Here is a 41,068-nt window from a genome sequence, read left to right on the forward strand (position 1 = left end):
GCCGCCCGGCCGGACCCGCCGGGCGGCATGGGCGTGCGCACAGGAAGTCGGCCCGGCCGACTTCCTGCGCATGGTGCTGCTCGGGCCGAACTCGGAATGCCGGTCGTCCAGTTGTCGTGAGGCCCAGCCGGTAGGTTCTCGGCTTGTGATTTATCCAGTGCGGCGTGGTTTGGTGCCGACTTTGTGGTGAGCCGGTCGGCGGTAGAGCTCGCCGGTGACCAGGAGCAGGCCCACGTCGTTGCGGTTCGCGGGGCGGCGGTTCTTCGAGCCGGGTGGGCGCCCGGGGCCGGGCCGGGTGGGCTTCGGCACTGCGGCCGGGGTTGAGGTTCTGGCGTGCAGGTGTCGGAACCCGCGGCGTACTCGGGCCGGGGTGAGCTTGTTAGGTTCGGCCGGCTTCTCCCATGGCCGTCGCAGGTCGGTGGTCAGAGAGCGGGCGAGGCGGAGCTGGGTGCAGGCGGTGGCGACCAGCCAGGTTCACCGGTCCGCTGCCTCGGCCTCCGGCAGTCTCGGAGCGGTCCGGCCGAGTGTCCTCTTGATCATCCGGAAGAAGTGCTCGATGTCGAACCTGCGTAGGAACGTCTGCCAGGAGAGGTCGGTCTCCGCGGGGCCGGCCTCGGGCCGTGACCACCAGAGCCACAGCGGCTTGGGGTCGCCGCCGCTGGGCAGGTGGTCGACCTGGAGGCGGACGACTGTGCCCTCGATGACCGGGAGCGGGCCGGGGTGGTACAGGGCTCCGTGTCCGCGCCGGTGCTCGGGAGCCAGCGCCAGTCCGACCAGGGTCTTCACCGGGCCGTCGGTGCACAGCACTGCGTCGGTCAGCTCGAACAGCGCGTCGCGCCGTCCGGTCAGGCAGTCGTAGAAGACCCGCCGGAAGCGTGACAGTTCCGCGAACGGCTCGCACTGCACGCCCTGTTCCAGCACACTCATCGCTACGGCCTTTGCGTCAAGTGTCCTGTCTCGCGTGACGTTGCCGTTGTCTCACTGGATCTTGGTGGATTCGGGCCTGGTCTCGGACGATGCTGCCGGTGAAGGGCAGACTGGCGGTCTCGTGTCTCAGTTGATGTTGCCGGTCGGATCTGTTCGTCTCGACAGTCCCTGCTCCTGATCTTGCCGAGTCTCAGCAGGATTTCCCTCCTACGGGCGGTTTGCGGGCATTCAGTCTGGTGGTGGCCGTCAAGTGTGGCTTGCTCGGATCAACACGAGCTCGCTCTGGGAGGATCGGTGGGTGTCGAGGGGTTGGGGCAAGCTGCGTTCGAGGTTGCGTACGTGGACGAGGACCGTGTGCGTCGCCGCGGGGCTTTGACGGACTGCTGGACGTTGCGGTTCGAGCGGCTGCCGCCCGTGCGTACGGTCAGGTCGTACCCGGGGCAGAGATCGGTGACCCGCGACTACTGGATGGCGAAGACCGGCGGGACGGTGTCGTGCGAGTCGCACCTGGAGCGGCACCATGCGATGCTGCTGGACTTCGATCCCCAGGTGAGCGACCTGGTGGGGCAGCCGTTCCGGCTGTTCTGGCCGGGCCGGCGAGGCGGACGCGGGCACGTGCCGGATTTCTTCGCCAGGCTGGGCGACGGGGGCGGCCTGGTCGTCGATGTCCGCCCGGACAGGGCGATCGAGCCGGACGATGCGGAGGCGTTCGCGGCCACGGCCCGGGCCTGCGAGTTGGCCGGCTGGTCGTTTCGCCGGGTGGGGCTGATCGATCCGGTGCTGCTGGCGAACGTGAAGTGGCTTGCCGGCTATCGGCACCCCCGTAATCAACAGGACGCAGTGGCAGAGAAGTTGGAGGAGGTATTCGCCGAGCCGATGCCGCTGCTGGCCGGTGCTGAGCGTGTCGGCGACCGGCTGGCGGTGCTGCCGGTGCTCTATCACCTGCTCTGGCGCCGCCTGCTGGAGGTGGACCTGGCGGCGGGAGTGCTGGGGCCACGCAGTGTGGTCCGGCAGGCGGTGGCGGTGCGGTGAGGCGTCCGCTGGTGGTCCGGCCGGGTGACCGGGTGCGGTTCGAGAACCGGGTCCATACCGTGGTCGGGTTGTCGGGTGTCCTGGTGCGCTTGGCTGACGAGCTCGGTCAGGGCAGCGCGATGCACCTGCCGACGCTGATGGTGTCGCCCGGCTTCGAGGTGATCGGCTCGGCGTCCGCCAGGCGGCTGCCGCTGGGGCTGCTGGACGGGCTGGCCCCTGCGGAGGCCGAGCGGGCGTTGTGGTGGCACCGCCACATGAGCGAGGTCCTCACCGGTCTGCCGCCAGATGCCCCGGCGGGGGCGATGCCGAGGCCGGAGTACGACCCGGCAGCGAGGACGCTGACCCAGCGGGAAGAGGCCAAGGCGGCCGAGTTGGCCGCGGAGACGGGGCGGCCGGTCAGCTGGCACACGATCCGTTCCCGACGGCGCCGCTACCAGAGCCGCGGGGTGCTGGGCATGGCGGACGGCCGTCAGGCCCCGCGACGCTCCGTCCAGGGCCAGGTGGATGCGCGGGTGGTGGAGATCCTGCGGACGCTGATGGGCCAGGCCAGGGATGGTTCGACCCGCACCGTCAGCTACTACTTCACGCGCGTCGGCCAGGAGGCTGGAAAGCTGGAGGGTCCGTCGGTGGTGATGCCGTCGCGGGCGACGTTCTACCGCTTGTTCGAGCGCCTGGAGGCCGGCCGGCACACCACCGGTTCGGCCCGCACTCGCCGCTCGCTGGCCAACCAGCCCGACGGAGTCTTCGACCAGGTGACCGTCTGCCGTCCGGGCGAGCTGATGGAGATCGACTCCACGCCCTTCGACGTGCTGGTCAGACTCGACAACGGGGTCGTGGACCGGTGCGAGTTGGTCGGCATGGTCGACGTCGCCACCAGGTCGATCACCGCGGCGGTGCTACGGCCGACCACGAAGTCGGTGGACGCGGCACTGCTGCTGGCCCGGTCCGTCACCCCGGCACCGATGCGGCCGGGTTGGCAGGAGGCTCTGCGGATGGAGCACTCGGTGCTGCCCTACGAGCGACTGCTCTCGGTGGACGAACGGCTGCGGCACGCTGCCGCAGTCCCGCCGATCATCCCGGAGACTGTCGTCATCGATGGCGGGAAGGCGTTTTTGTCGAAGAACTTCCACACCGCCTGCAACGCGCTGGGAACCGAGGTAATCCACGCACCGCCCCGCACCCCGACCCACAAGCCCCACATCGAACGGACACTCGCATCGGCGGCCTCACTGTTCGCCCAGTTCCTTCCCGGCTACACCGGACGCTCCACCGAGTACCGCGGACGCAAGGTCGAGGACGAGCCGCTGTTCTCGCTGCACCAACTCCAGGAACTGCTGGAGCAGTGGATCAGCGCGAAGTGGCAGAACAGACCCCATGACTCCTTGCGGGACCCGCTCGCACCCCGGCGGACCTTCTCCCCGAACGAGAAGTACGCCGCATTGGTCGAGACGGCCGGCTACCTCCCGCTGCCGCTGACGGCCGAGGACTACCTGGAGCTGCTGCCCGCCCGCTGGCAGGCCGTCAACTCCTACGGCATCAAGATCAAACACCGGATCTACAACTGCGAGGAACTGGACGGGCTCCGGCGGGAGAAGTCCGGGATCACCGAGCGGAAGAACCTCTGGGAAGTCCGCCACGACCCCTACGACATCCGGCTCGTCTGGCTCCGCAACAACCGCGACGGCGGGAAGTGGATCACCGTCCCCTGGCGGCTGCTGTCCACCGCGCCAACTCCGTTCGGTGAACTGGCCTGGGACCACGAGGCCCGCAACCTGCGCGACCAAGGCGAACAGGTCGCCGAGGGGGCCATCGCCAAGGCCGTCGACGACCTGATGGAGCGGGCGATCGCCGGCCCCGAGAGCACCCCGGCGCCGCCCAAGCCCGCACGTGACCGCAAGAGCCGCCGGGACCGCAAGGTCGCCGCCCGCACCCAGGTCACGGGCGAGCCCGCATGGCCGCGGCCCGAACATCCACCGGCCTCGCCACCCGAGTCGGCCGCCCAGGCCAGGGGCGACGAGGAGGCCGAGGCCGACGAGCCGCTCGCCGACGTCGTCCCGCTAAAAGTCTTCGACGCACGCAAGGAGGCCAAGAAATGGTGGTGAACACCCGGGAGTTCGGGCAGCCCGAGGACCGGCGGATGCCCACGACCACGCTGGAAGGCTGGCAGCGCTTTATCGATGAGGACCCGATTGCCTTCGACCTGCTGGCCGACGACGAGTGGAAGCAACTCGATCCGCGCTCCCGTGACAAGTACGACGAAGCCCGGGTCAACTACCACTCCGAGCTGGTCATCGTGGAGACCCCGACCATCCGGGACGTCCTCCACCAGGGCCGGCTGCTGACCCTGGTCAACCGCAGGGAGATCAGCGCCCGCCGGGGGCTGATCGTCTCCGGGCCCTGGGCAACGGGCAAGTCCACCGCCATGAAGCAGCTGGGACGGGCCCACGAGCTGCGAGTACGCCAGCGTTTCCCAGGACACGACCGCATCCCGGTCGTCTACGTCTCCGCGCCGCCGAACGGCTCCCCTCGCAAGCTCGCCACTCGTTTCGCCCACTTCCTGGGCCTGCCGATGAAGTCCAGGCACAACGAGATGGACATCGCGGACGCAGTCTGCGAGATCCTCACCGACGCCCGCTGCGACCTGGTGCTGGTCGACGAGATCCACAACATCAACATGGCCACCTCGACCGGAAAGGACCTGTCGGACCACCTGAAGTACTTCGCGGAGCACATCCCCGCCACGTTTGTCTACGCCGGTATCAACGTTGAGCGCGAGGGCCTGTTCACCGGGGTGCGCGGCAAGCAGATCGCGGCCCGGTGCGTGATGAAGTACACCGGGAACTTCCCCTACCAGGCCGAATGGCGCGCGGTGATCGCGCTGATGGAGGACTCGCTGCGGCTGCACCACCACGAGCCCGGCAGCCTGACCCGCTCGGCGAAGTATCTCCACGCCCGCACCGGAGGCAGTATCAGCAGCCTGTCCCACCTCATCCGCGCATCCGCCATCAGCGCGATCGCCGACGACAGCGAGCGCATCACCCGACGCCTGCTGGAGTCCATCCCGGTCGACCACAACACCCAGTCCGAAAGCCCCAGCACGGCCACCGAAGAGGACGATGCCGGAGAGGCCGCTTGAACCGGCCCCTGCCGCCGCCCCGGCTCCGGCGGTTCCCGCACACGGTCATCCCACTTCGCGGCGAGACCACCGACTCCTACATGAGCCGGCTGGCGGTGGCGAACCGGCTCACCCCTCATGCACTGTGTGAGTACATCAACGACCCAGACCGGATACACCCTGGCCCGCTGCCCCTCCTGGATGCTCTCGCCAACTTGTCCGGACACCCGGCTGAGCAACTCGCGCGTGCCCTTCCCGAACTGCGATCTCGCGAGCACGGCCGGCATCTGGCCTCCGCTGGCCTACGGCCACTCGACCGCGGCTGGGTGATCCAGGCCGTCTGCCGGCTCTGCCTGGCCTCCAAGAACATCACCGGACCAGCGCGATGCTGGGTCCCGATCACCACCAAACTCTGCACGCGGCACAGCCGTTGGACGGACACGCATGGGGACCAGCTTGACCTCCGCAGTGTCCCCGAAGTGCCACGAGCCCAGCACCGGCACTTCCGCCTCGCTCGCCGCCACGGCTGGAGACGCGTCGGCCTGGCGTTCGCGGAGGCCAGCGACGTCTGCTGGGACTGGTGGAACAGCCGGAAGAACAGGACCGCCCGTGACCGTCGCATGGCCATCCTCAGCGGGCCGAACTGGAACAGCGTCCACCGTGACAATCCGCAGATCGCGGTCAGTACCTACCCCGACATCGTTGCCCTGACCAGCGTGCTCGTCTCCCCGACACTCCGGTCGCTGCCCTTCACGGGGCGCCCAGCCGACCTTCGCCGGTTCGTCGAGGAGGTCCGCACTCGCGTCGTGCCTGGCTACCGCTACGAAGACGCCAACTCCGCCGACCCGCTCTTCCGCTGGATGGAGGCCGAACGCTACTACCGCACCGCTGACGATGACCCATTCCTGCTTCCGCCTGCCGCCGGCCCGCGCGCGCAGACGGAGCCCAGGCACAGTGCCAACGACCTGCGGTGTCTTACCTGCGGCACCCGACTCAGCCCGCAGGCCCGTCCGGACGCAGCTTTCTGCTCAAGCGCATGCCGGGCACGCAGGTGGAGACTCAGCCAGGCGGAGCCGTCCAAGCGGACGACGAAATGCCTTATATGCAAGACCACTTGGACCTCCGGGCTGGAACGCCGCAAGGACGCTGTCTACTGCTCGGCGCGGTGCAATACGGAGGCATGGCGGCGACGCAGGATCGGCGGCTGACCGTCTTTCGCTGAGCGGCAACATCAACCGAGACGGGCCGTCGTGACTCGTGCTGGGCGGCAACATTGACTGAGATTCCGGCTTGGACCCGTCTCACACGCCCTCGCATCTCCCCTGGTCACAGGGCTGGCTACCGGCAAGATCGAATGAGACGGGACATCAAGTCCTGTATTCCTTTGGTCGAGTTCAGGATCATGCGAAGGCCGCTCCGCCGTCCGGGGAATCCCCGTGTGGGTGACAGATCCAGTGGATCGCCCCGCCCTCTAGATCCAACGCCGTTCAGTTAAGTGCGGGGGCTGTTCGTCAAGGCTGGTGAACGAGGCAGCGGAGCTGCTGTAGAAGAGGCTTGTCCTCCAAGACATCCTCACCACAGGAGCTCCGCTGTTGGAACAGGCTGCCACAACAAGGCCGTGCGACGGGGGGTCGTCGTCACGGCGGTGATCGAGGTAGGCGAGGCAGCGGTCGGTGGCCGTCCGGAAGGCGTCGATGTCGCCGACGGCGGCGTAGGCGGTGGCGAGTCGGCCCAGCGCGCGGGCGCGGACGGTCGGCACGCTCCTGGCTGCCGTTTCGACGGCCGCCTCGGCGAAGCGGATTGCCGCGGTGGCCTTCCCTCCGGCCGCGTGCTGGTACGACAGCATCCCGAGTACATTGGCGACGGTGTCGTGGTCGGCGCTGGCGAGGGCGAGGCGGACGGCGAGTAGTTGGTAGCACTGGCCCGACGGTGAGAGGTCCGCGTCGAAGGCCATCCATCCGGCGAGCTGGGCGAGTCCGCTGGCGGTGCGCAGGAGCCGGGTGCCGATGTCCGGGGTGTAGCGGCTGTTCCGCAGTAGCGACAGCATGCCGTCCAGTGCGGTGAGGACGTAGCGCTGGGAGATGGCACCGCCGCCGGTGGCGTCGTCGAGGCGGCGCGGGTCGGCGAGGTGGGATTCCAGGACGGCCACCATCGGGGGCAGCACCTGGTCGGCGCCGCTCTCGCGGCCGGTGCTGTGGACTGCTTGCCGGTCGGCGTCCCAGACCGCGGTGAACAGGTCGCCGGCCGAGCGGAGCGTCGCCTGGGTGGCGGGGTCGGTCGAGTTCCAAGCCGTGGCGGTCGCCAGCACGGCGGGCAGGGAACGTCGCCCCAACAGCCCGTCGGTGACGGTTTGTTCGTCGCTGTGGGCAGCTGGTTCGGGCAGGCCCCAGAGCATGGCCTGGGTGTAGGTCCGGCCGGTCCTGTCCGACAGCACGGTGGCAGCCAGACGGCGCACCACTTCCGACCGGGGACCGCGCCGCGGCTCCAGGCATGGGCGGCAGTCAGGTCGAGTCGCCTTTCGCCGAGGCCCGTGAGCTGTCCGTTGATCACGCGGACCAGGTCACGGGGCGACTGGCCGGCGACCTTAAGGGCTTCCGCGAGGACCGCTCCGGGACGGTCGCCGCAAGGTGTCGCCGCGCCCCCGACTGGGACTCTCCGAGCGTCATCACGCGGCGACGGTACGTCAACTGTGCGTTTGTGTGCGCTAATTCGCGAATTTTCATGCTGACTGTAGGGAGTTCGCGACGCTCGCGCGTCCACGCACGCGTAGGGTCGGGCCGTAGGTGGTCTCCGCCGGTGCGGCGATCGTGGTGCGGGCACCCAGGACGGACGTCGCCCTGGGCTCGGTCCCGGCCGCACTCAATGGCTCACGCGAGCGATCGAGTACCAGATCGCGATCCGTGGGAGCCGCGCCCAATCGCTCGCGCGAGCCATCAATGCCGGGTGCCTGGACGACCCGCCGGCCCTCGGGCTCTGATGCGACCAACCCGCCATCCGGCGCCCGAACAGGCCCGGGACGAGCGCTGCCCTTGATGGCTCGCGCGAGGCATCAAGATCGGTTTCGGCGCGCCGGACAGCGGTCCGGGCCTTGAACAGACGATATGACGCAGAATTCCAGTAGAAGAACCCAAACCCGAAATATCATCGCCCACTTCATGGAAATCATCCATAAAGGGCGAGCGGTGGGCGAGCAGGGGTCCGCGCATCCAGGGGAGGGCCGGCGGGGCCCGCGGGTTGGCGGGGTGAGCGACTGGCCTGAGGCCGATCTCGGTGAGCAGGCACTGCTGGTCTGGGTAGAGCTCGGCCCGGCTGGTGTCTCAGCGCTGGCTGGTAGCAGAGGGGCAGCGATCGCGGTCAGGACCTTCGCCGCTGTTTGCATGAAAATGATGGCGGCGGGTCGTCAATAACCATATGATCAAAGCCAGTTCATCCGTGCACATCACGTTCGGACACAGTCAGGATGGTGAAATGACCAGGTTCACGACCAGGTTCGCCCAGGGGACCGCGATCGCAGCCGCAGCGGTCACGCTGACGGCCTTCGCTCCGACGGCGGCCCAAGCCCATGGCTCGTCCGACATCACCCCCGCCGCGGCGGGCTCCAGCCCCGCACTCGCAGAATCCATACCCTCCAGCCCCGCACTCGCAGGCTCCATACCCCCCTGTACGGCCCACAACGCGAACAACAACCTCGGCGTCGCCTTTTGGGCCGACTACACCATCGTGTCGACCGCGGCATGGTGCAGCTACAGCTACAAGTACGAGCTAGCCATGCAAGGTGATGGCAACCTCGTGCTGTACAACAGGGAAAGCGGCTCGGCGATCTGGGCCACCGGCACGTACAACCACCCGGGCGCGACGGCGACGATGCAGTCGGACGGGAACTTCGTTGTCTACGACACCAACAGGACCGCCCTGTGGTCCACCGGCACCTGGTCGGCCGGCGCCGACTCGCACTTCGTGTTCCAGAACGACGGCAACCTGGTCGTGTACAAGGGCAAGGGCGAAGGCAACCCGGTATGGGCCAGCGGCACCTACGGCGCCTGATCTCCCACCCGGCGGGGCCGATTCCGTTGCCCCGCCGCAGCGCCTGATCCATGGTGCGGAGCTCCGAAAGGCCGCTGCCCTGTCCTTGGGTTCCAGGAGCAACGCCGTTCGGTTAAGTGCGGGGGCTGTTCGTCAACGCTGGTGAACGAGGCAGCGGAGCTGCTGTAGAAGAGGCTTGTCCTCCAAGACATCCTCACCACAGGAGCTCCGCTGTTGGAACAGGCTGCCACAACAAGGCCGGGCGGGACAGCGGCCGGGGTGTTCGCGCCGGGTCATGTCGGCGAACTGACCCGGATCGTGCCGTTCGAGATGGTCGACGAGGTGCTGGCGGAGACGGGCGCGGTGCAGCGCAGGGTCCGGCTGATACCGGCACGGGTCACGGTCTACGTCCTGCTGGCCGGAGCGCTGTTCACCGGGCTGGGATACCGGCAGGTCTTCGACCGGCTGTGTGCCGGACTGGCGGGCCCGGCTCCGGCCCGGCCCAGCGGCAGCGCGTTGCGGCAGGCCCGCCAGCGGCTGGGACCAGCACCGATGAAAGCTTTGTTCGACCTGGTCAGGGGCCCTGCTGCCACGACCGCGGCGGCCGGCTGGTGGCGGGGTCTGAGGGTCGTCGCGGTCGACGGCACCCTGCTGCCGGTCCCGGACTGTCCGGCCAACCTCGCGGTGTTCACCCGGCAGCGGCTCGGCAACGGGATCTCCGGCTACCCGCAACTGCGGCTGGCCGCGCTGGTGGCCTGCGGGACCCGGGCGGTGATCGACGCCGTGTTCGGCCCGGCCGCCACCGGCGAGCTGGAGTACGCCCGCCGTCTGGCGGTGGATCTGCGGGCCGGGATGCTGCTGCTGGGCGACCGGAACTTCGCCGCCGCCGCACTGTTGAACCACTGGGCCGACACCGGCGCGGACTTGCTGGTGCGCTGCAAGTCCGGCCGGAACCTGCCACCGGTGGCCCGCTGCTGGGACGGCTCGGTGCTGGCCCGGCTCGGAGCGCTGACCGTGCGAGTGATCGACGCTGAGGTCGGCATCATCACCTCTCGGGGCACCCGCACCGGCCACTACCGGTTGCTGACCACCCTCACCGACCCGTCGACGCACCCGGCCGCCGAGCTCGTCCGGCTCTACCACGAGCGCTGGGAGATCGAGACGGCCTACGCGGAGCTGAAGCCCACGATCCTGGGCGGACACGTTCTGCGGGCCCGCACCCCGGCCGGTGTCGAGCAGGAGGTCTGGGCACTGCTGACCACCTACCAGGCGCTGCGGACCGCGATGACGGACGCCACTGACAGCGTCCCCGGCACCGACCCCGATCGGGCCGGCTTCACCACCGCCCTCGCCGCCACACGCGACCAACTCGTCCTGGCCGCCGGCATCACCACCGACACCGTGATCGACCTGGTCGGAGCCATCGGCCGCAACGTGCTGGCCCACCTCCTGCCCGCCCGGCGGATCCGCACCAAAGACCGCATCGTCAAACGCGCGATCTCCAAATACAACGCACGCGGACCCGCCATCGACCGGACCACCTACAAAGCAAGCATCCACATCACCATGCTCACGAGCAGCCCTTGACGTCCCACACCCGCCCTTAACTGAACGGCGTTGCCTCTAGATCCAGCGGTACTCCGGGTCCTTGTACTTTCGTTCCTCGGGAAAGGGCTCGCGAGCGTACTTGACCCACTGAGGCGCGCAGGCTCCGATCGTCTCGTAGTTGCGCTGAGCGTCGGAAAGACTCATCGTCCCGTTCGGACCGCCACGGACCTCGTCGCGATCATGCTCGTCCTGCCCATCGTCCTCCCAGTAGCACACCAGGCAGGTCTCGTTCACCCCACGTGATTCCATCGTCAGATAGCCACAGCACGGACAGGCGTAGGGGCCGTTCTCCGGGCCGAGCACGATGTTGTACCTCTGCGGGTTGGCGCTTTTGTCGTCGCTGGTCACGCTGCCAGAGATAGCAGCACGCACCGACATGGCTGACGGAGTCGAACACGGCTGGAGGTTAAACGGCAAGCTCGGATCCTGTGCCAGTTCTCAGGCGCGATGTCATCCGACTGGTCGAACTGACACGGGATTGAGAATCACTGTCCACAGCAGGTAGTTTGCGGAGGACAGAGAGAAGAGTTCACATGGACTCCCGGATCGCCCGTATCCGACGCAAGCTCGCCAAGGTGCCCTATGCCGCGCTGCGAAGCTACTCCTTCGGTGAAGAGAAGCACGGGTTCCGCCTCAAACCCCCGTTGCCGGACGCGAAGGTCGCCGAGTTCGAGGCCGACCGCCACATCGAACTGCCCGACCCCTACCGCAGCTTCCTGACCATGCTGGGCGGGGGCGGGGCATCGCCTTTCTATGGCCTGCTGCCTTTGCAGTCATGTCGGCTCTTCACGATGGACCCCCACGGGGAGCCCGGCCGCCCTCGGGGGTTCACGTTCGCCGGCGGCCCGTCTCACCGAAGTGACCTGTTCCTGCACATCATCGAGGCGGGGTGCTCCGACCTGGTGCTTCTCGGCATCACGGGTCCCCTGGCGGGCCGCGTCGTCACCGGAAACGCTGACGGCTTCTGGGGCCCCAACGTCTCGTCGGCCACGGACTTCCTGGCCTGGTACGAACGCTGGCTCGACCACATGCTCGCCGGGCGCGACAACCGCAACCTGGAACTGACCTCACCCGCCCTGAGGGCGCCGGTCGACCGCATCGAGAGGCGGCACCGCGATCGCGAGGATCTGTCACAACTGTGAGAATCCGAAGCTGCGCCATCCGGCCGAGACCGGGGACGGAGTCGCAGGTCGCATGGTTGCCCGTATGACACGGAGGCCGAGAACCTTCACAACCACGACGGCCGGGCCGGGTCGCGACCGTACGGACGGGAGGGCTCCGAGCTCTACTGGGCCGACCCGGCCGCGGTGCCGGGATTCTGGACGTGCTGCTTGAGGAAGAGGGCCGCGCGGTCCAGTGCCCGGTCGGCCTCGTCGAGCACGCCGGCGAAGGACTGGAACACGTGGGGTACGTCGGCGGTGATGTCGAGGACCACGTCCACTCCGGCCGCGCGGGCGCGGGCGGCCATGCGGGTGGAGTCGTCCAGGAGCAGTTCGTTGGTGCCCGCCTGGAGGAGCATCGGCGGGAAGCCCGTCAGGTCGGCGAGGACGGCGGGGCTGAGCAGGGGCTGGTGCGGGTCGGCTCCCGCGAGGTACATGGCCCCGGTGTGTTCCAGGTTCTCGCGGGTGAAGATCGGGTCGATGCCCGCCTTGGTGTCCATGCTCTCGCCCGCCCTGGTGGCGTCGAGGCCGGGGGAGAAGGCCACGATCGCGGCGGGCAGCGGGAGGCCGGCGTCGCGGGCGGCGAGGCAGGTGGTGACGCTGAGGCCGCCGCCGGCGGAGTCCCCGGCGAACGCGATGCTTGCCGGGTCCTCGCCGCTGTCGAGGAGGGCGCGGTAGGCGCCCAGCGCGTCCTCGATCGCGGCCGGGAACGGGTGCTCGGGGGCGAGCCGGTAGTCCAGCGAGTACGCCCTGAACCCGGTCCTGGCCACGAGGTTCCCCGTCAGCGACATCGCCGTCTCGGGGGAGCCGAACACCCAGCCGCCGCCGTGGAAGTACAGGATCGTCCCGGTGCGTGTCCCCTCGCCCAGCTCGTCGCCCGGCTCGACGTACAGGGCCGGCCGGTCGCCGAGCGTCGTCCGCGTGGTGCGAAGGCCGTCCGGGACGATCATCCGGGCCATCAGCGCTTCGAATCCGACCCGGATCTCCTCGACCGACCGGGGGCCGTCGGGCCGGGGCTGCCGCAGCATCGCGTCGACCTGTGCGCGCTGTTCCTTGCTCATGGTGGCTGCTCCTGTCGCAAGTGTCTTCTTCGGCACTATATGCCGAGGCATCTAACGTAGACTATATGCCATGGCATCTAAAGTGACCGGCGAGACGGTCGACCTCCCGAGCTTCTTCGCCGACCTCGTCCGATGCGAGACGCGCCTGTACAACGCCCTCAACGACCGTCTCCGCGAGCGGCACGGGATCGTCACGTCCCAGTTCGAGTTCCTGCGCCACCTCCGCGACCACCCCCGGGCGCGGGTGGCGGACCTGGCGGCCGAGTTCGCCGTCGGCATCGGGTCCACCAGCAAGGGCGTCGACCGCCTGGAGCGGCAGGGCTGGGTCGCCCGCGTGCCGAACCCCTCGGACCGCCGGTCGTCACTGCTGGAACTGACCGACGACGGCCGTCAGTTGGTCGACGCGGCGGAAGGGACCTTCACCGAGCGCCTGGCCGAGCTGACCGCGGACGCGCTCAAGACGTCCCCCGTGGCGGCCGCCGCGCAGGCCCTCGCGGAGCTGCGTTCCGCCCTGGAACGCGACCAGATCGGCATGCCCACGGGCTGAGGCCGTCGACCGGCCCGGGTGTGGTGAGGGGCGGTACCCGGTCGGGAAAATCACTGGCCGCCGCTTGCCGACGGTGGTCATACTGCCGCGATGGACCCAGTGACGCTTGAGACCGACCGTCTGCTGCTCCGGGCCTTCACGCCCGCCGACGTGGACGCGGTGTACGAGGCCTGCCAGGACAAGGACATCCAGTTCTTCACCCCGGTGCCGGTGCCCTACCGGCGTACGGACGCGGAGCACCTGGTCGGCGAGCGGCTGCCCGCCCAGTGGGCGGAGGACAAGGACTACACCCTCGGCGCGTTCCGCAAGGACACCGGAGCCCTGGTCGGCCTGTACGGCCTGAGCCTCAGGCGGCGCGGCGTCTGGGAGCTCGGCTACTGGGCGGTCAAGGAGCAGCGCGGACGCGGGTACTCGGTGGAGGCCGCCCGGGCCCTGTGCGACTGGGGCTGGGCCACGATCGACGTGCACCGCATCGAGTGGTGGGCCATGGTCGGGAACACCGGCTCGCGTGCCGTCGCCGAGAAGCTCGGCTTCACCGTCGAGGGGACCCTGCGCAACCGTGACTACGCCAACGACGGCCAGCCGCACGACTGGTGGGTGGGCGGGCTGCTGAGGCCCTGACACCCGGGCGGCGGTGTGTTCTGACGGTGCGCCAGGATGGCCGCATGGCAGATGAAAAGATCACCCCGCGCACCATCGCCGACCACCACCTCGACCAGGTGGCCGCACACGACCCGCTGGAGGCCGCCTGGTTGGGCCTGCACCCCGGCGACGAACGGCAGCCGGACCTCTCCCCGGAAGGGTTCGAGGCACTCGCCGACATCGCCCGGCGCACCCTCCGTACGCTCGACACCGCACCCGCCACCGAGGATCCCGCCGACCGGGCCTGCGCCCGGCTGCTGCGGGAGCGCCTCACCGCCGAACTCGCCCTGCACGACGCGGGCGAGAACTTCCGCCAGTTGCGCAACATCGGCGCGCACGTGCACCACGTGCGGGAGATCTTCACCTACATGCCGACCGTCACCGACGAGGACTGGGCGGCCGTGGCCGGACGGCTGCGCAACGTGCCCGCCGCGCTCGACGGCTACCGGGCGACGCTCACCGAGGGGATGGCCCGGGGCCTGTTCGCCGCGCCCCGCCAGGCGGCCGTGGTGATCGACCAGCTCACCGCCTGGACCGGTGAGGCCACCGACCAGCGGGCGGGCACCGGCGCCGGGTGGTTCGCCGACTTCGTCGCCCCCGGCCCCGACCGGCTGCGCGGCGACCTGGACGCGGCCGCCGGCCAGGCCACCGCCGCCGTCGCCGAGTTCCGCAGCTGGCTGCGCGACAGCTACGCCCCCGCCACCGCCGACACCCCGGACGCCGTCGGCCGGGACCGCTACCGGCTCGCCGTACGCCACCACACCGGCGCCGACGTCGACCTGGACGAGGCCTACGCCTGGGCCTGGAGCGAGTTCCACCGGACGGCCGCCGAGATGCGGGCCGAGGCGGGGCGCGTGCTGCCCGGGGCCGGCGCCCTCGACGCCATGGACCACCTGGAGCGGCACGGCCACCGGGTCGCGGGCGAGGAGGGGATCCGCGACTGGCTTCAGCAGATCATGGACGGGGCGATCGAGGCCCTCGACGGCACCCACTTCGACATCTCCGGACCGGTGCGGAAGGTGGAGTCCCGGATCGCCCCCGCCGGGAGCGCCGCGGCACCGTACTACTCCGGCCCCAGCCTGGACTTCAGCCGCCCCGGACGCACCTACCTGCCCACGCTCGGCCGGGACGCGTTCCCGACCTGGCAGCTCGTCAGCATCTGGTACCACGAGGGCGTCCCCGGCCACCACCTTCAGCTCGCCCAGTGGGTCGCCGTCGCCGACCGGCTGAGCCGCTACCAGAGCACGCTGGGCATGGTCAGCGCCAACGTCGAGGGCTGGGCCCTGTACGCCGAGCGCCTCATGGACGACCTGGGCTTCCTCACCGACCCCGCCCACCGCCTCGGGTTCCTCGACGAGCAGATGCTGCGCACCATCCGGGTGATCATCGACATCGGCATGCACCTGGGCCTGCCGATCCCCGCCGACTCGGGCTTCCACCCCGGCGAGCGCTGGACCCCGGAGCTCGCCACGGAGTTCATGGCCACCTACAACGGCAGCCCCGCCGACATGCGCGGCAGCGAGATCGCCCGCTACCTCGGCTGGCCCGGGCAGGCCATCGGCTACAAGCTCGGCGAGCGCGCCTGGCTGGAGGGGCGGGAAGCCGCCCGCCGCCGGCAGGGCGCGGCCTTCGACCTCAAGGCCTGGCACATGAAGGCGCTGTCGCTGGGCTCGCTCGGCCTCGACGACCTGGTCGACCACCTCGCCGCACTGTAGGCCGGTGGCGGATGCCCGCACGGGAAGTCGGCCCGGCCGACTTCCCGTGCACGGCGCCGGCGGTCTGCCCTTTGGGGACAGGAGGTGCTTCCCCCGCCGAGGGTGCCCGGGCTCTGTCCCCGGGCGCCCGGGCCCGGGAGACTGCGGGGGAGACCGCCCCTGCAACCTGTGAGGTCGAGCCGTGATCGGCGCCACCGCCACTCCCCGCTCCGCCCGGCGGCCGGCCCGGGCCGCCCTCGCGGCGCTGCTCGCGCTCGCGACGGCCCTGGTGACCCTGGCCGGCGCCGCCCCCGGCGGGCAGGGCGCCGCCGCGGCCCCGGCGGCCGCGGTCGACCCGGCGGCCGGGCGGATCGTCTTCGCCGGCACCGACCACCGCGGCCTCGGCCGGGTGACCGGCATGACGGACAGCACCCCGCTGTTCGGGCCCGGCCCGATCCACTTCGACCGGGACCCGTCCGCCCGCGGCGGCGAACTCGTCTTCACCAGCCTGCGGGACGGCCCGCTGCCCCAGGTGTACCTGCGCGACGCGGCCGGCGCGGTGCACCGGCTCACCACCGGCATGGACACCGCCCACCCCGCGCTCGCCCCCGACGGCAAGGGCGTCGTCTTCGAGGCCCTGGAGCCCCGCGCCGGGGACGCCGGCCCCCGGCACGTCCTGTGGGCCGTCAACCGGGACGGCAGCGGGCTGCGCCGGATCACCGAGGGCGCGGCCGACGAGACCCACCCGACGGTCTCGCCCGACGGCAAGTGGATCGCGTACTCCTGCGACGGCGAACCGTCGCACCGTCAGATCTACCTGCGGCCGTTCGAGGGCGGCGCGCCCGTCAAGGTCACCAGCGTGACCAGCGGGGACGCCGTGGACCCGGCCTGGAACCCGGTGAACGACGACGCCCACCGCAACGAGATCGTCTACACCCGGGACGAGGGCGCCCAGGGCCGCACCCTGGTCCTCACCTCGCCCACCGGCGGCGAGAAGGCCTTCTTCCCCGGCACCGGCTCCACCTGGAAGACCGGCTCGGCCGGCTGGCTGGCCGACGGCAGCGGGGTGCTCTTCCTCAGCGCCGACCTGCTCGACCCCAACGACCCGACCCCGCAGCCCGACCCGTCCCGGCCGCCGGTGGTGAACCTCTACCGGGCGCTGACCTGCAACTGCGAAGCCCCGAAGGTGCTCTACCGCGCCAACCGGCTGATCGCCATGCCGACCTGGCTGGGCACCCAGACCGAGGGCGGCCCCGTCGTCGAGCAGACCAGCGCCTCCGGCGCCAACGTCGCCGACGTCGAGGACGTCCTCCCCGACGGCTCCGACCCGCGCGACCTCGGCATCAGCGTGCTCCGCGAGGACCCGGCCGCCGCCGACAACACCAGCACCGACCCGGGCGCCGACCCGCTGTTCCACCCCCGCCCCGGCTTCGACCCCTGGTACGAGCGCCAGACCTACACGCCCGACGGCCGCCGGATCGTGGTCACCCGCTACGAGGACGGCCCGGCCGGACGGATCCAGCGGATCTGGACCGCCGACGGCGACGGCGCCGACCCGCAGCCGATGAACCTCGCCGGACGCGGCCCGAACGACCGCGACACCGACCCGTCGATCTCCCCGGACGGCCGGCTGATCGTGTTCAGCCGCAGCACCCCGGCCACCGGCCAGGACCCGGCCCGGCCCGGGCGGGTGCTGGTCGCCGAGGTCGCCACCGGGAAGATCGTCGGCACCGTCCAGCCGCCGGCCGGCCAGCAGGGCGCCTCCGACGGCCAGCCGTTCTGGTCCCCCGACGGCAAGCTGATCGCCTTCTCCCGGACGGCGGTGGTCAACGGGAACGCCGGCAACCTGCACGTCTGGACCGTCACCGCCGACGACCTCACCCGGCAGACCGACCTCAGCCGGACGGCCTGCCCGGGCAACTGCGACGTCATCGACGACAGCCCCGCCTTCGCCCCCGACGGCCGCCGCATCGCCTTCAACCGCAAGGCCGGTGACGGCGGGAACAACCAGCAGGACGGCGTCGTCGTCACCTCGCCGACCGGCGAGGGCTGCACGGTGGTCGTGCCCACCGGGCTCGGCCAGGGCGCCTGCACCCGGCCGCTGCCCGACCGCCCCACCACCGGGCCCTTCCAGCCCCGCGACGTCGCCTGGACGGCGAACAGCGCGCAGCTGGTCCTGACCTCCCGCCGCGCCGCGCCGCCGAACTCACCGGAGGGGCTCAAGGTCTACGACTTCGCCAGCGCGAAGCTCACCGAACTCGACTGGCGGCTGCCGGGCCGCCAGAAGGAGCCGGCCGTCCAGCAGTCCGTCGACCTGGCGGTCAGCGTGCCCGAGCGGACCCCGGCCGTCCCCGTCGACGGCAGCACCGAGGTGACCGTCACCGTCACCAACAAGGGCCCCGCGCCCTCGCCCGGCACCGCCCTCACCGTCTCGGTGCCGACCGGTGCCCGGCTCGACAAGCTGACCACCCCGACCGGGACGTGCGACGCGGCCGCCCTGCGCTGCGAACTCGGCACCCTGACCCCGCGCCAGGTGGTCCGGATCAAGGCCACCCTGGTCGGCACCCGACCCGGCGTCCCAGACTTCGGCTGGACCGTCACCGGGACGGTCGTCGACCCGTACCCCGACGACGACTCCGCCCGGACCTTCCTGCCGGTGCTGGAACCGTCGACCCCCTCGCCGAGCCCGAGCCCGACCCCCTCGCCGACCGCGACGCCCACCCCGACCCCGACGCCCACACCCACCCCGACCCCGCCCCCGACCGTGACGCCCAGCCCCGCACCGCCGCCGCCCCCGGCGCCCGCCCCGGCACCGCCGCCGCAGGCCGGTCCGGAGATCACGGTCGGCGCCCAGCCCAACCCCGGCTACGTCGGCGGCCGCGTGACCGTCAGCTACACCGTGCGCAACACCGGCCAGGCCCGCGCCACCGGACTGCGCCTGACCCTCGGCCTGCCCGCCGGCGTGCCCACCGGGGCCCTGCCCCCCGGCTGCCGCAACGGCACCTGCACGGTGAGCGACCTGGCCCCGGGCCGCAGCGCGGTCGTCCGGGTGGTGCTCTCACCCGTCGCGGCGCTCGACACCACCATCACCGCCGAGCTCACCACCACCGGCACCGACGCCACCCCCGGACCGCACCGGGCGAGCACCCCGCTGCGCATCCTCCAGCCCCGCATCGTCGCGGTGCCGCCGATCGGCAAGCCCGGCTTCGTCACCTCGGTGCGCGGCGTGGACTTCCCGCCCGGCGCACCCGTCCGGTTCACCTGGCAGCCCGGCATCACCGCCGCGGCCGCCCCCACCCGACCGAAGGGCGACGGGACCTTCGCCGGCCAGCTGCTCATCCTCCCCAAGGACGAGACCGGGCCGCGCACCATCACCGCCGAAGGCCCCGGATTCTCCCCGGTGACCTGCCCCTTCCTCGTCGTCGAGGGCAGCATCGGCCCGCCCGGAGAGGTGGAGCGCCGGTGATCCACGAGGTCGACGAGGCGCTGCGGCAGCTGCTCGCCGAGACCGGGCTGCCCGAACGAGGCATCGAAGTCGTCTTCGACGCCCCCACCCGGGACTTCGCCGCCCGGCGCAACGCCCCCACCGTCAGCGTCTTCCTGTACGGGCTCCGCGAGGACACCGGCCGCCGACAGGCCGGCACCGTCGCGGAGCACGACGCGGACGGCCTGGTGACCGGCCACCGTCCCGCGCCCCGCTGGTTCGAACTGGCCTACCTGGTCACCGCCTGGACCAACCGGCCGCAGGACGAACACCGGCTGCTCGCCGAGGTGCTGCAGTGCCTGACCGCCACCGATACGCTGCCCGCCCGGCTGCTCACCGGCACGCTCGCCGAACTCGGACTGACCGTCGGACTGGACATCGCGGGGCGCGACACCGGCCTGCCGTCGGTGTCCGACGTCTGGTCCTCGCTCGGCGGGGAGCTGCGGCCCTCCGTCGACCTGCGGGTGCTCGCCCCGCTGCCCGGCGGACGCACCCCGGCCGGACCGCCCGTCACCGAGGGGCTGGTGCTGCGCGCCGGCGACACCACCCCGGCGGGCCCGCCGCCCGCCGACGGCCCGGGCCGCCGGCTGCGCTACCAGGACGCCACCGACCCCGGTCCTGACGGTTTCGCCGCGCCCCGGGACCGCGGGCTGCCGCCCGGCCGCCGGCCGAGGGGCAGGGCGCGATGAGCGTGGACCTGGACGAGGGGCAGGACGCTGTGAGTGTCGACCTGGACGAGGCGGTCGACGGTGCGCCGCCCGGCCACGACCCCCTCTGGGAGCGGCTGCACCGGGTCGAGCAGCGGGTCCGCGCCGCGGTGCGCGAACGTCGCGCCGACGACCCCGACCCGGACGACCCGTACCGCGGCCAGTACCTCGGCCCGGACGCGGTGGAGCGCATCCTGGCGGCCTCCGCCACCGTGCACCGCGCCGCCGCGCACCCCGGCGACGGGCCCGCGCCGCCGCCCGGCTCCCGGCTCGGGCGGCTCACCGCCGCCTTCGGCCTGCTCCCGGTGGACCTCGACCTGCTGCTGGTGGCGCTCGCCCCCGACCTCGACTCCCGCTTCGAGCAGCTCTACGGCTACCTCAACGACGACCTGACCCGCCGCCGGGCGACCATCGGCCTGGCCCTCGACCTGTGCGGACTGCCCGGGGCCGGCGCCGGCCGCTTCCGGTTCTCCGCCCGGTCCCCGCTGGTCGCCGGCGGCCTGCTGGAGATCACCGAGCCGGACCGCCCGCTGCTCTCCCGCACCCTGCGCGTCCCGGACCGGGTGACGGCCCACCTGCTCGGCGACGACGAGCCGGACGGCGCGCTCGCCGGGCTCGCCCACCGCGCCGGTCCCGGTCCCCGCCTCCAACGGCCGGACGAGCGGCTGCGCGCGCTGGCCGCCGACGGCGGACTGGTGCACCTGCTGGACCGGGGCGGGCACGCCGGCCCGCTCGCGGTGGCCGCCCTCGCGGCCGACGGCCCGCCGCCCCTGGTGGTCGACGCCGCCGCGCTCGCCGCCCGCCGGCCGGAGGGCACCGTCCGGGTGCTCGCCCGCGAGGCGCGGCTGGGCGGGGGCGGCGTGGTGCTCGGACCGCTGGACCGGCTCGAACCCGAACGGCCCGAGCGGGCCACGCTGTTGCGCGAGCTGTGCGCGGAACTCGACGGCGTCCCGCTGGTCGTGCACGGCCCCCAGGTCTGGGACCCGGCCTGGGCGGCGCGGAGCCCCGTGGTGGTCACCGTCCCGCCGCCGGAGGAGCACGACCGCGCCGGGCAGTGGGCCCACGCGCTGGGCGGGCAGCCGGGCGGCGAGCTGAGCGAGGACCTGGCCGAGGCCGTCGCCGCGTACCGGCTGGACCAGGAGCAGGTGGCGCGAGCGGCCTCGGTGGCGGCCCGGACGGCGGCCGCCGAACATCGCCCGGTGCGGGCCGAGGACCTGCGGACGGCGGTGCGGGCGCAGAACGGCGCGGGCCTGGCCCGGCTCGCCCGCCGGATCGAACCCGCGGTCGGCTGGTCCGACCTGGTGCTGCCCGCCCCCACCGCGGGCCGGCTGCGCGAACTCGTGCTGCGGGCCCGGCACCGCGACCAGGTGCTCGGGAGCTGGCGGATGCGCCCGGGCGGCGGCCGGGGCAACGGGGTGGTCGCCCTGTTCGCCGGGGAGTCCGGCACCGGCAAGACGATGTCCGCCGAGGTGGTCGCCGCCGAACTCGGCATGGAGCTGTACGTGGTGGACCTCGCCACCGTGGTGGACAAGTACATCGGCGAGACCGAGAAGAACCTGGAACGCATCTTCACCGAGGCCGCGCAGGTCAACGGCGTCCTGCTGTTCGACGAGGCCGACGCGCTGTTCGGCAAGCGCTCCGAGGTCAAGGACGCCCGCGACCGCCACGCCAACGTCGAGACGGCCTACCTGCTCCAGCGGATGGAGTCCTTCGACGGGATCGCGGTGCTGACGTCCAACCTGCGGGCCAACCTCGACGAGGCGTTCACCCGCCGACTGGACGTCATCGCGGAGTTCCCGCTCCCGGACGAGGCGCAGCGGCGCCGGCTCTGGGACCGCTGCCTGGGACCGCTGGTGCCCCGCGGCGACGACCTCGACCTGGACTACTGCGCCCGGAACTTCGAGCTCACCGGCGGCTCCATCCGGGCCTGCGCCGTCTCCGCGGCCTACCTGGCCGCCGGGACGGGTGCCCCGCTGGGCATGGCGCAGTTGGTCTCCGCGGTGGTCGGCGAGTACCGCAAGCTCGGCCGGCTGGTGCTGGCGAGCGAGTTCGGGCCGTGGCTGGGCGTCCTCGGCGACGCCGGGCACGGCTGAGCACCTCCCGCGCGGCCGGGCGGCACGGCCGAGCGCTCCCGGGGCGGCGGAGGCCGGTGGGTACGTACGGCGGTGTCCGCCGGGGGCAGCGGCATTGCCCCCGGTCCGGCACCTGGGGACATGTCCCCGGGTGCCGCCCGGGCAGCAGACTCGGGGGCGAATGACCGGCGAAAATGCAGGGCCAGCCGAAGGAGCGCGTATGCCGTCGTACCTCACCCCGGGCGTGTACGTGGAGGAGGTCCAGTCCGGTGCCCGGCCGATCGAGGGCGTCGGCACGGCCGTCGCCGCGTTCGTCGGCTTCGCCGAGACCGGCCCCTTCCACGAGCCCACACTGGTGACCAACTGGGACCAGTACGTCCAGCGGTTCGGCGGTTTCACCGAGGGCACCTACCTGGCCCACTCGGTGTACGGCTTCTTCGCCAACGGCGGCGGCTCCGCCTACGTCGTGCGGGTCGGCGACCCGGCCCGGCGGACGCCCGGCGCCGCCCCCGCCGTCACCGCGGCCCCGCCCGTCGAGATCGCCGGCTTCCTCTTCTCCGCCCTGCCCGGCGCGGGCGGCGAGGTGTCCGTCGAGGTCGTCGACGCGGAGGGCGAGAACGTCCCCGACGACCGGTTCCGGCTGCTGGTGCGCCGGGGCGCCGAGGTCGTCGAGACGTACGACGTCTCGACCCGCAAGAGCACCAAGGGCTACGTCGTCACCCAGCTGCGCGAGTCGAAGCTGGTCGCCGTCGCCGAACAGCCCGGCACCGCGCCGAGCCGCCCCGAGCGCCGCGGCCACGCCCTGGCCGCCGCGCCCGCGCCCGCCGCGGCCCCGACCGGCCGGCTCGACCCCGCCGAGTACGTCGGCGACGCCGCCGCCCGGACCGGCTTCGGCGGCCTGGAGGCGATCGACGAGATCACCATGGTCGCGGTCCCCGACCTGATGAGCGCCTACCAGCGCGGCGACCTCGACGACGAGGGCCTGCGCACCGTCCAGCTGGCGGTGATGTCGCACTGCGAGCAGATGGGCGACCGGATCGCCGTCCTGGACCCGCCGCCCGGCCTCAACGCCCAGCGGATGCGCACCTGGCGCAACGACGAGGCGGGCTTCGACTCCCGCTACGCCGCGCTCTACTACCCGTGGATCAAGGTGTTCGACCCGGCGAGCGGCCGCAACGTGCTGGTCCCGCCGAGCGGGCACGTCGCCGGGGTGTGGGCGCGCAGCGACGCCGAGCGCGGCGTGCACAAGGCGCCCGCCAACGAGGTCATCCGCGGCGCGGTGGACCTGGAGCTGCGCCTCAGCAAGGGCGAGCAGGACCTGCTGAACCCGATCGGCGTCAACTGCGTCCGGGCGTTCCCCGGGCGCGGCATCCGGATCTGGGGCGCGCGCACCCTCTCCTCCGACCCGGCGTGGCGCTACCTGAACGTCCGCCGGCTGTTCAACTACCTGGAGGAGTCCATCCTCCTGGGGACCCAGTGGGTGGTCTTCGAGCCCAACGACGACCGGCTGTGGTCCAGCATCCGCCGGAACATCACCGCGTTCCTCACCGAGGAGTGGCGGCGCGGGGCCCTGTTCGGCCAGACCGCGGCCGAGGCCTTCTACGTCAAGTGCGACCGCGACAACAACCCGCCGGAGTCCATCGACCTCGGCCAGGTGATCTGCGAGATCGGCGTCTCCCCGGTGAAGCCCGCGGAGTTCGTGGTGTTCCGGCTGTCCCAGTTCTCCGACAGCACGAGCCTCGTCAACGAATGACCGGCCGGCTCGGTCGGCACCACCCCTCCGTGCCGCTCCTCGGCACCCTCGGCACCCCTCGCATCGGAAGGTGACACAGACCCATGGCTGAAGGCGATCCGCTCTCCACACACATATTCGGCGTCCAACTCGGCGGCTACAACGTCGAGTCCGTCAAGGAGATCAGCAACCTGACGGTCGAACAGGACGTCGTCGAGTACAAGCAGGTGACCCAAGAGGGCAAACTGATCGTCCGCAAGCAGCCCGGCGCCCGGCTCCCCGGCGAGGTGACCATCACCCGCGGCCTGGACAAGAGCGGCGCGTTCACGGACTGGATCAAGGAGACCCTCAACAACGGGGCGATCAACACCGCGCGGCAGAACCTCACCATCGAGGTCAAGGACACCACCGGTGCCACCCTGCGGCGCATCCAGCTCCTCAACGCCTGGGCCAGCCGCTGGGAGGGCCCGACCCTCAGCGCCGGCGAGTCCAGCGCCGCCACCGAGACCGTGACCATCGTGTTCGAGGAGATCTCGGTCGAGTGAGGCGCAAGATCGGCCTGGAGGAGCTGCTGGAACGGGCTCCGGCCCCCCAGAACACCGCGCCGCAGCAGCAGGCCCCGGCGGCAGCGGCGGCGGCGCAGCCCCGGGGGCGGGCGCCGCACACCGAGTTCGAGTTCGAGCTGCCGATCGGGTACGTGGACGACGACGGCACCGTGCACCGGCACGGCGCCATGCGACTGGCCACCGCCCGTGACGAGCTGATGCCGCAGATCGACCTGCGGGTCAAGGAGAACCCGGCCTACCTCAGTGTGGTGCTGCTCAGCCACGTGATCACCCGGCTCGGCGACCTCACCGACGTGCACGCCGGGATCGTCGAGCGGATGTACGCCACCGACGTGGCCTTCCTCCAGGACCTCTACCAGCGGATCAACAGCGAAGGCCACACGCGCGCCGCGGTGACCTGCCCGCACTGCGACGGCGCCTTCGAGGTCGACCTCGCCGGTGGGCGCCTGGGGGAATCGTGACGTACGCGCCTGCTCGGCTGTACGAGGAGATCGCGTACATCGCCTACCACTTCCACTGGCAGCGGGAGGACATCCTCGAACTGACCCACCGCGAACGCGGGCAGTGGGTCAGGGAGATCGCCCGGCTCAACACCCGCATCAGCGAAGGCGGGTGAGCCGGGTGGGGCTTCGGGACTGGATCGGTCGGCGTCGGGGCGGCGGCGACGCCGCTGTCGGCGACGGCGGTGCTGACGGCGCGCCCGGTGGTACGGGCGAGGTCGTTCAGCGACGCCGGGCGGCCGGGGACGGGGGCTGGCGCGCGGTCGCGCCGCTGGTCCCGACCCTGGCCGGGCCGGGCCACGGCGTCAGCGACGGCCTGAGGTTCCGATCCCGGCTCAGCGCGTGGCAGGACCCCTCGCTCTGCGGGCCGCTCGGCCACGCGGTCCTCCCGACCGCGCCGGCCGGCATCCTGCGGGCGGTGGCGGGGCCGGGCTCTCCGGCGCCCGTCCGCACGGGCGGGGACGAGCTCGTCGTGCCGGTCCTCCCGAGGGGGTCCGGGGCGGAAGAGCCCGTGGAGAGCGGGGAGTCGGCGGCGGCCCGGCAGGCCCGGCCGGTCCAGCGGTCCGTCCGGCTGCGGCGGCTTCCGGTGCGCTCGGGGCCGCGTCCGGCACGTACGGGCAAGGCCGACGGCGGTGCGCCGGGGCCTGCGGCGACGGCGGCCGGGGCGGCGGAGCACGGTGAGCCGAAGTCCGGTGGGGTGCGGGGGAGTTCACCTCGTCCTGCGGTGTCGGCGAATGATGCCGGGACGCCCGGTGGGTCGGCTCCTGCCGGGGTGACGCCCGCTGCGGGCGCCGCCTCCTCGCGTCCCTACGGGGCCGAGCGTCCGGTCCGTCCGCGTTCCGTCAGCGCACCGTTGACCGTCGCGCGGCGCCCCCGGGCCCTGCCCGTGCGCCCGGTGACGGCCCTCCCGGGGGCGGTCGGCAGGCGGGACACCGCCGCCGAGCCGCCGAGCCGGGCCACGGAGGCGCCGCCGCCACTCGCGGAGGCGACGGCCGCACCCGCCGACGGCTCGCGGCCGTCCGCGAACCCCGAGGCTGTCGTACGGACGTCGCCGGGTACGGGAGCCGCCGCTGCGCCCGAACGGGGCGCGGGGGTGGTCCAGCGCGCCGCCGTGTCGGGTGGTGGCGCGGCCGCCCGTCCGGTCCTCGGCGCGCCCCTGACCGCGCTGCCCGCCAGTGCCTCGCCCCTGGCCACCGGCGGCCCCCGGGCCGTTGACGCCCCTTCGGGTGCGCCGGCCATGCCCGTTGTCTCCGCCGCCGACCTGGGGCCCACCGGTTCCGAGGCGGGCGGGACCGATGGCGCCCGACCGTCCGGGGGCGGGGGCCGTGACGCCGCCACCACCCCTGCCCGCCGTGCCCGTACGGCCTCCGGGTCGGGGAACTCGGCACCGGTGGGGCCCGACCGTGGGTCCGCCGGGAGCGCATCCGTCCAGCGCGTGCCGTCCGGGACCGGCACGCCCGCACCCTCGTCGTCGCCGACCCCGGGTCGTGCCGCGTCGGATCGGCCCGGTTCGGCCTCCGCCCGTAGCGGCCGGACGGTCGAGGGTGCGCCGGTCCAGCGCGCTACGTCCTCGCCGACTCCCGAACGTGCCGCGCCTGCCCAGTCCGGTTCGGCCCCCGCCCGCAGGAGCGAGGCCGTCGAGGGCGCGTCCGTCCAGCGTGCGACGTCCTCGCCCGCGCCGTCAGCACCGGCTCCCGGTCGTGCCGTGTCGACTCAGCCTGACCCGACCTCCACCCGTCGGGGCGGGACCGTCGAGGGCACCACGTCCGCGCCCGCGCCGTCGGCGTCGACCCAATTCGACCCGGCCCCTGCCCGTAGGGGTGGGACCGTCGAGGGCGCGTCCGTCCAGCGTGCGACGTCCTCGCCCGCGCCGTCAGCGCCGACCCAGCCCGACCCGACCCCTGCCCGGACGCGCGGGGGCCTGGGTGCGCCGCTCGACGCGCTGCCGCCGACGGCGGCCGTGGCGGGGGGCGCCGCTCCCTTGCTCGGCGGGCGCCGACCGGTCCAGCGGATCACGCCTCCGGTGGCAGGTCGGGCCGTCCCTGCCGTCACCTCGACGGTGGCCGGCGAGGGGCTGCCCGTGCAGCGCGCCGTCAGGCAGCTCGGCGACAGCCCGGCGGAGCCCAACTCCCCGTCCCGGAGCGGTGACGGCGGACGATCGGCGGGTTCGACCAGTCCGGCCGCTGGCGCCCACGGTGCGTACCCGCGGGGGGAGCACAGCCATCGCGGACCGGCCGCCGGACGCCCGGTGGCCTCCGAGGCCCCGCAGGGGACGACGGGTACCTCCTCCGCCGCCTCGCCGTCCGGCGGCGGCCCGGAGCGGCGGCCGGGTACCCCCGCGCAGCCGGTCGTCCCCGGCGCCCGGCCCCGCCCTGCGGGCGCCGCGCCCGCCGGTGGCAGCGGCCAGGCGGTTCCCGTGACGGTTCCCGCACGTCCGGCTGCGGGCGGTCTGGGCGTGCAGCGCGCCGTCCGACTCATCGGCCAGCGGCGCGGGTTTCTCGGCGACCGTCGGATGACGGTCGCCCTCGCCACTCCGCCGGCGCCGCCCGCGACCGGCACCTCCGCGCCCACCGGCGCGGGCACGGCGCCCGCCAAGCCCGTGGTCCCGGCCGTCTGGCCCAACGCGCTCGCCTCCCGTACGGACGGCGAAGCGCCGGCCGCGCCGGCCACGGGTGCTCCGCAGCACGCGCGTTCGCAGGTGCGGCGCCCGTCGGGCACCGGGGACGGCAGCGGCACCGCCGCCAGGACGTCGGCCGCACAGGCGGGACCAGCGCGGTTCAGCACCCCGGCGGCGGCCGTCTCCGATGCGGGGGCGTCGCGCGGGGTCATGGCTGCCGTGCAACGCGCGTTCTCCCGGCGGTCGTCGGACCGGGCGGCGGAGCACCCGTCAGCGCAGCCAGGCACCGGCCCGACCGCAGCCGGACCCGCGAACCCGTCGTACGCCTTGCCCGACCGGCCCCGTGAGGTGGTCCCGAACCCGAGCGCCCCGGCGTTGCAGCGTTCCGCCATGCCGACGTCGGCAGGCCGCCCGAGCCCCGGCGCCCCCGGTACGGCGTCCACGACGGCGGCGGCCGCCGCCCCACGCCCGCCGGTCGTCCGGCTCAGGCCCGTGACGGCCGCGCCGGTCCAGCGCCTCCCGGCGACGTCCCGCCCCCCGCAGCCGTCCCCGGCGCAGCAGCCCGCCGTCCCGGCCGCCACCGGGCCCTCCGGCGCACCCGCGCTCGTCGTGTCACGGGCCCTGCCCGCCGGGCACGCCACCACCGCCACCAGGGCCGCCAACGCCGCGCCCGCCCCGCCCGCCCCACCTTCGCCCGCCACGGCGCGGCTGTTGCAGCGGGTGGCCGAGCAGAACGGCCTGACCGGGGTGCCGCTGACCGCCGTACCGGCGCGTACGCCCACCACGGTGCAGCGCGCAGCGCCGTCCCCGGCCGCCTCGACCGCCGCGACCACCCCGGGGAGCGCCCCCGGCGGACCGCCCGCCGCGTCGTCCGCCGACCCCGCCGACCTCGACGAACTGGCCCGGCGGCTGGTCGAACCGGTCGGCCGGCTGCTGCGCACCGAGTTGCGCAGGGGCCGGGAGCGCGGCGGCAAGCCGTACGACCTGCGCCGCTGAGCGCGGAGCCGGAAACGCAGACCAGAACGACGCACACCAGCCGGACGGCCGCCAGCGGGCCGCGGCGACGTGACCGGAAGCAAGGGAGCAGGGAGCCGAACCGATGACCGACACCATCTTCGCGACCAGTGTGTTCTTCAGCCTGACCATCGGCGGCAACGACCTGGGTGAGTTCACCACCTGCTCGGGACTCGGCGCCCAGGTCGAGATCGAGCAGTACGCGGAGGGCGGCAACAACGGCTTCGCCTGGCAGCTGCCGGGCCGCATCACCTGGACGAACATCACGCTGACCCGGGCGGTCACCGCCGATACGACGAAGATCGCCCGCTGGCTGTCCGAGATCGTCCGCAAGGTCGAGCCGAAGGACGGCGAGATCGTGGCGCTGCGGCCGGACCTGAGCCGGATCGTCGGCTGGCAGGTGCTCGGGATCGTCCCGGTGCGCTGGGAGGGCCCGTCCTTCGACCCGGCCAACTCCCAGGCCGCGATGGAGACCCTGGAGATCGCCCACGCGGGCCTGCGCCCCTTCTGACCCCACCGCCCGCCTACCCGACCCCCGCCCGACGGCCCGACCCACGGAAGGAGCACCAGGATGTCCCCAGCGGTCCCCGCGAGCGTCACCCGGGCCCAACTGACCATCATGGAGCCACCGTCCACGGTCGGCGCCCAGCCCGGCGGCACGCTCGCGCAGCTCCGGCTCCAGTTCAACCCGGCGACCCTGGTGCTGCGCAAGACCACCGAGTGGCGGCGCACCCCGTCCCGGATGGCGGGCGAGTCCGCGCTGCCCGAGTTCGTCGGCAGCGGTCCGCGCTCGCTCTCCCTCGACGTGTTCCTGGACTCCACCGCGACCCACGACAACTCGGTGGAGCGGGCGGTGGAGCAGCTGATGACGGCCTGTGTGCCCACCCCGGCCAGCCTGGCGCGCAAGACGCCGGCCAGCCCGTGGATCCGGCTGGACTGGGGCACCCTGAAGACCACGTCGTTCAACGGGGTGCTGACCGGCCTCTCGGTCACCTACTCGCTCTTCGACGTGGACGGGAAGCCGCTGCGGGCGGTCTGCTCGCTCACCATCGACGAGGCCAGCGTCGACCCGGCCGGCCAGAACCCGACCTCGGGCTCGCCGGAGGCCCGCAGCACCCACCGGGTGATCGCCGGCGACAGCCTGCCGCTGCTCGCCTGGCGCGCCTACGGGGACGCCACCGCCTGGCGCACCATCGCGGAGGCCAACGACATCGACGATCCGCTGGCGTTGATCCCGGGCGCCGAGCTGATCGTGCCGGGGATCGAGGAGCTCACCCAGAGCGGACGGACCCCGAGCGGCTCCGCGCAGGGGGTACGGCCATGACCACGCCCGAGGCCCGCGGCGGCCGCTCCTTCGCCGCCGACCCCGTCGTCGAGGCGCCCGGCCCGCTGCCGCCGATCTGGGCGACCCAGCTGGTCTCCTGCGACATCGAGGAGAGCGTCGGCCTGCCCGACACCGCCGTGCTGTCCTTCCGGGACGCCGACCACACCTTCCTCTCCGCCACCGGCATCACCATCGGCACCCCGCTGAAGGTGTCCGTGGTGACCGTCCAGGGGAACACCCGGGCGCGGCTGTTCACCGGTGAGGTGACGGCGCTGGAGCTGGAGGTGGACACCACGGGCTCGTACACCGTGGTGCGGGCCTCGGCCGTCACCCACCGGCTGATGCGCGGGCGCCGGGTGAAGGCCTTCCGGAACATGACGACCGCCGACATCGTCCGCGAGGTCGCCTCCGGAGCGGGCCTGACCTGCGGGCGGGTCGACGCCTTCCCGGTCGTCCACCAGCAGCTCTCCCAGGCCAATGTCCCGGACTGGGAGTTCCTCCAGTTCCTGGCGCAGGAGAGCGGCGCCCAGGTGCGGGTGGACGACGACGGGAAGCTGGAGTTCGTCAAGCCCGACCCCGCCTCCGGCGCGCCGGCCCCCTCCACCCCCGCGCCGCAGAACCCGCTGGTGCTGGAGTACGGGCGCAACCTGCTGGAGCTGCGCGGTGTGCTGACCGGCGCCGGAGGGGCGGACACCGTCGAGGCGCGCGGCTGGAACGTCACCACCAAGAGCGCCCTGGTCGCCACCGAGCCCGCGGTGACGTCGCAGACCGTGCAGCCGGGGATGAGCCCCTCGGTGGTGACCTCCGCCTTCCCCGGCCGGGCCCGGCTGACCGTCGCCGACACCCCGTACCGCACCCAGGCGGAGACCGCCTCGGTGGCCCGGTCGCTGGCCGCCTCGGTGGCGGCCGGCTTCGGCGAGCTGGAGGTCGTCGCCGAGGGCAACCCGCGGCTGCGGGCGGGCACCGCGGTCGCCCTGGGCAACGTCGGCGCCGCCTTCTCCGGCCGCTACACCGCCACCGGGGTGCGCCACCTGCTCGAACCGTTCCGCGGCTACCGCACCACCGTGGTGGTCAGCGCGGCCCCCGACCGCTCGCTGGCCGGGCTGACCAGCGGCGGCAACGCGCCGCCGCGCGGGCCGCGGATACCCGGCCTGGCCGTCGCCGTGGTCACCGACGTCCGGGAGCCGGGCGGCGGTCAGCGCGGCTGGGTGAAGCTCAAGTTCCCCTGGTTGGACGACACCTACGTCTCCGACTGGGTGCGCACCGTGCAGTGGGGCGGTGCCGGGGGCGGCGGGGTGGTCAGCCCCGAGGTCAACGACGAGGTGCTGGTCGGCTTCGAGCAGGGCGACCTGGACAGCCCGTACGTGCTGGGCGGGCTCTACAACGGCGTGGACCGGCCCTCCCCGCACGACGTGCCGCTGGTCGACACGGGCTCCGGCAAGGTCAACCGCCGTTCCGTGGTGTCCCGTTCGGGCCACCGGATGGAGCTGCTGGACGTACCGGGCGGCAAGTCCGGCGTCCGGCTGGCGAGCGGCGACGGCAAGTTGGAGGTCAAGCTGGACCAGCAGCGCGGCGAGATCGTGGTGACCGTCCACGGCCTCGGCGGCGCGGCCGGCAGCACCGTGCGGCTCTCCCCCTCCGGCATCACCCTGGACGCGGGCACCGGCACGGTGGACGTGCGCGGCGGATCGGTCACCGTCCGCGGCACGACGGCGGTCACCGTGGAAGGCGGCGCCGAGGCGGTGCTCAAGGGGGCCATCGTCCGGATCAACTGACGTATCGTCACAGAGAATTGGCAGTAGACGAGTGCCCCACGACCAGCGGGCACCATCCGAAACGGAGACCGCACATGCCCCCCGCAGCCCGGACCGGCGACCTGACCGATCACGGCGGCGCCCTCACCACCCCGCCGCCGGGCGCCCTCAAGGTGGCGACCGTGCTGATCGGCGGCCGCCCCGCCGCCGTCGTCGGCACCGTCCACGCCTGCGTCGTCCCCCCGCACCTGGCCCTGGGCCCCGGCGACGTGGTGCTGCCCTCCCCGGGCGCGCTCGCCGGGGGAGTGGTGCTGATCGGCGGCCTGCCCGCGGCCCGCGTGGGAGACAAGACCACCTGCGGCGCCACCGTCACCGTCGGAGCGTTCAACGTGCTGATCGGCGGCGCCGTATGACGGGCAGCTTCATCGGCCGCGGCTGGGCCTTCCCGCTGCGCGTCAACGCCACCGGCGGCATCGCCCTGGTGGAGCGCGACCGCGAACTCGCGGAGGCGATCCGGCTGATCCTCGGCACCGCCCCCGGCGAACGGCCGATGCGCCCCGAGTTCGGCTGCGGCATCCACGAGTACGTCTTCGCCACCGGCGACAGCACCACCGCCGGGCGGATCGCCCGCGAGGTGCGCATCGCCCTGGAGCGCTGGGAACCGAGGATCGAGGTGGACGACGTGGTGATCGCCTTCGACAGCGTCGAGGAGGGCACCCTCTACATCGACGTCCACTACACCGTGCGGGCCACCAACGACCGCCGCAACCTGGTCTTCCCCTTCTACACCATCCCGGAACACCCGAACTCGGCCGAGGGGTCTGCGAACTGATGGCCCTGCCCTCCCCGAACCTGGACGACCGCCGCTTCCAGCAGCTCGTCGACGAGGCCAAGCGGTACGTCCAGCAGCGCGCCCCCGAGTGGACCGACCACAACGTCTCCGACCCGGGCGTCACCCTGATCGAGACCTTCGCCTACCTGGTGGACCAGCTGCTCTACCGGCTGAACCGGGTGCCGGAGAAGAACTACGCCGCCTTCCTCGACCTGCTCGGCATCCGGCTCTTCCCGCCGGCCGCGGCCCGGGCCGAGGTCGACTTCTGGCTCTCCGCCCCGCAGACCGAGACCGTCCTGCTGCGGGCCGGCACCGAGGTCTCCACGCTGCGCACCGAGACCGACGAGGCGGTGGTCCTCTCCACCGCCGAGGACCTGCCGATCGTCCCCAGCTCGCTGGAGCGGCTGCTCACCGTCTCCGCCTCCGGCGAGCAGTCCGACGGCACGGCCCGGCTGGCCGACGGCGCGGACGTCCGGTGCTTCCAGCAGCGCCCGGTGGCCGGGGACGCCATGCTCTTCGCCCTGCCGGCCGTGGTGCCGCGCTGCATCCTGGTCGTCCGGCTGGACAGCCGGGTCGAGGGCGTCGGCGTCGACCCGCGCCAACCGCCGCTGGCCTGGGAGGTCTGGGACGGCGCGCGCTGGATCGCCTGCGAGACCGGCAGCGACACCACCGGCGGCCTCAACCGGCCCGGCGAGGTGGTCGTCTTCGTGCCCGCCGGGCACACCGCCTCGGTGGTCGCCGGACGGCGGGCCGGCTGGCTGCGCTGCCAGGTCACCGAGCCGCAGCCGGGCCAGCCGTTCTACTCCGAGTCGCCCACGATCCGCCGGGCCGAGGTGTTCACCGTCGGCGGCACCGCCACCGCCGTCCACGCGCAGACCGTCACCGACGCGCCGCTCGGCGCCTCGGAGGGCGTCGCGGGCCAGCGCTTCCGGCTCGCCCGGCCCCCGGTGCTGCTCGACGGCGAGCCCCCGGTGGTCGAGGTCGCGGCCGGCGAGGGCTGGGAACGGTGGACGGTCGTCGAGCACTTCGGCGAGTCCTCGCCCACCGACCGGCACGTGGTGCTGGACGCCACCACCGGCGAGTTCCTCTTCCCGCCCGCGGTCCGCGAACCGGACGGCAGCCTGCGTGCCTTCGGCGCCGTCCCGCCCAAGGGCGCCCACCTGCGCGTCCCGCGCTACCGCACCGGCGGCGGGATCGCGGGCAACGTCGCCCGCGGCACCATCACGGTGCTGCGCAGCTCCGTCCCGTACATCGCCCGGGTCGACAACCGGGAGGCGGCCCGCGGCGGGGTCGACGGCGAGACCGTCGAGAACGCCAAGGCCCGCGCCCCGCACCAGCTGCGCCTGCAGGAACGTGCCGTCACCGCCGGGGACTTCGAGCTGATCGCCCGGCAGGCCGCGCCGTCCGCCGCCCGGATCAGCTGCGTGCCCGCCACCGGCGGGGAGGCGGGCGCGGTGCGGGTGCTGGTCGTCCCCGACGCCGTCGCGGACGAGGGCGACCGGCTGCGCTTCGAGCAGCTGATCCCCGACGACCAGGTGCTGGCCGCCGTCGCGACCGCCCTCGACGAGCGGCGGCTGATCGGCACCCGGCTGGTCGTCCAGCCGCCCGCCTACCAGGGCGTGACGGTGGTCGCCCGGCTCACCACCCGCGCCGCCGACCCCGACCGGGTCCGCGAGGAGGTGCTCGCCGCGCTGTACCGGTACCTCAACCCGCTGCGCGGCGGCGCCGACGGTACGGGCTGGCCGTTCGGCCGGGCGGTGCAGTACGGGGAGGTGTTCGCGGTGCTCCAGCGGGTGGCCGCCGTCGCGGGCGTCGACGAGCTGCGGCTGTTCCCGGCCGACCCGATCACCGGACGCCGGGGCGCGCCGACCGAGCGGGTCGAGGTCCCGCCGGACGCCCTGGTCTTCTCCCACCAGCACCAGGTCGTGGTCACCGCGCAGGCCGAGGACGGGCGGTCATGACCAGAGCCGCCGTCCCCGGGCTGCCCAGCCCGCACCCGATCGGCGAACTGCTGCCCGCGATGTTCGCCGAGGACGACTTCGCCCAGCGGTTCACGTCCGGCCTGGACACCGTCCTCGCCCCGGTCTTCGCCACCCTGGACAACCTGCCCGCCTACTTCCAACCTGGCCTCGCGCCCGCCGACTTCCTCGACTGGCTGGCCTCCTGGGTCGCGGTCGAGGTCGACCCGGCCTGGCCGGTGGAGGTGCGCCGCGCCGTGGTCGGGCGCGCGGTGGAACTGCACCGCTGGCGCGGCACCCGGCGCGGCCTCACCGAACGGCTGCGGCTGGTGCTCGGCGTCGGCGCCGAGATCGTGGACGGCGGCGGCGCCTCCTGGTCCGCCGACCCGGACGCCCCGCTGCCGCCCGCGCCGAGCGGCGAGCTGCTGGTCCGGGTCTGGCCGCTGCGCGGAGCGGAACCGGACGAGGACCAGGTGCGGTCCGTCGTCAGGGCCGGCTGTCCGGTCCATCTGACCTGCCGGGTGGAGATCCTGCCCGGCCCACCCGGGCGAGCGGAGGACTGACGAATGCCGGTGTGCCCCGAATGCGGAACGGCCAACGGGGAGGGGGACGACTTCTGCGGCAACTGCGGTGCCTACCTCGGCTGGTCGCGCACCGACGGCGCCGCGTCGGCCGCGCCCGCGCCCGCGCAGGCCGAGCCGGTGCCTGCTCCCGCGCCGAAGCCGACGCCTGCGCCCAAGCCGACGCCCGAGCCGACGCCCGCCTCCGCGCCTGCTCCTACGCCCACGCCCACCCCCGCTCCCGCCGAACCCGTACGGCGAAGCGCCTCGCGCCGGACGGCGCGCGCCGAACCGGAAGCCAAGGACGGCGAGGCGAAGGACCGGGTCGAAGCATCGCGACCGCCTGCCCCGGCCCCGGCCGCCGAACCCCCGGCCGCCGCCGAACCCCCGGCCGCCGCCGACCCCCCGCGCCCCGCCACCGCCCCCGTACGCCCGGCCCCCGCGCGGACCCCGGCCCCCGACCCCGCAGCGCAGGTCCCCGGTGCGCAGGCCCCCGCAGCCCCGGCCGACCCGGTGGCCGTCCAGCCCGCCAAGCCGGTCGCGCCCCGCCCCGTCAGCCGGGCGACCGAGGCCGTCGAGACCCAGGACGGCCCGCCCTGCCCCAGCTGCGGCACGCCCAACCTGCCCGGGCGGAAGTTCTGCCGCCGCTGCGCCGCACCCCTGACTCCCACCGAAGCCGTCGCCGAACTGCCCTGGTGGCGCACCCGCTGGCCGTTCCGGCGCCGGGTGCGGATCGGCGGCTCGGGCAACGCGCTGCGCCGCACCATCGCCCTGCTCGCGCTCGTCGCGGTGGTGGTGGCCGGGGTCCTGCTCTTCCCGGCCGGTCAGCGGGTCTTCCAGGACGTCCTGGACAAGGTCCGCGGCACCGCGCCGATCGCCCCCGCCGCCACCTCGGCGAGCGCCGCCGTCGAGGGCCACCCGGCCACCCTGGCCGACGACGGCCTCAGCAACACCTACTGGGGCGCGCCCGCGATCGGGGACTCCGTCACCTTCTCCTTCCGCGGCCCGTTCCGGCTGGTGGACCTGATCGTCCACACCGGGGCCTCCCCGGATCCCCAGCAGTTCCAGCAGCAGGCCCGCCCCGTCGTCCTCACCCTGGAGGTCACCGGGAAGGACGGCGAGGTCCACACCCAGCAGGTCCCGCTCAACGACCAGCCGGGCCCGCAGACTGTCCAGACCGGGATCAGCGACGTCACCCAGGTGAAGCTCACCGTCCGGGAGGCCGCCGGGACCGGCCCCGGCCGCGCCATCGCGCTCGCGGAGGTGGAGTTCTTCAAACGCACCTGACCCCGTCGCCCGCCACCGGAGGGAACCCATGGTCTACCGGATCCACTTCACCTCCCAGGACCTGGCCAGGACCCGGCCGGCGGGTCCGATGCCGTTCGCCGAACTCCTGGCCGCGGCGCGGGCCCTACAGGACCGGAGCCGTGCGGCGCGGCTGGACCCGTGGCGGCGGAGCGTCCTGGGGCGGCTGCCCGAGCGGGCCCGGATGGCGCTCTCCCTGGCACCGGCGGACGGCTGGGGGCCGACCTTCCTGATGCCCGCGGTGGCAGGCCGGCCGGAGGAGCTGCTGGAGCGGGTGCGGGCGACCCCGGGCCGGCTCGTCGCGGCGGAGCTGGCCGCGATCGCCGAGCACCAGCCCGTCCCCGGGTGGGCCCGCCGCCTGGCCGAGGACGGCGCGCTGCGCGAGGAACTCGCCCAGAGCCTCGGCCTCCTCTACGAGCACCTGGTCGGCCGCTACTGGTCGAGGATCACCGACTGCTACGCCGCGGACCGGGCGGTGCGGATGCGCCAGTTCCTCGGCGGGGGCGTCGAGCTGCTGCTCGCCGGCGCCAGCCCCCGGTGGATGCGCTGGAGGCCGCCGGTGCTGGAGGTCCGCAGCAGGGTCGACCACGACCTGCGGCTCCAGGGGCAGGGCGTCCTGCTGGCCCCCTCGGTGTTCGCCAAGCGGGCCATGGTCAGCGACGACTCGCACGGCCTGCCCCAGCCCGCGGTCACCTTCCCGATCGACGACGGCCGCCCCGCGGGCTGGCCGGACCTGCTCGGCCCGGACCCGGCCCCGGCGGGGTCGGGGCCCACCGTGACCGCCCTGCTCGGGCGCACCCGGGCCGCCGTGCTGCGGGTGGTCGCCGACCACCCGGGCTGCTCGACGAAGGAGCTCGCCGCCCTCGCCGGGATCACCCCCTCCAGCGCCAGCGAGCACGCCACCGTGCTGCGCGAGGCCAGGCTGATCGGCACCTCCCGGTACCGCAACACCGCGCTGCACAGCCCGACCGCCCTCGGCCTCGGACTGCTCGGCGACGCGCCCGACGTGCCCGATGTGCCCGGTTCGTACGGGAGTTGAGCGGTGCGTCCGTGATTCGGGTCAGGCCGAAACACGTCGAGCGGCGGTGCCCCGGACTCCGAGACTGAGGTGCGGGCGCCGGACCCGGCGGCCCGCACCACGACGTCACTGCTCCCAGGAGGTCCCCCATGCGCTTCGTCCACAAGGCCGGCATCGTCCTCGCGGCCGGATTCGCCGCCGCCACCACGCTCCTCGCCCCCGTGGCGAACGCCCAGCCGGCCATCTCGGCGGCCCCGTCCGACTGCCCCAAGGGCTACATCTGCGGCTACAAGTACAGCAACTACCAGGGGCTCGCGTTCCGCTTCAGCGACTGCGGCATCCTCCAGGAGATCCCCGACGGCCTGAACAGCGGCGGGTCCTGGTACAACAACCAGTCCACCGGCACCAAGGCGAAGATGTACGGCAAGTCCAAGAACCTCGTCTACACCACGCCCGGCGCTCCCTACGGCGACCCCAACGCAGACTGGGGCCCGGTCTGGTACGTCAAGGCCTGCTGACCCCGCCGCACGGGCCTGCCGCCGGGTGCGCCGTCCGCGCCCGGCGGCGGGCCGGGCTTCCAAGGAGTTCCTCATCTGCGCCGCGTACGGTCACGCGTCATGGCGGAACTGCGGGTGGTGGCGGGCATACGGAAGCTGGGACACGGGACGCGGCTGGTCGCGGTCAGCGTGGTCGCCGGGGTGGTGGCGGCGGGGATGGTGCTGCCCGCGGTGGCGGCGGTCGGGCTCGGCGCGCAGTCGGCGGCGGACGACTTCCAGAGCCTGCCCGACGACTTCAAGACCCCTCCGCTGTCCCAGGCCACGACGATCCTCGACGCCCAGGGCGGCACGATCGCCACCGTGTACGACCGGGACCGCACGGTCGTCCCGGCGGACCGGATCTCCCCGCTGGTGAAGACCGCGCTGGTGGACACCGAGGACAACCGCTTCTACGAGCACGGCGCGATCGACCTCAAGGGCGTGCTGCGCGCCCTGGACAAGAACGCCTCCTCGGGCACCACCGCCCAGGGCGCCTCCACCCTCACCCAGCAGTACGTGAAGAACGTCTTCGTCGAGGAGGCGGGCGACGACCCGCAGAAGGTCGCCGAGGCGCAGCGGCAGACCGTCGGCCGCAAGATCCAGGAGCTGAAGTACGCGATCAAGGTCGAGGAGACCCTGAGCAAGGACCAGATCCTCACCAACTACCTGAACATCACCTTCTTCGGCGAGCAGGCCTACGGCATCGAGGCGGCCTCCCAGCGCTACTTCGGCGTGCACGCCGCGGACCTCACCCTGCCGCAGGCCGCGCTGCTGGCGGGCCTGGTGCAGTCGCCGACCGGCTACGACCCGACGGTCAACCCGACGGCGGCGAAGGAGCGGCGCGACACCGTGCTGCGCAAGATGGCCGGGTACGGGCACATCACCCAGGAGGAGGCCCGGCAGGCGATCGCCGCCCCGCTCGGGCTGAACGTCCAGGCGCCGCAGCAGGGGTGCATCCTGGCCAAGCAGGGCGAGGGCTTCTTCTGCGACTACGTGCGCGAGACGGTGCTCACCGACCCGGCCTTCGGCGCGTCGGCCGCCGAGCGGCAGGCGGTCTGGAAGCGCGGCGGCCTGCAGATCCGCACCACGCTCGACCCGAAGGCCCAGGCGGCGCTCCAGGCCTCGGTCACCGGCCACGTCGACGCGGGCGACCAGGCGGCGACCGCGATGAGCATCGTCCAGCCGGGCACCGGGAAGATCCTGGCGATGGGCCAGAGCCGCCCGTACGGCGTCGACGGCAAGCAGCACCAGACCCAGATCAACTACAACGCCGGCAAGGCCATGGGCGGCGGGCTCGGCTTCCCGACCGGCTCGACCTTCAAGCCGGTCGTCGCGGCGGCGGCCCTGGAGAGCGGCATCCCGGCCGACCAGGCCTACACCACGGACTACAGCATCCCGTGGCCGGCCATGACGGACTGCTCGGGCGGGAGGTTCCCGTCCTCCGGGCAGGTGCACAACGACAGCCAGAGCCTCACCGGCCGGTTCGACATGAAGTCGGCCATGGCGCAGTCCGTCAACACCTACTTCGCGAAGCTGGAGGCCGACACCGGCCTGTGTAACGTCGCGCGGATGACGAACAAGCTGGGCATCACCCAGCAGGCGGGCGGCGAGAAGCTCCAGGTGGTCCCGTCGATGACGCTCGGCAGCAACGACCTGACCCCGCTGACGATGGCGGCCGTCTACGCGGCCTTCGCCGCCCACGGCACCTACTGCGCGCCGACCGCCATCGCCTCGGTGACCGGCCCGGACGGCAAGCCGCTCGCGGTGCCGCAGGCGAACTGCTCGGCGGTGATGTCGGCCGGCACCGCCGACACGGTCAGCGCGATGCTCAAGGGCGTGGTCGAGGACGGCACCGGGCAGACGGCCGGCCTCACCGGCCGGGACAGCGCGGGCAAGACCGGCACCACCAACGACAGCCGCCAGGTGTGGTTCGTCGGCTACACCCCGGAGATGGCGGGCGCGACCGTGGTCAGCGACACCGACAACCCCAAGCCGCTGGACGGCCAGCGGATCGGCGGCCAGGTGGTCGGCCAGGCCTTCGGCGGCACCCTGGCCGGCCCGATCTGGCGCGACGCGATGGACGGCGCGCTGGCGGGCACTCCGGCCGGCACCTTCACCCCGGTGCAGCTGCCCTGAGCCGCAGGTGACCCAGGGCAGCCGGTGTCCCGTGGCACCGGCTCGGGGCGGCCGGTGACTCAGCGGTAGAGCGCCACCCGGGGCTCGACCGTGCCCTGGAGCGGCGCCTTCCCGACCACGGTGACCCGGTAGTGCGCGGTGAGGGTCTGGTGGCCGTGCAGGACGGTCTTGGCCGGGACGAGCCGGGTGTACAGCGTGCCGGTCTGGCTGCCGAGCGGAATGGCGCGCCAGTGGCCGTCGGGGGAGAGCACCTCGATCCGGATGCCCGCCGGGTTGAGGAAGGGCCCGTTGTCCGGCGACTCGACGAGGATCTGCGGGGCCACCGTCCGGTCGGCCGAGGAGTCGTTGCGGTACGTGACGGTGATCGGCCGGGTCGCGTGGTCGCGCGGCAGCGCGGTCTCGGGGAGCTCCACGAAGGACACCGGCGGGGCGGCGGTCGCGGCCCGGGCACCGGTCGCGGCCTGGGCCGGGGCGACGAGCGCGGCGGTCGGCAGGGCGGCGAGGGCCGCGGCCAGGGCCAGGCTCCGACGGGGGATCTTCAGGGTGCGCATGGCGCCTCCTTCGGCCGGCCGCCGGGTCACCGGTGGCGCCGCGTGGTTCGGGCAGGTCCGTACGGGACCACCCTGCCCCCTCACTCGGAAAGCCGCACGCGGTGGAGCGGTGCCGGGCCCGGGCGGGGCGTCGCGGGCGGTGCTCCGACTGGGCCGAACGTGCGGGCGCCGGAGCCACCACGCCGCCGCACCACCCCTGCCGTGACCGGGCCCCGTACCTTGGGCGCAACCTCCGCCGGGCGGCTGCGCGCCGGGCGGGGCGCCCGAACAGCGGGGGACGTCGCGAGAACGGGAGGGACGGCTTGCGGGCGCGTTCCGTCGAGGAGCCGGGGCCGCGGCTGCCGGTGCTGATCAGGTACGGCCACTGGTCCTGGCTGGTGCCGCTGGCGGTGCTGGCGGCGGTGGTGGGCGTGGACGCGGCCACCCCCGTCACGTTCGCGTCCGTCAGCTGGCTGGCGATGGTCCCGGTGGTGGGCGCCGGGGGGTGCGGGGCGGCGGCCCCCACCCAGGTGGCCCCCCGCGCCCGCGGCGCCGACCCCGCCCCCGGGGCTTATAAACAACAGAACCAGCCCGCCACACGTAGAGTTTTTTTA

General features: G+C 73.2%; 33 protein-coding genes and 3 pseudogenes. 31 read left to right on the forward strand and 5 right to left on the reverse strand.

Translation table 11 applies throughout. The features are described from left to right. Positions 1-150: 150 nt before the first annotated feature. Positions 151-927, reverse strand: a pseudogene (locus tag ACFRQN_RS07650) (transposase). Positions 928-1,281: 354 nt separating this feature from the next. Between ACFRQN_RS07650 and ACFRQN_RS07655 the strand changes: the two are divergent. The 5 genes and pseudogenes from ACFRQN_RS07655 to ACFRQN_RS07675 all read left to right on the forward strand — a co-directional run bounded on the left by ACFRQN_RS07655 (position 1,282) and on the right by ACFRQN_RS07675 (position 6,282). Beyond that, a complete protein-coding gene (locus ACFRQN_RS07655; RefSeq protein WP_380739097.1) occupies positions 1,282-1,959 on the forward strand; it encodes a TnsA-like heteromeric transposase endonuclease subunit in 678 nt (225 codons plus the stop codon). Between the two features lie 83 nt (positions 1,960-2,042). After that, entirely contained in the window at positions 2,043-4,061 is a 2,019-nt protein-coding gene (locus tag ACFRQN_RS07660; protein WP_380739099.1) for a Mu transposase C-terminal domain-containing protein, read from the forward strand. Continuing rightward, the gene (locus ACFRQN_RS07665; RefSeq protein ID WP_380739020.1) at positions 4,052-5,095 is read left to right on the forward strand and encodes an ATP-binding protein; all 1,044 of its coding nucleotides are present in this window, start codon (positions 4,052-4,054) and stop codon (positions 5,093-5,095) included. Before ACFRQN_RS07660 ends, ACFRQN_RS07665 begins: the two co-directional genes overlap by 10 nt. After that, positions 5,092-5,490: pseudogene (locus ACFRQN_RS07670) on the forward strand (TniQ family protein); the annotation flags it as partial. The gene ACFRQN_RS07665 and the pseudogene ACFRQN_RS07670, both read left to right, overlap by 4 nt. A gap of 204 nt (positions 5,491-5,694) precedes the next feature. Beyond that, positions 5,695-6,282: a hypothetical protein gene (locus tag ACFRQN_RS07675; protein ID WP_380739105.1), complete on the forward strand. Its 588-nt coding sequence runs from the start codon at positions 5,695-5,697 to the stop codon at positions 6,280-6,282. A 263-nt stretch (positions 6,283-6,545) separates the two neighbouring features. Here ACFRQN_RS07675 and ACFRQN_RS07680 read toward each other — a convergent pair whose 3' ends face one another. Then, the gene (locus ACFRQN_RS07680) at positions 6,546-7,508 is read right to left on the reverse strand and encodes a hypothetical protein (protein WP_380739022.1); all 963 of its coding nucleotides are present in this window, start codon (positions 7,506-7,508) and stop codon (positions 6,546-6,548) included. Positions 7,509-8,485: 977 nt separating this feature from the next. Between ACFRQN_RS07680 and ACFRQN_RS07685 the strand changes: the two genes are divergently transcribed. Then, positions 8,486-9,118 carry a hypothetical protein gene (locus tag ACFRQN_RS07685; RefSeq protein WP_380739024.1) on the forward strand — a complete coding sequence of 211 codons (633 nt, stop codon included), beginning with the start codon at positions 8,486-8,488 and terminating at the stop codon, positions 9,116-9,118. A gap of 213 nt (positions 9,119-9,331) precedes the next feature. Then, complete coding sequence (locus tag ACFRQN_RS07690) at positions 9,332-10,684, forward strand: IS4 family transposase (protein ID WP_380739026.1); 1,353 nt, start codon at positions 9,332-9,334, stop codon at positions 10,682-10,684. A gap of 36 nt (positions 10,685-10,720) precedes the next feature. Here the strand turns inward: ACFRQN_RS07690 and ACFRQN_RS07695 are convergent, their stop codons facing one another. Beyond that, positions 10,721-11,053, reverse strand: a complete 333-nt coding sequence (locus ACFRQN_RS07695; protein WP_380666252.1) for a CPCC family cysteine-rich protein — start codon at positions 11,051-11,053, stop codon at positions 10,721-10,723. A gap of 185 nt (positions 11,054-11,238) precedes the next feature. On the opposite strand from ACFRQN_RS07695, the gene ACFRQN_RS07700 reads away from it, so the two are divergent. Beyond that, positions 11,239-11,847 (forward strand): SMI1/KNR4 family protein, encoded by a 609-nt coding sequence (locus ACFRQN_RS07700; protein ID WP_375873107.1) that lies wholly within the window; start codon positions 11,239-11,241, stop codon positions 11,845-11,847. A 143-nt stretch (positions 11,848-11,990) separates the two neighbouring features. Here ACFRQN_RS07700 and ACFRQN_RS07705 read toward each other — a convergent pair whose 3' ends face one another. After that, a complete protein-coding gene (locus ACFRQN_RS07705; RefSeq protein WP_380739029.1) occupies positions 11,991-12,926 on the reverse strand; it encodes an alpha/beta hydrolase in 936 nt (311 codons plus the stop codon). 70 nt (positions 12,927-12,996) lie between these two features. On the opposite strand from ACFRQN_RS07705, the gene ACFRQN_RS07710 reads away from it, so the two are divergent. The 22 genes from ACFRQN_RS07710 (at position 12,997) to ACFRQN_RS07815 (ending at position 39,924) form a co-directional block, all read left to right on the forward strand. Continuing rightward, positions 12,997-13,473, forward strand: coding sequence for a MarR family winged helix-turn-helix transcriptional regulator (locus ACFRQN_RS07710; RefSeq protein ID WP_074002707.1), 477 nt, complete (start codon positions 12,997-12,999; stop codon positions 13,471-13,473). A gap of 90 nt (positions 13,474-13,563) precedes the next feature. After that, positions 13,564-14,094, forward strand: a complete 531-nt coding sequence (locus tag ACFRQN_RS07715) for a GNAT family N-acetyltransferase (RefSeq protein ID WP_380739031.1) — start codon at positions 13,564-13,566, stop codon at positions 14,092-14,094. A gap of 44 nt (positions 14,095-14,138) precedes the next feature. Continuing rightward, on the forward strand, positions 14,139-15,830 hold the full coding sequence (locus ACFRQN_RS07720) for a DUF885 domain-containing protein (protein WP_380739033.1): 1,692 nt from the start codon (positions 14,139-14,141) through the stop codon (positions 15,828-15,830). Between the two features lie 184 nt (positions 15,831-16,014). Beyond that, the gene (locus ACFRQN_RS07725) at positions 16,015-19,275 is read left to right on the forward strand and encodes a hypothetical protein (RefSeq protein ID WP_380739101.1); all 3,261 of its coding nucleotides are present in this window, start codon (positions 16,015-16,017) and stop codon (positions 19,273-19,275) included. Next, complete coding sequence (locus ACFRQN_RS07730) at positions 19,272-19,982, forward strand: DUF4255 domain-containing protein (protein ID WP_074002704.1); 711 nt, start codon at positions 19,272-19,274, stop codon at positions 19,980-19,982. The genes ACFRQN_RS07725 and ACFRQN_RS07730 overlap by 4 nt, the downstream gene beginning before the upstream one ends. Beyond that, positions 19,979-22,093 (forward strand): ATP-binding protein, encoded by a 2,115-nt coding sequence (locus ACFRQN_RS07735; RefSeq protein WP_380739036.1) that lies wholly within the window; start codon positions 19,979-19,981, stop codon positions 22,091-22,093. Before ACFRQN_RS07730 ends, ACFRQN_RS07735 begins: the two co-directional genes overlap by 4 nt. Positions 22,094-22,292: 199 nt before the next feature. Next, positions 22,293-23,825 carry a phage tail sheath family protein gene (locus tag ACFRQN_RS07740; RefSeq protein ID WP_380739038.1) on the forward strand — a complete coding sequence of 511 codons (1,533 nt, stop codon included), beginning with the start codon at positions 22,293-22,295 and terminating at the stop codon, positions 23,823-23,825. A gap of 83 nt (positions 23,826-23,908) precedes the next feature. Next, complete coding sequence (locus ACFRQN_RS07745; protein ID WP_049660364.1) at positions 23,909-24,349, forward strand: phage tail protein; 441 nt, start codon at positions 23,909-23,911, stop codon at positions 24,347-24,349. Further along, entirely contained in the window at positions 24,346-24,831 is a 486-nt protein-coding gene (locus ACFRQN_RS07750; protein ID WP_380739040.1) for a hypothetical protein, read from the forward strand. The genes ACFRQN_RS07745 and ACFRQN_RS07750 overlap by 4 nt, the downstream gene beginning before the upstream one ends. Further along, positions 24,828-24,986 (forward strand): DUF6760 family protein, encoded by a 159-nt coding sequence (locus ACFRQN_RS07755; protein WP_380739042.1) that lies wholly within the window; start codon positions 24,828-24,830, stop codon positions 24,984-24,986. The genes ACFRQN_RS07750 and ACFRQN_RS07755 overlap by 4 nt, the downstream gene beginning before the upstream one ends. A 2,891-nt stretch (positions 24,987-27,877) precedes the next feature. Beyond that, positions 27,878-28,483 carry a hypothetical protein gene (locus ACFRQN_RS07760; protein ID WP_380739044.1) on the forward strand — a complete coding sequence of 202 codons (606 nt, stop codon included), beginning with the start codon at positions 27,878-27,880 and terminating at the stop codon, positions 28,481-28,483. A 103-nt stretch (positions 28,484-28,586) separates the two neighbouring features. Further along, entirely contained in the window at positions 28,587-29,012 is a 426-nt protein-coding gene (locus tag ACFRQN_RS07765) for a phage tail protein (protein ID WP_049657629.1), read from the forward strand. 60 nt (positions 29,013-29,072) lie between these two features. Next, the gene (locus ACFRQN_RS07770; protein ID WP_117485891.1) at positions 29,073-29,825 is read left to right on the forward strand and encodes a LysM peptidoglycan-binding domain-containing protein; all 753 of its coding nucleotides are present in this window, start codon (positions 29,073-29,075) and stop codon (positions 29,823-29,825) included. After that, positions 29,822-31,600 (forward strand): VgrG-related protein, encoded by a 1,779-nt coding sequence (locus tag ACFRQN_RS07775; RefSeq protein WP_380739047.1) that lies wholly within the window; start codon positions 29,822-29,824, stop codon positions 31,598-31,600. Before ACFRQN_RS07770 ends, ACFRQN_RS07775 begins: the two co-directional genes overlap by 4 nt. Before the next feature lie 74 nt (positions 31,601-31,674). Beyond that, positions 31,675-31,992 (forward strand): PAAR domain-containing protein, encoded by a 318-nt coding sequence (locus ACFRQN_RS07780; RefSeq protein ID WP_049657623.1) that lies wholly within the window; start codon positions 31,675-31,677, stop codon positions 31,990-31,992. Further along, the gene (locus tag ACFRQN_RS07785; RefSeq protein WP_049657621.1) at positions 31,989-32,411 is read left to right on the forward strand and encodes a GPW/gp25 family protein; all 423 of its coding nucleotides are present in this window, start codon (positions 31,989-31,991) and stop codon (positions 32,409-32,411) included. The genes ACFRQN_RS07780 and ACFRQN_RS07785 overlap by 4 nt, the downstream gene beginning before the upstream one ends. Next, the gene (locus tag ACFRQN_RS07790) at positions 32,411-34,372 is read left to right on the forward strand and encodes a putative baseplate assembly protein (protein ID WP_380739050.1); all 1,962 of its coding nucleotides are present in this window, start codon (positions 32,411-32,413) and stop codon (positions 34,370-34,372) included. The genes ACFRQN_RS07785 and ACFRQN_RS07790 overlap by 1 nt, the downstream gene beginning before the upstream one ends. Further along, complete coding sequence (locus tag ACFRQN_RS07795) at positions 34,369-34,932, forward strand: phage tail protein (protein ID WP_074002696.1); 564 nt, start codon at positions 34,369-34,371, stop codon at positions 34,930-34,932. The genes ACFRQN_RS07790 and ACFRQN_RS07795 overlap by 4 nt, the downstream gene beginning before the upstream one ends. A 3-nt stretch (positions 34,933-34,935) precedes the next feature. Continuing rightward, the gene (locus ACFRQN_RS07800; RefSeq protein ID WP_380739053.1) at positions 34,936-36,216 is read left to right on the forward strand and encodes an NADase-type glycan-binding domain-containing protein; all 1,281 of its coding nucleotides are present in this window, start codon (positions 34,936-34,938) and stop codon (positions 36,214-36,216) included. A 28-nt stretch (positions 36,217-36,244) separates the two neighbouring features. After that, a complete protein-coding gene (locus ACFRQN_RS07805; RefSeq protein WP_380739055.1) occupies positions 36,245-37,273 on the forward strand; it encodes a winged helix-turn-helix domain-containing protein in 1,029 nt (342 codons plus the stop codon). Positions 37,274-37,401: 128 nt separating this feature from the next. After that, a complete protein-coding gene (locus tag ACFRQN_RS07810) occupies positions 37,402-37,770 on the forward strand; it encodes a peptidase inhibitor family I36 protein (protein ID WP_380739057.1) in 369 nt (122 codons plus the stop codon). A 99-nt stretch (positions 37,771-37,869) separates the two neighbouring features. Further along, positions 37,870-39,924 (forward strand): transglycosylase domain-containing protein, encoded by a 2,055-nt coding sequence (locus ACFRQN_RS07815; RefSeq protein ID WP_380739059.1) that lies wholly within the window; start codon positions 37,870-37,872, stop codon positions 39,922-39,924. Positions 39,925-39,983: 59 nt separating this feature from the next. Here ACFRQN_RS07815 and ACFRQN_RS07820 read toward each other — a convergent pair whose 3' ends face one another. After that, complete coding sequence (locus ACFRQN_RS07820) at positions 39,984-40,475, reverse strand: signal peptide protein (protein WP_380739061.1); 492 nt, start codon at positions 40,473-40,475, stop codon at positions 39,984-39,986. A gap of 302 nt (positions 40,476-40,777) precedes the next feature. On the opposite strand from ACFRQN_RS07820, the pseudogene ACFRQN_RS07825 reads away from it, so the two are divergent. Continuing rightward, positions 40,778-41,068, forward strand: a pseudogene (locus ACFRQN_RS07825) (hypothetical protein); the annotation flags it as partial.

Origin of the sequence: Kitasatospora sp. NPDC056800, from assembly GCF_042789775.1 — a bacterium.
In the GTDB taxonomy this organism is placed as follows: Bacteria; Actinomycetota; Actinomycetes; order Streptomycetales; family Streptomycetaceae; genus Kitasatospora.

What these genes read in the sequence shown, in the direction of transcription:
- ACFRQN_RS07765 (WP_049657629.1), top strand. Translation starts at nt 28,587, where the DNA reads ATGACCGACACCATCTTCGCGACCAGTGTGTTCTTCAGCCTGACCATC.
- ACFRQN_RS07815 (WP_380739059.1), top strand. Translation starts at nt 37,870, where the DNA reads ATGGCGGAACTGCGGGTGGTGGCGGGCATACGGAAGCTGGGACACGGG.
- ACFRQN_RS07760 (WP_380739044.1), top strand. Translation starts at nt 27,878, where the DNA reads ATGCCGACGTCGGCAGGCCGCCCGAGCCCCGGCGCCCCCGGTACGGCG.
- ACFRQN_RS07780 (WP_049657623.1), top strand. Translation starts at nt 31,675, where the DNA reads ATGCCCCCCGCAGCCCGGACCGGCGACCTGACCGATCACGGCGGCGCC.
- ACFRQN_RS07800 (WP_380739053.1), top strand. Translation starts at nt 34,936, where the DNA reads ATGCCGGTGTGCCCCGAATGCGGAACGGCCAACGGGGAGGGGGACGAC.
- ACFRQN_RS07790 (WP_380739050.1), top strand. Translation starts at nt 32,411, where the DNA reads ATGGCCCTGCCCTCCCCGAACCTGGACGACCGCCGCTTCCAGCAGCTC.
- ACFRQN_RS07735 (WP_380739036.1), top strand. Translation starts at nt 19,979, where the DNA reads ATGAGCGTGGACCTGGACGAGGGGCAGGACGCTGTGAGTGTCGACCTG.
- ACFRQN_RS07700 (WP_375873107.1), top strand. Translation starts at nt 11,239, where the DNA reads ATGGACTCCCGGATCGCCCGTATCCGACGCAAGCTCGCCAAGGTGCCC.
- ACFRQN_RS07745 (WP_049660364.1), top strand. Translation starts at nt 23,909, where the DNA reads ATGGCTGAAGGCGATCCGCTCTCCACACACATATTCGGCGTCCAACTC.
- ACFRQN_RS07805 (WP_380739055.1), top strand. Translation starts at nt 36,245, where the DNA reads ATGGTCTACCGGATCCACTTCACCTCCCAGGACCTGGCCAGGACCCGG.
- ACFRQN_RS07675 (WP_380739105.1), top strand. Translation starts at nt 5,695, where the DNA reads ATGGCCATCCTCAGCGGGCCGAACTGGAACAGCGTCCACCGTGACAAT.
- ACFRQN_RS07770 (WP_117485891.1), top strand. Translation starts at nt 29,073, where the DNA reads ATGTCCCCAGCGGTCCCCGCGAGCGTCACCCGGGCCCAACTGACCATC.
- ACFRQN_RS07720 (WP_380739033.1), top strand. Translation starts at nt 14,139, where the DNA reads ATGGCAGATGAAAAGATCACCCCGCGCACCATCGCCGACCACCACCTC.
- ACFRQN_RS07775 (WP_380739047.1), top strand. Translation starts at nt 29,822, where the DNA reads ATGACCACGCCCGAGGCCCGCGGCGGCCGCTCCTTCGCCGCCGACCCC.
- ACFRQN_RS07685 (WP_380739024.1), top strand. Translation starts at nt 8,486, where the DNA reads ATGATCAAAGCCAGTTCATCCGTGCACATCACGTTCGGACACAGTCAG.
- ACFRQN_RS07785 (WP_049657621.1), top strand. Translation starts at nt 31,989, where the DNA reads ATGACGGGCAGCTTCATCGGCCGCGGCTGGGCCTTCCCGCTGCGCGTC.
- ACFRQN_RS07740 (WP_380739038.1), top strand. Translation starts at nt 22,293, where the DNA reads ATGCCGTCGTACCTCACCCCGGGCGTGTACGTGGAGGAGGTCCAGTCC.
- ACFRQN_RS07710 (WP_074002707.1), top strand. Translation starts at nt 12,997, where the DNA reads ATGGCATCTAAAGTGACCGGCGAGACGGTCGACCTCCCGAGCTTCTTC.
- ACFRQN_RS07715 (WP_380739031.1), top strand. Translation starts at nt 13,564, where the DNA reads ATGGACCCAGTGACGCTTGAGACCGACCGTCTGCTGCTCCGGGCCTTC.
- ACFRQN_RS07665 (WP_380739020.1), top strand. Translation starts at nt 4,052, where the DNA reads ATGGTGGTGAACACCCGGGAGTTCGGGCAGCCCGAGGACCGGCGGATG.
- ACFRQN_RS07820 (WP_380739061.1), bottom strand. Translation starts at nt 40,475, where the DNA reads ATGCGCACCCTGAAGATCCCCCGTCGGAGCCTGGCCCTGGCCGCGGCC.
- ACFRQN_RS07705 (WP_380739029.1), bottom strand. Translation starts at nt 12,926, where the DNA reads ATGAGCAAGGAACAGCGCGCACAGGTCGACGCGATGCTGCGGCAGCCC.
- ACFRQN_RS07795 (WP_074002696.1), top strand. Translation starts at nt 34,369, where the DNA reads ATGACCAGAGCCGCCGTCCCCGGGCTGCCCAGCCCGCACCCGATCGGC.
- ACFRQN_RS07810 (WP_380739057.1), top strand. Translation starts at nt 37,402, where the DNA reads ATGCGCTTCGTCCACAAGGCCGGCATCGTCCTCGCGGCCGGATTCGCC.